Raw genomic sequence first — 41,956 nt, forward strand, 5'->3', positions numbered from 1 at the left:
GGTTACCCTGAATCGCGGCCCGTAAGAGAGAGATTCATCCACCTCTGGACAACCCTTTTTAGATACTTTATTGAAAACCCTCTCCACTTCCGTTATATAGAACAATATCACAACTCTCCTTATGGCGTTTCTTTGAGGAGGGACAGGATCCTGAATAAAACCGGTGACCCGGGCATATTGAAGAACCTCTTAGAGGAAGGGATAGAGAATCGCACTGTAAAGGATCTGCCGATCGTCATGCTTTTTGCGCTGGCCTTTGGACCACTGGTTTTCTTAGGCCGCGATCATACACTCGGTTTGATCAAGATGGAAGATACTCGCATTGTGCGAGCCGCGGAAGCGTGCTGGGAGGCGATCGAAAATAAATGAAAACATACATAAACAGACTGACCGGAGACAGAAGGGGTGTTACATGAGTATTAACAAAAGAACCAGACTCATTATCAGTTTTGTCATTTTGTGTGCAGGTTTTGTGGTGGATGGTTGTACACGTAAGCAGCCGCCTCCACCAAGCACGCCTGAAGTTGCTGTTGTTACAATTCAGTTGGAACGGGTGACCCTGACAACCGAATTGCCCGGTCGTACGTCTGCCCACTATGTAGCGGAAGTGCGTCCGCAGGTAAACGGTATCATACAGAAACGGTTCTTTGAAGAAGGTTCTGACGTGAAGGCCGGAGACCTTCTTTACCAGATCGACCCTGCCCCGTATCAGGCGGCATACGACAATGCGAGGGCCTCCCTTGCCAGGGCAGAAGCAAACCTCCCGCCAGTACGGTTAAGGGCTGAACGCTACAAGGAACTGGTCTCCATCAAGGCGGTCAGCCAGCAGGAATATGACGATGTAACGGCGAATTTAAAACAGGTCGAGGCAGAGATCAATTCCTGGAAGGCTGCCGTCGAATCGGCGCGCATCAATCTGGCATACTGCAGCATCAAGGCGCCTATCACGGGACGCATAGGCAAGTCCAACGTTACCGTCGGCGCCCTTGTGACCGCACTCCAGCCCGCCCCGCTTGCCGTGATCCAGCAGATTGACCCTATATACGTTGACGCAATGCAGTCAAGCGCCAGCCTGCTTCGTCTCAGGCAGAATATGACTGCCGGCAAGATAAAACGGGATGGCCCCGAACAGACAAAGGTGAAATTATTTCTCGAAGACGGCACGCTCTATCCGCAGGAAGGAAGCCTGAAGTTTTCCGATGTCACCGTTGATCCCAGCACCGGGTCGTTTATCCTCCGGATGGTCTTCCCGAACAAGAAGTATATCCTTCTGCCCGGCATGTACGCGCGGGCGCTTGTCCAGGAGGGGGTGGTTGACAGCGCGATCCTTATCCCCCAGCAGGGGGTCTCCCGCGACCCCAAGGGGAATCCTGTTGTCTTCATTGTGGATGCAGAGGGTAAGGTCCAGCAGAGGATGATCACCGTGGATCGTGCCATCGGCGACAAATGGTTCGTCACATCAGGCCTTGCACCGGGCGACCGTGTGATCGTCGAAGGGATTCAAAGGATACGCCCCGGTTCTCCCGTAAAGGCCGTCCCTTTTGATGCCGGCCGGAAGGATAACCCGGAGGCCGGTAAGACGGTCAAGCCTTCTGCAAAGACGGTTCAGCCGCCCGTAAAAGTGAAGTGAACGGAGGAGCTGATGTTATCGAATTTCTTCCTTGAACGCCCTGTCTTCGCATGGGTCATTGCCATCGTCATCATGCTGGTGGGAGCCCTCGCCATCCATAATCTCCCCATATCGCAGTATCCCCCCATCGCACCCCCATCGATCTACGTTCGAAGCGATTATCCGGGGGCTTCGGCAGAGACCGTGGAAAACAGCGTGACCCAGATCATCGAGCAGAAGATGACCGGACTCGACAATATGATCTATCTGTCTGCTACGAGCGATTCATCGGGAAGCTCCCGCATCGAGTTGACCTTCGCCCCCGGGACCGATCCGGACCTTGCCTGGTCAAAGGTGCAGAACAAGCTCCAGCTCGCTATGGCGAGCCTGCCGGAGGTTGTCCAGCGTAAGGGCGTGACCGTCGGTAAGGCCACCAGAAACTGGCTGATGATAGTGAATCTGATTTCAGAAGATGGGAGTATGGATGGCAGCGATCTGAGGGATTACGCCCAATCAAACCTGGAGAAGGTGCTGGCGCGGGTGCAGGGTGTAGGCGAGGTGGAGAACTTCGGGTCCCAGTATGCCATGCGCGCCTGGCTGAACCCTGACAGGCTGGTAGATTATAACTTAACCATTGAGGACGTTATCGCGGCGCTCAAATCCTACAACGTTGAAGTCTCTGCCGGCCAGTTCGGTGGGGCGCCGGCAGTGAAGGGCCAACGTATGAACGCCTCCATCATCGTACAGAGCATGTTGAAGACCCCCGATGAGTTTGCCGCCGTTCCCCTCCGCATCAATCCAGATGGTTCCATCGTTCGCATTAAAGATGTGGGACAGGTGGAGTTGGGAACCGATGCCTACGATATCGAGGCATTTTACAACGGTAAACCCTCCGCAGGTCTCGGGATCCGCATGGCCTCGGGCGCCAATGCCTTAGACACAGCCGATGCGGTGAAGGCAAAGTTGCAAGAGATGAGCCGGTTCTTCCCTCCGGGATTGAAGGTGACCTATCCCTATGACACAACGCCCTTTGTCAGAGTGGCCATCTGGGAGGTGGTCAAGACCCTTCTGGAGGCCATCCTGCTTGTTTTCCTCATAATGTGGCTTTTCATGGGGAATATCCGGGCCACCCTGATCCCCACCATTGCAGTGCCGGTGGTGCTTCTGGGGACCTTCGCGACGCTGGGTTTTTTTGGCTTCTCTATCAATATGCTCACCATGTTCGCCATGGTCCTCTCCATCGGTCTTCTGGTGGACGATGCGATCGTGGTGGTGGAAAACGTTGAGCGTATCATGAGCGAGGAGGGGCTTTCACCGAAGGAGGCCACGCGAAAGTCCATGGGACAGATCACGAGCGCGCTGATCGGTATCGGACTCGTGCTTTCGGCGGTGTTCGGCCCCATGGCCTTTTTCGGCGGATCAACCGGAGTCATCTACCGGCAGTTTTCCGTGACTATCATCTCCTCTATGCTGCTGTCGGTGATTGTGGCCTTGATCCTGACGCCGGTCCTGTGTGCGACCCTCCTCAAACCGGTGAAAGCGGGACATGAACCGGCGGCGAATGCGATCCCTTTCCTGCGCCCTTTCTTTGCAAGGTTTGACCATATCTTTTTCAGGTTAAGAGACCGGTATGTGAAGATAGTCGGCAATTCTTTTTCAAGGAAAACCCGCTATGCTGTAATATATGTCATAATCGTGGCGATCGTGGGGGTCCTTTTCCTCCGCACGCCCACGTCTTACGTCCCCGAGGAAGATCAGGGTATTATGCTTTCCCAGATAATGCTGCCCTCAGGTTCCACGATAGAGCAGACAATGGAAGTCGTTAAACAGGTACAGGAACATTTTCTGAAGAACGAAAAAGAGGCAGTGGAATCCTGCATGACGATCTCCGGCATCGGCTTCTCGGGAAGGGCACAGAATAACGGCCTGGTATTCGTGAAGCTGAAGGAATGGGGACTCCGTAACCGGTCGGACCTGAAGGTTAAGGCCGTTGCACAACGGGCAACCAAGGCCTTTTCTCATATTCGAAGCGCCCTGGTATTCGCTTTCCCGCCACCGGCAGTAGTGGAGTTGGGCATGGGCACTGGATTTGATTTTGAGTTGCTTGACCGCGGCGGACTGGGCCACAAAAAGCTCATGGAGGCCCGCAACCAGCTTCTCTTCATGGCGTCAAAGGACCCCCGCCTGACGAAGGTGCGGCCCAACGGCATGGAGGATGTACCTGAATACAGGGTCGATGTGGATTGGGGGAAGGCAGGCGCCCTTGGGATTCCTATAACTTCCATCCATAACAGCATTTCGGCGGCCTTCGGCAGCGCCTATATCAATGATTTCATCCAGGGCGGTCGGGTCAAACGCGTGTTCGTTCAGGCAGACGCCCCCCATCGCATGCTTCCCAAGGACATAGACAGGCTCTATGTACGGAACACTGCGGGAAAGATGGTTCCCTTTTCCGCTTTTGCCTCCGGTTACTGGACATCCGGCTCCCCAAGGCTCGAGCGTTTTAACGGTTTTCCGTCCATGGACATATGGGGAGAGCCGGCCCCGGGGAGGAGCTCGGGCGAGGCAATGCAGGCGATGGAAGAGCTGGTGACAAAACTACCCCAGGGGATCGGCTTTGAATGGACCGGCCTTTCCTATCAGGAGCGGATGTCGAGTTCACAGGCGCCCCTGCTGTATACCTTTTCGATCATCGTGATCTTCCTGTGCGTGGCGGCCCTCTATGAGAGCTGGCCCATACCTCTTGCCAATCTACTCATGCTGCCCCTCGGCGTATTCGGCGCGACGCTTTTTACCTGGGCACGGGGCCTGCACAATGACGTATATTTTCAGATCGGGTTTCTCACCACCCTGGGCCTGACGACAAAGAATGCGATCCTTATCATCCAGTTTGCAAAGGAGCGAATGGCGCGGGGAGAGGGACTGATCGAGGCCACCCTCGGGGCGGTGCGGGTAAGATTCCGACCGGTCATTATGACGTCGCTCGCTTTCTTCTTCGGGGTTCTGCCGCTCGCCATCTCGACAGGCGCCGGCGCCGGCGCAATGAAGGCCATCGGCACCGCCGTGACCGGTGGTATGATGTCGGCCACATTTATCGACCTCTTCTACATCCCCTTGCTCTTTGTCGTCGTATCCCGCATGTTCAAGGTGGAAAAGAAGCCTCGCTCGCCCGGTAACGGCACGAGTCCCTTTCCCTCTCCTGGAGGTGTGCCCGACGCGTCGTCATCTTCAGGGATGCAAAACGGGCAGGGGTGTGAGGCAGACCCTGCAAATACTTCAGAGGGGCGTGAGCTATGATACGAAACGTATTGTCGATCATCCTTGTGATGCTTTTCCTGGGAGGCTGCACCATGGCGCCGAAATATACGCGGCCTCCCGCGCCGATCCCGAAGGCGTGGCCGGAGGGCGATGCCTATAAAGACGTAAAAACAGGCGACGCGCCTTCGGCAGCGGAGCTTAAATGGCGTGATCTCATAAGTGATAAAAAGCTCCAGAAAGTCATCGAGATGGCCCTTGCAAATAATCGCGACTTCAAGCTTGCCGCATTAAATGTTGAAAGGGCACGGGCGTACTACGGCATCCAGCGTGCAGAATTGTTGCCCGCACTCGATGCTGTGGGCACGGGAAGCAGACAAAGGATGCCTGCCGACCTTTCAAACAAAAAGATAGCAGGCGTGACAGAACAATACAGTGTGAACCTCGGTGTCCTCTCGTGGGAGATCGACTTTTTTGGTCGCATACGAAGCCTGAAAGATAAAGCACTGGAGGAATACCTCGCAACAGAAGAAGCGCACCGGAGCGCCGGAATAATGCTCATCGCTGCCACTGCCGGCGCGTATTTGACGTACGCAGCAGACCGGGAAAACCTGAAGCTTGCCGAGGATACCTTAAAGACACAGATGAACTCATACGATCTGATCAAACGGCGTTATGATGTCGGTCTTGCCTCCGAACTTGACCTCCATCGCTCACAGACCCAGGTGGACAGCGCAAAAGAAAACGTCTACCGCTACACCCAGCTCGTTGCACAGGATGAAAATGGACTGAACCTTCTTGCGGGCAAGGTAGTTCCCGGGGAGCTCTTGCCGGATGGACTTGACAGCGTCATTCCGCCGAAAGATGTTTCCCCCGGTCTGTCATCTGAGGTGCTTCTGAAACGTCCTGACATTATGGCCTCTGAGCATACGCTAAAATCCATCAATGCCATGATCGGCGCTGCACGGGCAGCATTTTTTCCTCGCATCTCTCTCACTACTACCATGGGAACCGCAAGTGCAGAGCTGTCGCGGCTCTTTCGATCAGGGCAGGATACGTGGAATTTTGCGCCGCAGGTAGTGATGCCGATATTCGACGCACGCATATGGGCGGCATATGATGCTGCGAAGGTGGAAAGGGAGATCGCCCTTGCCCGCTACGAGAAGACCATCCAGACAGCATTCAGGGAGGTTGCAGACGCTCTGGCTGTCAGGGGTACTGTTGAGCAGCAACTGGCGGCGCAGCAGTCCTTCGTCAATGCCACAGCCGAGACATATCGCCTCTCCAACGCGCGATACACGAAAGGGATCGACAGCTACCTGAGCGTCCTTGATGCGCAGCGTTCGTTGTTCAGTGCCCAACAGGGATTGATCGCTCTCCGCCTGGCGAAGGCCTCCAATCTCGTTACACTCTACAAGGTATTAGGCTGGGGAAACGAATAGATTTTTCTTGACAATAAGCCTTAATGAACCTATTATATAAAATAAAGTTTATATGATAGGTGTTGCTCCATGTTACAAAAGTTTTCGCAATATACGGTATGTGACCTTCCGAACCTCCCCCGTGAGAGCAGTTGTTCAAAAGCGATAGATTCCCTTTTTAATGCCACCATAGAGATATACCTTCTGACCGCGGTCATCATTTTGCAATCTCTTTTGTCCGGGGCTACTTCCCTGCCGAGCGGATGGGGAAAATACAGTTCTATAAAAAAGAATTTATCGGTAGTATTACTATATTTTTTTAATTTACAAAGAAGGGGATGAACTTTATGGAAAAAAATGAGATTAAAAAGACGGTTCGTGAGGCATATGGCGCGATCGCCGAGGGCCGGAATGAAGGGGGTTCTTGCTGCGGCAGTTGTTCGTGTGATAACGGAGCGTTCGCTCAGTCAATCGGATATTCCGACGATGAATTAAACATGATCCCGGAAGGGGCGAACCTGGGATTGAGCTGCGGGAATCCGACAGCATTTGCGAACCTGAAGGAAGGGGAGACGGTCCTTGACCTTGGCTCCGGGGCAGGGTTTGACTGCTTTATCGCTGCCCGGAAGGTCGGCACGTCAGGCAAGGTCATAGGGGTTGATATGACCCCCGCGATGCTCGAGAAAGCACGCGAGAACGCGCAGAAAGGCTCTTTTTTAAACGTCGAGTTTCGTCTCGGCGAGATAGAGAACCTGCCGGTGGCAGATAGTTCTGTAGATACCGTAATAAGCAACTGCGTGATCAACCTTTCAGTGAACAAGGCGAGGGTCTTCCAGGAGATATACCGGGTATTGAAGCCGGGCGGAAGGATAGCCGTTTCAGATATGGCCCTTTTGAAAGAGCTGCCGCCGCGCATCCGGCAGAGCGTAGACGCATATGTGGGGTGCGTTGCCGGCGCGATCCTTGTCGATGAATATAAGAGGCTTGTAGAAGAGTCAGGGTTTAAGGCTGTCAATGCCACGGTTAAGGGCAGCTCTTCGTGCATCAGGCCCGAAACGCAGGACCCGATGGGAAAGGCTTTGCTTGAAGGAGCGGAAGACAGCACGTTGCTTGAGGACTGCGTGGTGAGCATATATGTGGAAGGGTACAAATAATACAACCGGCGCGAAAGGGGTTTGGTTATGAACGATCTTGCGGCTACATTCAAAGCGCTCTCCGATGAGACGAGGCTCAGGATCATCAAGCTCCTCGAACGCGGCGAGCTCTGCGTCTGTGATCTTGTTGCGGCCCTTGACATGGTGCAGCCAAAGGTCTCGTTCCACCTTGGCGTACTGAAAAAGGCAGGCATACTGAAAGACAGGCGGGCGGGGAAGTGGATGCACTACCGGCTTGACGATGCCGATATGTTCAAGAGGCTGCTTATGCTCTCTGTATTTGAGCGAATGCCTGAAGGAGCTTCCAATAGGGATAAGAAGAGGCTGGAAGCGGCGCTGCAGAACAGGTGTGCCGACAGACAATCCGGCATGTCGGTATGCTGTGCGCCTCCCGACAAACAAAAGGCGGCAAAGTAACGACGCACCCCTTCTTTTGTCCGGCGCCGGCTTCGTTTTTTTTTATTTCTTCGGTTGCGCTTTCTTCAACCGGTTAAGTGCGTCGACGATATCTTTTCCTCCTACATGCTTATCGGTTTTTCCGTCTGTCTCTATAACGCATGAAGGTGTTGCCTGGACCTGGTCTTTCTTGAGATAGTCTGACAGAATATCGAAGGTCGGTTTTGGATCATAGGGTTTCAAGGCTACCTTGTTTGCCTTGAAAAGCGCTTCAAGTTTCTCGGCGCTGTCCAACCCCTGTTTTGCTGCATCTATCAGGAGTCTGCGAACGGCAAGGGCATGTTCCAGATCGTTCTTCTCGTTCAGGGCATACAGGAAATAGCGTACATAGAGAGATGAAAGTTTATAGAAAGGGGTGTCGGCAAAGGTCAGGTTGACGACCTTGCCTTTGATCAGTTCACTGATGACCGGTTCTATCGCAGGTTCCATGTCTCTGCACGGCGGGCAGAAATAATCCGTATAGAGCCTCACCTTTACTTTGCCTTCGCCAAAGGCAGGAACGAGCACTTCAGCGGCACTGCCGGCGGCAGGTACACTATGAAGGAATGCGAGAAAAACAAAGAACATAAAGGGTATTGCAAGAGAATGCTTTCGTATTATTAAAATTGTTTTTGCTGTCATCTGTTGCCTCCTTCTCATTTTTTAATTTGCGCCATATCAGAGAACACGACAATGAGAATAAAGGCTAACATCTCAGAGGAGGGGTTCCCGATACCAGACCGGGACTAATATTAATAACACACTCCGGGATCTCCTCGATGAATAACGGTGATAATGCCCGGTTAGGCAAAACATGACCATTGTACATTGCTGCTATTTTGTACAGGGGTCTGTTTATGGAACTAAAAAAACAGGGGCTGCAACGGGTTATTTCTTTTTCGCTTGAAACAGGGTATCCTTCTGCAAGTTTTTTCCCCAGGATCAGTGGGGGCGAGATCAGGAAGACTAAGACCAGAATCAGGGATACTGCAAACCAAACAAGACGGTAACAACATTTCATTCTTCTTATCCTGCAGGTCCACCGGAGACCCAGAGAGCTGTCATTACATAAGGTACCTTGAAAGCGTAAGAAGGCGCCACAGAACCCTTGAAAAAGATGGAAAAAAGGATGAGGGCGAGCCCCATCGCAACGACAGAGAGCATCTTTCTGTCCCGTTGAGCGTTCAGTAAGAAGAGGATGAAGATGATCGCCGCAAAGGCCAGACAATAAGGGCAGTAGGTGTTGTACCATACCTGGAACCCGATGAGATAGAATTCTATCCCCACGCCTGCGGAAAGAAGAACAAGAAGCAGAGTATCTTTTTTGAGGATGCTCAGGAAGATGATGGCTGCCATATATGCGATGCCGACGTATTCAAGATTGATACCCAGTATGCTTCCGCTCAGATATGAGCAGGCGCCAGCGCAGATGCTGTAATATATCTCCAGTGCGACGGCAGCGCAGGCAAGAACGATGTTGAAGATATGCCTTTTGGACCGCGCCCACCCCGTGAACCTTTTCAGGGCGCTCCTTTCCTGTACGCCGTTTTGCTGTATCGTTACGTCCATGATAACCTCAGAGGTTAAGCGTCATATCTTTTCAAGGACAGATTTCAGGACCTCGCCTGTCTCTTCGGTAAGTTTACTAAAATCGTGCTTTTTTGCAACACCGAGTTCTGTGACAACAAAATATTGCGATGGTTCTAATCCATATTTCTCGAAGGCCTTTTTGCCGCATCCGGTAGGGCAACCGTCAATAACGATCGTCTTCACCGCCCTTGCGCTTTCGATAAATCCCGAAAGAGCTGCTCCCACGCCGGCAAGGCAGTAGGCATTCCCCACCCCCTTTTTGTCCAGCTCGATCATTACATTGTTCGAGACCTGCCCGACATTCGATCCCCCGGAACAGGCCAGTACCAACGTCGGCGCGCTGCCACTGCAGCACACATCTTTTTCTTCAGCCATTGTAACCTCCTCTTAAAGCAGTTTCTTTATCTCCTCCACGGAGAGCACCTTGCCTACGCTTTTTACCACTCCGTCAACGGCAAGCGAAGGGGTTATCATGACGCCGAAATCCATAATCTTGTTGATGTCCGTTACCTTCTCGATCTCAAAGCTCACGCCCTTTTCCTGCGCTGCTTTTTCGGCATTCTCCGTGAGCTTCATGCATTTGGCGCAGCCTGTACCGAGTATCTGTATCTTCATAACCCATACCTCCTCTATTCCATTATCCATCCAAAGGCCATCCCTGCTATCGTTGAAAGAAGTATCACATATGTAATGAACACGAAAGTCTTTTTTGTTCCTAGGATGCTCCGTATCACAAGCATGCTCGGAAGCGAAAGGGCAGGGCCTGCAAGCAGAAGCGAAAGGGCAGGTCCTTTCCCCATACCCGCACCGAGCAGTCCTTGCACTATTGGCACCTCCGTCAACGTCGCAAAGTACATGAAGGCGCCCACGATGGATGCGAAAAAATTGGCAAAGAAGCTGTTCCCGCCAACGAGCGCGGCGATCCACCGCGACGGAATAATCCCGTTGTCAGTCCCCGGCATACCGAGAAGGAATCCGGCCACGAGAACTCCTCCCAGCAGGAGCGGGGCGATCATTAGGGCGTAAGACCATGTGGAGTCGATCCAGTTTTTCGTTTCTTCAGACGAGGTCTTTGTCACCCACACTACCCCGGCAATGCCCGTAGCGAAAGGAAGGAGCGGCCACCTCGGGAAAATAAAGGCCAGAAGCAAAACGACAATCCCCGTAATGACTGTAGGGATCAGTTTTGCCTCGAACCATTTGACGATCGTATACCCGAAGAGGAGGCCGAAAAGGCCCGTGATGTACCATTTTGCTGCATATATGGCATACCAGAATCCCTCCGTCTCCATGGGCTTGCCCCAGTTCGCGAAGACAAGGATGCCCACCATGGATGCCATGTAGACCGTATCCTGCCAGAGCTTCCTTTTTGGTTCTTCTGCCGGAGGCATGCAGATCGCCTGTTTTGCCTTTTCTTCCTTTCTGAACGTGAATGCCATAAGAAGGCCGATGACATACGCAAAGGCGACCGCTCCTATGGCCCTCGCAAGGCCGATCTGCCAGCCAAGCACCTTTGCAGAGAGGACGATGGCGAGCACGTTGATGGCAGGCCCTGAATAGAGAAATGCCGATGCCGGCCCCACGCCGGCCCCCATCCTGTAGATGCCGGCAAAGAGCGGCAGCACGGTGCAGGAGCAGACGGCAAGGACGGTTCCGGAGACGGATGCGACGGAATAGGAAAGGCATTTGTTCGCTGCAGGCCCGAGATATTTCATCACCGCCGCCTGGGAGACAAAGACAGAGATCGCGCCGGCAATAAAGAATGCAGGCACCAGGCAGAGGAGCACATGCTTCTGCGCGTAATCCTGTATCATGTAAAAGGACTCAAGGATAGCCTTCTGAATATTCATGCTTTCAAAAGGGATGAAGTAGGCCCCGAGAAAAGCGCCAAGGAGGATGAGAAATTTATAACGGTCTTTCATGAAAAGTTCCTTTCGGCAGGCAGCTATCGTTTACAGAGGCACACCTGCTGCCTGCGTACGTTATTTTCTATAACCGCGGTGATGCACCCGAAGAAATCTGTGACGCACGGCACCTCGAGGGCATAGATCATATCAGCCCCGGTTTTTTTCGAAGACACGATCCCCGCTTCCTTCAAAACAAGAAGATGCTTTGAGACAGTGGACTTGTCGAGCGTAAAAAGATTGAAGATCTCAGAGAAAGATCTTGAACTATCTTTCAGGTATTCCACGATCATAAGTCTTACCGGGTGCGCCATGGCCTTTATGATATTGCTTCTTATTCCAGCCTCTTCAACAGTTATCATATAAACTCCTTCTGCATTGTTGGCAACTATACCAACAAGCCAATTATGCGTCAAGTATTTTTTGGCAAGATTTTTCTATTGACAAAATATGGGTTCCAGTATTTATTCTTATATCCGTTTATGCGGATATATTCATAAGTCGCAACGTGGAAGACATAGCGCAGATATATAAAGCCCTTTCAGAACCTATGAGACTGCGGATAATGATGCTCCTCATGAAGGGAGAGTTGTGTGTATGCGACTTCATGGAGGTACTGGAAGAGCCGCAGTCCAAAGTATCGCGGCACCTTGCGTATTTAAAGCACTCCGGGCTCATACAGGGAAAAAGGGTTGGAACGTGGATGCATTATTTTCTGAGAGACCATCTTGATGGACTAATCGCAGCACATATAAAACTCCTGAAAAAAGAGCTCCCCGGCCTCAATTGGGTAAAGGCGGATGCCACGAAGCTGATCGAGGTTCAAAAAAAGAAACTTTGCGATAATGCCGCCGGGAATGGACCGGCCGCAAGGAGAAAGGCGGTTGCAGGAAAAGGACGAATAGTCCTGCAAGGAAAGAAAAGAACGAATCCATAGAAAGGAGCACAAATAGATGGCCACAGAACAGCTCAGCAAGAAACTTTCTTTTCTGGACAGATTTTTAACGCTCTGGATCTTCCTCGCCATGTTCATCGGCGTGGGCTGGGGGTATGCCTCTCCGGGGGTGGTTGACTTCTGGAACCGGTTCCAGTCGGGGACTACTAATATCCCCATTGCCATCGGCCTCATCCTCATGATGTATCCGCCGCTTGCAAAGGTGCGGTATGAGGAACTGGGCGAGGTCTTTAAAAACTACAGGGTGTTGACACTATCCTTGGTACAGAACTGGGTGGTGGGGCCTATCCTGATGTTTGTCCTTGCCATCATCTTTTTGAGAGGTTATCCGGAATACATGGTTGGTCTTATTATGATCGGTCTCGCCCGGTGTATCGCCATGGTTATTGTCTGGAATGACCTCGCAAAAGGGGATACGGAATACTGTGCCGGACTCGTTGCCTTCAACTCCATATTCCAGGTCCTTTTCTTCTCTGTCTATGCCTACATCTTCATCACCGTCCTGCCGCCCATGCTCGGACTCAAAGGGGTAGTGGTGGATATTACGATCGGTCAGATTGCCGAGAGCGTCTTCATCTATCTCGGCATCCCTTTTATTGCGGGGGTGATCACCCGCTTTACCCTGATCAAGATAAAGGACAAGACGTGGTACCACGAGAGGTTCATCCCGAAGATAAGCCCCATTACGCTCATCGCCCTTCTCTTCACCATCCTTGTCATGTTCTCCCTGAAGGGTGAATACATAGTGAAGATCCCTCTCGACGTAGTGCGCATCGCCATACCGCTTTTGATCTATTTCATTGTCATGTTTCTCGTTTCTTTTTATATGAGCGCAAAGGCGAAGGCGCATTACGGACAGGCAGCCACGCTTTCCTTTACCGCGGCATCGAACAACTTTGAACTTGCCATCGCCGTTGCGGTCGCGGTGTTCGGCATCAACTCCGGGCAGGCATTTGCCGCCGTTATAGGGCCGCTCGTTGAGGTGCCGGTGTTGATCAACCTTGTCCACCTCTCCTTATGGATAAAGAGAAAATATTTTCCATATGCCGTTGAGACGCCGCTGGGAGTCTGCTATTATAGTTGCAGGAAATAAATACAGGGAGGAGTACAATGGATAAAAAAAGGGTCTTGTTCGTCTGTGTCCATAACAGCGCACGAAGCCAGATGGCTGAAGCATTTCTCAATGCCCTCGCAGGTGACAGATTCGAGGCACACAGCGCCGGCCTCGAACCCGGCGTCCTCAACCCTCTCGCCGTTGAGGTCATGAAAGAGATAGGCATCGAGATCTCGCAAAACAAGACAAAGAGCGCCTTTGACCTTTTCAAGAAAGGCGAGCTGTTTTCCTATGTGGTGACCGTCTGCGATGCCGCGAGCGCCGAGATGTGCCCGATCTTCCCGGGGCTTGTCACAAAGACAATCCACTGGAGCTTTGAAGACCCTTCTGCCTTTACCGGTACCCATGAGGAACGGCTTGAGAAGACGAGAAAGGTGAGGGACGCAATAAAGCGTAAAATCGAGGAATGGCTGGATGGAATTGTACGATAAGCAAATATTTACGAGAGAATATATTAGAGGAGCCTTCATGAAACGATATATTATGATCGCGTTGATTATCCTTTCAGGGGTCATTCAATACTCCTGTGCAACCACCTGTGAGATAAGGTCGCCGGCAAGTGATTCGCAAGGTCAGGTTGGCAAATAAATAAGGCCGATATTATCCCTGGAGGAATATATGAGCAAACGTCTCCATAAAAATATCCTACCCGCTGCACTTATCCTTATCTGTATATTGTTCGTTTCCTTCACAACCGTGTACGGACAGGCTAAAACTGTTAAACCCCCGTCTCCGGCAACATCACTGCCCCTTCTCATTGATATTGGCGCAAAGCAATGCATCCCCTGCAAGATGATGGCGCCTATCCTGGAAGAGCTCAAACGGGAATACGCCGGAGTATTGAATGTACAGTTTATCGATGTGTGGGAAAATCCCAATGCCGGTCAGAAATACCGGATACGGGCCATCCCTACCCAGATATTCTACGATGCCTCCGGCAGGGAGCTTTCCCGTCATATGGGGTTTATGTCGAAGGAACAGATCCTGAACGCCTTTAAAGATCTCGGGATCGATCTGAAACCAATCTCTCCTAAAAAGAAAACAGGATGAACCGCTGATGCTGGAGAAGTTCTTCATAGTTCTCACGCGGGCGGTCGAGGGGAGCCCGGCGATCGCTTTGGGTGCATCGTTCATCTGGGGTATCTTAAGTCTTATCTTAAGTCCCTGCCATCTCTCAAGCATACCTCTCATCGTGGGATTTATCGATGAACAAGGCCGTATATCGACACGAAGGGCCTTTTGTATTACCAGCACTTTCTCCTGCGGGCTTTTCGTGAGTATCGCAGCCATTGGTCTTTTTACGGCCCTTGCAGGCCGCATGATGGGCGATGTGGGCAGGTATGGCAATTATTTCGTTGCAGGCGTCTTTTTTCTTATGGGGCTCCACCTCTTCGACGTTATCCCAATGCCGTGGTCGGGTCCGGGACAGATCGGAATCAAGCGTAAAGGTATTATGGCTGCCCTTATACTCGGGCTCATATTCGGCATTGCGCTCGGCCCCTGCACATTTGCTTACATGGCCCCCATGTTGAGCATCACCTTTCAGCTTGCATCAACGCAGCTATGGTATGGCATCATGCTCCTTCTGGCCTATGCCGTAGGCCACTGCTCGATCATCGTTCTGGCAGGCACCTTTACAGAACTCGTTCAGCAGTATCTAAACTGGAACGAAAAATCCAAGGGGTCCCTGATAATAAAGAAGGCATGTGGCACCCTGGTGATTCTGGGGGGCTTTTATTTGATCTACACAACGATATAAAAAATATCCTCTTGACAACTTTTCAAACCCGACCTATAATATATCAAAATAAGTTGATATGTTAGGATGTGGACGATGCTCAATGACTTTTCAAAATATGTTGTGTATGACCTTTTCAAACTCTCTGAAGGCGCGCAGCTCTCGGGTGCCTTAGAGTTCTTTATATATGATACTATTAAGATATTCATGCTCCTTGCTGTTATCATATTCGCCATATCCTTTGTCCGGAGTTTCTTCCCTCCGGAGAAGACGAGAAAAATACTATCGCATAAAAAAGAATTTATAGGTAATATACTGGCCGCCCTCCTCGGGGTCGCAACCCCCTTTTGTTCATGCTCTGCTGTTCCATTATTTATCGGCTTTATCGAGGGAGGTGTTCCGTTAGGTGTCACTTTTTCCTTTCTCATCTCATCCCCAATGGTAAACGAGGTGGCAGTTGTACTCCTCTGGGGCCTCTTCGGCTGGAAGATAACGGCTATTTATATCGGGACCGGCCTTTCCGTTGCAATGCTGGGAGGATACATCATAGGGAAGCTGAAGCTTGAAAACTGGGTGGAAGAGTATGTCTATAAGATGAAAATGGGAGAGAGCCAGTCTGTTCTGACCCAAACATTCAAGGAAAGGGTTCAGTATGCGCAGTGGAACACAAAGGACATCGTGGGCAAGATCTGGTTCTTTGTACTCATCGCCATCGGCATCGGCGGTTTTATACATGGCTATGTACCTGAGGATTTTCTGACGAAGTTCGCGGGAAACGGGTTTTTTGCAGTACCCATTGCCGTGTTGGTGGGTGTGCCGCTCTATTCCAATGCGGCCGGGGTAATACCCATCGTCTATGCCCTCATGAGCAAGGGGTTGTCCCTGGGCACGGTACTTGCTTTCATGATGGCGGTAACCGCCCTTTCCCTGCCCGAAATGATCATCTTGCGAAAGGTTCTGAAAGTGAAGCTACTCACTATCTTTGTAGGAATAATGACCGTTACGATCATGGGAGTAGGATATCTCTTTAATGCGATTATGTAAGGAGGTTGCCGATGAAGGATTTACTTGACATCCTTAAGGCCTTTTCCGATGAGACGAGACTCAGGATTATCAAGCTTCTCGAAGCAAGCGAACTTTGCGTCTGTGATATAGTTGCCGCCTTTGACACGGTACAGTCCAAAGTCTCCTTTCACCTGGGCGTACTTAAGAGAGCAGGGCTGGTAAAAGATAGGAAGCAGGGAAAGTGGATGCATTACCGTATTGACAACTCCGATCTGTTTAAACGGTTTCTCGTCTTTTCGGTGCTGGAAAGGATACCCGAGGAGACCATTAAACAGGATAAGGAAAGGCTTGAACAATTTCTTAAAACTAAAAAAGAACAGAAACCTATTGGTTCTATAAATAATAGAAATGCCTGTTGTACGGGGCAACAGGATTGAATCGAGTTTCGAAACAGGATTTACTAAATCCCGAAGAGGAGGGAACAATGGACGACAAAGATATTTTGATGGACGCACTGAGGTTTCATGGTCATAAGTGCTGGGCCAGCGTGGCAGGCGTGCGTGTCGGGCTGGCAGCGTTAAGAAAGCTCGGGGTGAGACGCTCCGGCGGTACACAGCTTTACGGCATCGTGGAAATAGGCGAAGACCACGGCGGGATGTGTTTTGGTGACGGCGTGCAATATACCACCGGCTGCACCTTCGGCAAGGGGAATATCCGCAAGGAGCCCTACGGTAAACTCGCATTTACACTGATCGATAAAGCGACCAACCGCTCCGTGCGTGTGAGTTACAAACCCACACTGCAAAAACAGATTGCCGAATCCGCTTTTATGAGGAAACGTGGCCAGGGTATTATGCCTGACGAAATTCCCATGGAAGAACAAACGGAACTGGTGAATCTCATCTGGGATGCGCCGGAAGCCGACGTTCTTACCATCGGTGAGGTGGCTCCGTATAAGGGCCAATGGTTTCCTGAAGTGATGGGTTTTACACCCTGCGCCGGTTGCGGCGAATTGACGGCCCATGCATATCTGCGCGTGGTTGGCGCCAAGCATGTCTGTATTCCCTGCTCGGGTTACGACCGGTAAAGGTTAAAACGTTTTTTAAGAGGTGCGCAATGAAAAACCTTAACGAATATTATGATGTGGCACTCAAGTTTCACGGGCATAAATGCCCGGCCATGCCCATGGGTCTTAGGGCCGGACTTGCAGCGCTCAAAGTCCTGGGCGTGGAACGTGCAAAAGACAAGGAACTCGTTGTAGAGTCCGAGACTGGCGAAGGTCATGCTGCAGGGTGTTTTCTCGATGGCGTAATGGTCGCTACGGGAGCTACCTATGGCAAGGGAAATATAAAGAAACTCTTCTACAACAAAATGGCATTTATCTTGATAGACGTTGCAACCGGGAGGGCAGTGCGGGTTTCTCTCAAGCCAGAGTTCTTTGAGAAGGCCCTCCAGTCACCCTTTGTACGGAAACGGAAAGAAGGTGTCGCTCCGCAAGACATCCCCTCAGAAATAACAGATCCGCAGGTTGAACGAATATTGGGTTTGCCTGAAGCAGAGTTTCTTACCATTAGCGATATTTTTCAGAGGGACTTGAAGAAGGGCGTCACAAGTTTCGAGGTGAAGCGTTGTGCGCGCTGTGGTGAAGCAACCTTCACAAACAAACTGGAGGAAACCAAGGATGGCAGACTCTTTTGCGTTCCCTGTATAGAAGGTGAAGAGAAAGAAACCGGCATGTGCTGAAAAAGGCCGGAGGGCGTCCCGCCCCTGAGGGAGGTATTACTATGGAAATGACAACCGTTTTGCTTGCGCCTCTCCTGGTCTTTCTTTTTACCACGGTGCTTACTGTCGCCGGGGTAGGGGCAGCCTTTATCATTATCCCTACGTTCTACTGGCTCGGCATCCCTTTGACTGAGGCCATGGCCGTGGCATTACTCCTGAATGCCATCAGCATGAGCTTCGCTTCTGTCAACTACATCCGGTACAAATTGGTTAACTTCAAGGCCGCCATACCGATCATCATTCTCGCCGTGTTGTTCTCTCCCCTCGGGGCATACTCGACAAGGTATTTTTCCAAGAATGCCCTTATCATCATCTTCGTTCTTTTTCTCGTGTTTGCAGGGTCGATGATGCTCTTTTACTCGCCAAAAAAGAAAAGTGAAGCAGGTGGCTCGCCAGGCAGGGAATTGAAAACAGGCATTGGTCTCGGCATCGGTGCGGGTTATCTTGGGGGCCTCCTTGGAGTAGGAGGAGGAAACTTCATTGTTCCAGCCCTGGTATGGCTCGGGTTCGACCCGAAAAACGCCTCGGCCACAACTGCCTTCATCGTTGTGTTCGCGTCGCTGAGTGGATTCTTCGGCCATGCAGTCCTTGGCAACATTAGCTGGAATCTTCTGGCCTTCTCTGCCATCGGTTCAATAGCAGGCGCCATCGTTGGTTCATGGCTCATGCACAGGAAACTTGAGGCAAAACAGGTGAAATGGATTATCGGGATAGTGCTCTATGCGATTGCGGTAAAAATGTTATGGGGGTTATTATGAACATGAGTGGAGAAAAACGCCTTGCCGTTACCTTCTTCGTAACGGTCCTTATCCTGGCTGGCGAGGTTGTGGGCGGCTACTTGAGTAACAGCCTTGCCCTTTTAAGCGACGCGGGGCATATGGTCACTGATGCCCTTGCGATTGCCCTGGGGTTTGTAGCTGCCCGCATCAGCAAAAGGCCATCGGACAGGAACGCCACCCTCGGCTATCAGCGCGTAGGACTCCTCGCCGCGCTAATCAACGGCGTAAGCCTCCTTGTGATCGCTGTCCTCATCTTCTATGAATCCTACGAACGGCTCGTTGCCCCGCCCGCGATCGATATCCCCGTAATGCTGGCGATCGCTGTCCTCGGCCTTGCGGGAAATCTCGTCATGGCCTTTATCCTCGGCCATAGCCATGAGGACTTAAACGTCAAAAGCGTCTGGCTCCACGTCCTCGGCGATACCCTATCTTCTGTAGGGGTCATCATATCGGGCATTATTATCTATTTCACGGGGTGGACCTATGCGGACCCCATCGCAAGCGTTCTGATCGGCGGCATCATCATCTGGGGTGGTGTGAGGCTTGTGCGCGACACCTTGTCCATCTTTCTGAATCTGACCCCCAGAGGGTTCAGTGTCGAGGCGCTTATAAAGAAGATCAAAGACATGCCCGAGGTCATCGATATCCACCATGTCCATCTCTGGCCTGTGGCGCATAACAACGTCGCCTTCACCGCCCATATCCTGGTCAACGATCAGACCCTTGGCGAGGTCGAGGCAACGAAGAAGAGGATCGAGGAGATGCTGAAAGAGAGCGGGGTGGACCACAGCACCCTGCAGATCGAGTGCAGCAGCGCAACCTGCGACAATAACCTTTACTGCCAGGTTAACCATGAGGAAAGCGGCGACGAGCATGACCACTGAACCTGAATAAACAAGAGCTTTGTTGTATATGAGAGAGGTATAAGGATATGGCGGTCAAAAGGGAAACATGCATACAGTTCATTGATCAAGCAGGAAGGAGAGAACAAGGGGTGAAATCATGAAAAATAAAATCAAAGGTTTTGCGAAAGAGATCGGGACGGACGATGTGGGCATTGCGGCGATTGCGGATTACCAAAGCCCCAGGTCGCCTTCGATTGAAAAACTCTTTCCTGAAGCAAAGTCCATCGTTGTCCTTGCTTTCAGGGAGCTTTCGAACTGTGAGAGCCCGAGCCCGCAGATCGCTATGAGCGGAAGGCTCGACCTCATGGATTTTCTCAGGAGATCTTCTTACAGAATGGCGCGGTTTCTGGAAACAGACTGTGGCGCAAAGGCAATGACCGTACCGGCGACATTTCCCATGGAGATGAGCAGGGAAACGAAGGGGCTCGTAGCGGATCTATCCCTGCGCCACGCAGCAGTTGCAGCGGGTCTCGGTACATTCGGGAGAAACAACCTTGTCTATCATCCCAGGTTTAAGAACAAGGTGATCTTTTCCGCAGTGCTCACCGACCTCGGGCTTGAATCGGACCCGCCCGCACAGGGTGAATCGTGCAGCAGGTGCAACCGCTGTGTGGAGCATTGTCCTGCCGGCGCATTACACGAAGAAGGAAAGACCGATGTGATGAAGTGCATGAGGACACTTGAACCCTACGGACTCGGTGCGAGCATTCAATTCTGGACAAAACTGATGGATGCCTCTCCCGAAGAGAAGAAGGTTTTGCTCCGGGATGTGGAATACTGGCGTCTCTACCATGTTCTCCAGATGGGTTTTCAATACCTGTGTTTCAACTGCATGAAGAGCTGCCCCGACATGCAGAAGATGTGATGTGCTATAAAGGTTGTTTTTATTACCAGAATGCACCGCTTTTTGCGTGAAAACCGGAGACGTATTGTATGCTCCTGACCGGATATGTAAAACGGATTTTCAGACCTGTATGCAACCCGAGCTTCGAATCGGTCCACTGCATCGCCAAACTGAATGAAGACATTTCAGAGGTACTGCCCTATCTCAATGCCGTGCTCGGCGGCACGGAATACTTTAGTGACCCGCCGGAGGTGATGTTCAGCCACTATGGCAAGATTATAAAGGTCGGGTCGAGGGAGATCGCCATCAACGCGCTGGAGGATGAGGACGAGGCAGAACGCATCCTTTCATGGTTGAAAGACCAGATCAACGAGGCATGGGAGAACAGGGGTACGATCACACCGAAATACACGGGGGGAAGGAAGCCCCAGATCATGGCAATACTTAAGCTCCTTCCAAGGTCAAACTGCAAACGATGCGGCAGGCCCACCTGCACGGTCTTCGCCGCCCAGATGGCAGAAGGCGGACTTGGGCCCGAACACTGCCCTGAACTTACAGAGGAAAATAGGCGGACGCTTACCAAATATCTGGCGGGATTCGATAGCTCATAGCTTAAAAGCGTAAGGAAATATTTGTTCAACATTCCAGAATTTCTGGCCCTTCACCGAGGGACCTTCTTCACCGCTCAGGTTCCCCCGAAAAGAGGGATGCCTCCTCGCAGGGATACATCACCTGCGAAGCCAATCGCTATCTTGTCTCCATCGACTATGACCGGGATCTCCATCTTTCCGCCGGAGCAGGCGAGCATTTCCTTGAATTTTTCCGGGTCTTCATCTACGTTGATGTAGGTGGCCCTATCCCCATAGGCTGCCCGAGCCTGGCTGCAGAAAGGTCAGCTGTCGGTTCCGTAAATAATAATTTTACCGGTCATTGACTTGTTCCTCCTTCAGGGGCATTTGGCGGCATCTTGTTGTCTTTTTCTCTGTCGTGAACCTCAATAAACTCCTCATATTCCTTCAGCAGGACATTCCTGTAATCCCGCCGGATAACCTCTGAGGTGGGGACATAATTGCCCATAGCCTCCAATCCGGCAATGATCTCGTCTGCGGTTTCTCTATTTGCCTTTTTTCCAACAAAATAAAGCTCTGCCATTATCTCATGGAGATTGCTCACTGCGACCTGTGTTCCATCAATGAACCTGAGTGTCTTCCGACTAACTGTCGGGGCGTTGGGATCAACTCAGGTAACTCAGCCTATCACTTGAAATATAGACATGTTTTGCCACCCCCTCTTAATGTATCTATCATTAGTATACCAGCCAATCGACAAAATATCCAGCAACGACAGCAACTACAAAGACGTTGACAGCGAAGGCCAGGACCAGCTTCTTTTTAAACATGGAACCAAGTATTATCAATTCAGGGATGGATGCCCCTGCTCCGCCTATGATGAGGGCAAGAACGGTTCCCAACCCCATGCCTTTTCCCACAAGGGCAGCGCTGATGGGGATAATGGTTTCTGCGCGGATATACATGGGCACTCCGATAACTGCCGCGATTGGGATGGACCAGGGATTGCCCGGCCCCGCTACTTTTACCACAAGTTCCTGAGGAAAGAAGCCGTAAATAAACGCCCCTATCCCTGCACCGAGAAGCAGATACCAGAAAACACCCTTGAATGTATCCATGGCTGACGCCGATGCCCTTTTTAGCTTCTCTTTGAAGGGTATCGGTGCGGAGTCAGTGGTTTCATCAAAATCGACAGGGCAGCAAGAGGCCTGCGCAGCTTGAGGTGGGGGAGCTTTGGCTTCCGGCGTGCAACAGCTACCCGCCGTCTGAATAGTGTTTAAGGAAATAAGGGGTTGAACTGTTTCAGATGCACAACAACCTGCAGCAACAGACTGGACCTTCGCAGGAGCCGGTTGCGTTTGCGGTCCCTCTTTGCAGCAGGAGGCTGTCTGAAAACTCACCATCGGCTTGACCTGCTTTTCCATACCCATTTTCGAGAGGAGGGCTGCCATTGCCATGGATCCGAGAAATGTGACAACCATGTAGATCACAGTTACTTTGAGACCAAATAGCGAGACAAGCAGGGCTATAATGATCGGGTTGAGAACCGGTGAAGCAAAAAGGAATGACATTATAGGCCCGAAGGGAACACCCCCCTTGAGCAATCCGGCAGTTATGGGAACGGTTGAGCAGGAACAAAAAGGGGTTACAGCGCCGAGGCCGGAGCCCAGCAGATATTGCACCCACGTAAACCGGTTGGATAAAAAGCCCCTGATGCGGGACGGAGGGAGGTATTCCATCAATATCCCCACAAGAAAGGAAACTGCAACAAAAATAAGAACAAGTTCACCGGCGATAACCAGAAAGAACTTACCGGCAGTAACAAAATTATTCAGCTCAAACATAAGCGATTCCTCCTGATACTCTTTTCAGTAGGTCAAGCCCCTTATTAGTACCCAAAGTATGCGAGAAGAGTAGGCTCATACGGCTTTGCCGTGGGAGGGGGCGACGCGAGCCCCGGCAGCGGAGAGACGCATCTTTATATCTTTTAAAAAGATAAGGTCATCACCTTCGATGGCCTTATAGATATAAGGGATAGTGGATCGCCAGGCCTCAAGTGCCACCTCGTAAGCCGCTATGCCTGAGGGCGTAAGTGTGTAGACCTGTCTTTTCTGAGCGCCCTTGAGCTGCTTGTCTTCCCTGACCTCCGCATAACCGTTTTTCGTAAGTTCCTTGAGAATGGGGTAGATGGTCCCGAAGGTGGGAACGCAGCAGCCGCTCGTTATGGATTGCAGTTCCTTCAATATCCCGTATCCATGTTTGGGGCCTTTGGACAAGACCTTCAAAACAAGGACCTTTGTAAGACCTATGTTGATCAATGATTTCCAGTAATCCAAATTTGTGAGTTCCATGATGTTACCCCGTGGATTTATTATTCATACTGTCATTATATTAATATACATTATAATGAGATATATCATAATAACCTCACTATGTCAAGCTTCCAGCGAGACAGCTTTATATGCGACAGAATTGTCGACCTGCCGCTCTCTCCCCGGAAAGAATTGTCGAGGCCTGTCCGGATCTTCTCTTGTCTGTGTTGATGGGCGCGATGGTATCTCCTGGTGAAAAAGCACGCCGGACAAGGCGTTGCGCGACATTGAGCGAATATATAATGGCATGTGCCATGCTTGGCATGGATGTTGCTATATGATCAAACAAGAGAGTTATACGATGCCAGGGAAACGAAATATACTCTTTATTATCTCAGCGGTCATCCTCATACTCATTTTCCTCGGCATGACGCCCGTTAAGATCGGTCTGAAAGCGGCCAATGCCTGTCCTCCCGATGATGGTAAAAGGGTAATATGCTCTACCCCCTGCATATTTAACACGGTAACCTCGCAGAACCATACAGATGATATGGGCGACGCGGGGTTACCACCCTTTTCTGCTGTTTTCAAATCAACAGTTCTCCTCCTTGAAGGAGCCGTTGATGATCACCCGGTAACTGTTTTGAATTTTCCTTCAGAAACACCCCCGCTTCGCTGTTAATCCCTTTTTAATGTAATCCAGACAACTTTGTATCAAGGCTTTACCCAGGGTCCGCACAAAGACCCTTTAAAGAAAACGCAAATAGAAAGGAGGTGCACATGGAAACGAAAAATACAGATATAAGAGAAGGGTTTGCTACGACACTGTGTTGTATTCTCAGCACGCCTGTTAAGCGTCGGCTTTACGTTACCGCTCTTGTTCTGTTTTTCATGGCCCTCTGTGTTGCCGTCTTTGCCGGGGAACCGGGACAGCTGCCCGACTTGTGCGACTTGCAGGGCGGTTTGGCCGGCACCCTTAACCTTTCCCATGAGCAGTGCAAAAAGATACAGGAGCTTGCAGATAGATTCCGGAACGATTCGGTTGCGATACGGGGAAGGATCATGGAAAAACGTTTTGAACACATGAAAGTTTCCGAAGATCCGCAAACCGATCAGCACACTATCAACAAACTTGAACGGGAGCTGAACGATCTTGAGCGGGAGTTTGCACGAATGGCCCAAAGGGCAGAATCCGAGCAGAGGCGCGTCTTGAACACTGAACAGATAAAAAAGATGAGCGACAGCCCTTATGATGGATACGGCACTCAGGGGTACGACCCGCCAAGGTATGGAAGAAAGCGATATTGATAAAAGTGAAAAGATGCTTAATACTTACATTATAGATATATTTTGAGAAAAGCATATAATGATAAGGATACAGACTCACGGCAAATCCAAAGAAAGGCGACAATGTACTGGTTTTGAGGGACAGTGCAGGCGTGCCTGTCTGGTCAGGGTGGCGCAGGTAATGGATCGAAGATGGGCCCCGCTTTAAGAGCCTGGGTGGGGTTTTTAGTCTATGGAGGAAGTTATGGAGCTTATAAAGGCAGAGAACATCAGTAAAGAGTACCGGGTTGGCGAGGTTGCGATCAGGGCATTAAACGGGGTGAGCTTTGAGATAGAACCTGCCTCGTTCGTTTCTTTTGTGGGTCCTTCGGGAAGCGGCAAGACGACGCTTTTGAATCTCATCGGCTGCCTCGACAAGCCCACAGAGGGAAGGCTCACCGTTGCCGATGCCGACGTCGCCGGCCTTGATCGCAAACAGGGCGCATCGTTCAGGGGAGAACATATCGGCTTTATCTTTCAGGATTTCAATCTCATGCCCGTCCTTACCGTCTACGAAAATATTGAATATCCACTTCTTATGGTCCAGAACGTGCCGGCGGCAGAACGGGAAGAAAGGGTTAAGAAGCTCCTTGATGCAGTGGGGATGCTGGACCAGAAAGACAAATACCCCGACCAGATCTCGGGAGGACAAAAACAGAGGGTTGCCGTTGCGCGGGCGCTCGTAACGAATCCGAGGCTTGTCCTTGCCGATGAGCCTACAGCGAACCTTGATTCAAAGACCGCCTATATGATAATCGACCTGATGAAAAAGATGCGGGACGAGTTCAAGACGACCTTTATCTTCTCTACCCATGACCAGAAGATCGTGGGAGAGGCAGAGATCATATACACGCTCCAGGACGGCACAATTGTTGACAGAAAGACAAAAGGAGGCAACGGCAATGGGTAATCTCTTTAAAATAGCCCTGCGGAACTTAAGGCGCTACAGGAGAAGGACGATCCTTACCGCATCGCTCATTGCCATAGGCGTTCTTTTTGTCCTTGTCTTTGTCGCCGTATCGGGTTCGTTCAAAAATATGATCATAGGCCAGATCACCGATTCCATGCTCGGCCATCTCCAGATTCACCGCAAAGGATATGTGGCTTCAATCGATAATCTGCCCCTCACGTTGAATATGAAGCCCGAGGCTATGGCAAAGCTGGAGAAGACATTCGAGGGAATACCGGAAATAGCCGCCTACTCGCCGAGGATAAAGTTCGGCGGCATGTTCAGCAGTTTCACGGAGACGACCAATATAAGGCTCAACGGGGTATATCCTGATAAGGAGCTGAAAACGGTTCCCCTCCTTGCTTCAAGGATAATAGAGGGCGAAAAGGCTATCAGGAAAGGCGAGGTTATCATACCGGAGCTGATTGCAAGAGGGATGAAATTAAATGTGGGCGATACGATAGTGATCATCGCTACCAACAAAGACGGCTCGGTGAATGGAAAGCAGCTTCGGATCGGGGGCGTCCTTGAGAGCGCTACAGGACCGGGAGGAAGGGACGGCTATCTCCACATCGAAGACGCCATGGAGATACTCAGGATGGATGGGATGGAAGTAAGCGAGATCGCATTGCGCCTCAAGGATTTTGGAAAACTTAACGCCGTCTACAATACCCTGAACGCCATGCTTTCAGGCGAAATCAATAAACAGGGAAAGCCTGCCTTCGAGGTACATACATGGGAAGGCCTTTCACCGTTTTTCAATATTGCACGCATGATCGACATCATGACCTTCTTTATCAAGCTCATGCTTATCGCTATTGTGCTTGTGAGCATTATGAACGTTATGATCATGGCTGTGTACGAGAGGATACGGGAGATCGGCACGATCTCCGCGATCGGCACTATGCCGGGAAAGATTCTCTCCATGTTTCTTATCGAGGGATTTTGTCTTGGCGTCTTCGGCGCCATAATCGGCAACGCAGCAGGATTGATAATCATCTTTATCCTCAGGGCGGTTAAGATCACCTTTGAATTTGGCAGGCAGACGGGGCTTGTGCTCTCGCCGACGATAGACGTATCGGATCTCCTTGTTGTTTCCCTGATCGTTACAGGGGTGGCGATCATCGGAAGCCTCCAGCCGGCCTTCAAGGCCTCGCGGATGGAGCCGATCAAGGCGCTGAGGCATGTATGATTAAACCAGATCTTTCAAAATATATGTGTCGGATTATCCTTCGAAAACACGCTCATTACGCTCCAGCGGCTCCATTCGCTCGCGTTCGGCTTCGGAACTTTTGCTTGAAAGCAAAAGACCAAGCTTCCTTGCCTCACGACGGTTTTCTCTATGATAACCCGACACTTTTTTATGCCGAATCCGGGACGAACGATGTCAAAAGTGAAATGACAAAGGAGAGATAAAGTATGAAAAAAGCGCTGATCTTTTTGTTTGCCCTGTTTATTGCCATACCGGCATATGCCGTTGACGGGAACAAGCTTCTTCAGCAGATCGACAGGAACCTGAGCCCGGAATCCTATGAGTCCTACCGGAAGATCATCAATGTTGAACCTGACGGCCGGAAAAAGGAGTTCACCTACTATACGGTGAAAAAAGGGAGAGAAAAGGTGGCGGGTCTGTTTATCGCGCCGGCGAGCGAAAAGGGAAGGACTACGCTTCGGCTCGGCGACAACATGTGGCTTTATATTCCAAACGTAGGGAAACCGGTCCGCATTACAAGCCTCCAGTCGGTCGTCGGAGGCGTGTTCAATAATTCGGACATACTGAGCCTCGATTATGCCGTTGAATATAATGCGGAAAAGGTTGAGGAGCAGGGGAAGGAGTATCTCCTCCACCTGAAGGCGAAAACGAAGACCGTTGCCTATGACCGGCTGAAGATGTGGGTACAGAAAGAGAAATCCCTGCCTGTAAAGATCGAATGCCTCACCGAGGCAGGCCTGCTGATCAAGACCCTCTATTTCAAGGACGTGAAGGATTTAGGCGGCGGGATCGTGCGGCCCGCGGTGCTCGAAACGGACAGCCCCCTCTATAAAGGCTATAAATCCGTTATGATATTCGCAAAGATCAAAAAGAGGGAGTTTAAGGATGAGGTCTTCACGCTGACCTTTATGCCGAAGATGGAATCGTTAAGGTAAGACTACTGTGAGAGAGGTCAGAGGTCAGAGGTCAGGGGTCAGGGGTTTTTTTAAGGCGTTTGTTTTTTGTATTTTCTTTTTCACCTTTTACCTTTCACCTTTTACCTTTCACGTATTATTTGCCGAGGAATATACATTCGATGTCTCGGAGATAGAAAAGAAGCCCTATCACGTCGGCGGTTATCTGGAGTTTTATCCTATCGTCTTCGGTCTTGATAAGAATGCCGCCCTCTATAAGCTCAACTTTTATGATAGAGATGCGAAAGGCACGACAGAACAGTACAACGGTACCCTGCAACTGGAAGGGAGCCTGGAGAAGGGCATCTCAAGGTTATACGTAAAGACCTATACGAATTATCTCAATTCCTATCAATACGAGACCACGAAGACCAGCATCTTCGAGGGATACCTGTCACTCAAGCCATCCTCCTCCTTGATAATTGACACAGGGAAGAAGACAATGAACTGGGGTAAGGGCTATGCCTGGAACCCCGCGGCGTTCCTCGACAGGCAAAAGGACCCCAATGACCCCGAGCTTTCCCGCGAGGGGTTCGTCGTCGCGTCCGTCGATTATACGAAAAGCTTCACAGAGGGACATTTAAAGACATTTTCATTTACGCCCGTGCTCATTCCTGCTTATTCAGGCGTCAATGATGATTTCGGAGAGGTGGACCATCTGAATTTTGCATCAAAGTTCTATTTTCTCTTCCTTGATACGGACATTGATTTCATGTTCCTCACCGGCGGGAGCAGGACCACCCGTTACGGGATGGACTTTTCAAAAAATATCACGACGAACCTGGAGATACATGGAGAGGGCTCTTTGATAAACGGATACACGCAAACCTCAGTTGACGGCAACGGGAACACGTCGCGATCAACCTATGATGCCGTCAATTACCTCATCGGCTTGCGGTATCTGACACAACAGGACACCACCTTTATCCTTGAATATTATCATAACGGAACAGGCTATAACCCGAAAGAGATGCGAGACTATTTCTCGTTCATTGATAAAGGCTACGGGATGTATACTGCAACCGGGAATCCCGGCATGCTCAACAAGGCGATCAATCTCACGCAGAATATGTATGGACGGATGAACCCGGGGAAGAATTATTTCTATCTCCGCATCAGCCAGAAAGACCCTTTTGATATATTGTACTGGACGCCTGCAGTCACGATGATCGCCAACGCAGACGACAAGAGCTTTTCGCTTATGTCCGAATTGACCTATACGGGGATTACCGATTGTGAGTTTCGTTTGAGGGGAGGGCCGATCGTCGGCACCCGCGGCACCGAATACGGCGAGAAGCAGAACGACTACCGGGTAGATTTCAGGGCCAGGTATTATTTTTAGCGATCCTCTGCGCACAACCGAAGGAGCGTGTACAATTCTTCTTCCTTTGCTGTTCCGTGTTCCACTGCCTCAAAGGGGTTTCTTCCCATCTTCTTTACTGCTTCGAGCGCCTTCTCAACAGAAAATCCGCGCCCGTAAGCAAGCCATGCAGCATGGACAAAGCCTGTCCTTCCTCTTCCGCCCGCACAGTGAACAACGACAGGCTCACCCTCCGCATCGGATTCTTTTAGAAAAAGAAGGATCTTCCCCAGCATCTCTACCCTGCAAAGATGGTAATCCTCGACAGGCGCATTCAGTACGCGGGCGGCTCCAAACTCTCCCCCGTATACCCTCAACAGGTCCACCATGTAGTATGCGAGCTGGCTTTGAGCAAGAAGAGAGCATACCCGCACAATACCTCTCTCTTTCATAAAGGATATCCATCGCCTTACAACGCTTTCCGGTATTGATCGTGCGCCGTAGCCCGGCATCTGAGCGCCGAATACGATGTGTTCCGCTTCACATGCCGGACCAAATGTCGATTCTACAGTTCGTCCAAAGGATCGGATGAGATCAGGTATCTTTTTATCCGGTAAGTTTACCATTTCATCGAGGTCCTGCCAGGCCAGGGCGGTGATCAGAACAGGATTTTATTATCCCTTGTTCCCTCGGTTCTCACCGTACTCTTCGTATTCCTTCAGCTGGAGATCGTCCTCATCTTTCTTATGCGACACAGTACACCTCCTGAATTGTTTTTTATCGGTTTAGTATACCAACCATTATACCAGGAAACCTGCTGCAATGGCAACGAAGAAGACATTCACCGCAAAGGCAAACACAAGTTTCTTCCTGAACATCGAACCGAGAATTATCAGCTCCGGAATGCTCGCTCCGGCCCTGCAACTCTCACCACAAGATCCTGAGGAAAGAAGCCGTAAATGAAAGCGCCGAGGCCGGAGTCCGGCATGTATTATACCCAGGTGAGTCTGCTGGAGAGAAAGTCTCTTGTGCGGGCTGTGTGTGGGCAAGCCCTGTCAATGGAAAAAAGACATTGTCATGTAATCTAAGTCCGGTAGAAATGCTCCCGCGTCATCGGCAGCGAATTATTCAGCCCGTTCGTAAAAAGTATCTGATAGAGCCTTATGCTGCCCCATCGGAAGGCCGCTGCGCTGCCGTTCAGAAACATGCGCCACATGCGGACAAATCTATCGTCGAACATCTCTTCTATTCTTTGTGCGTTCGCCTCGAACCGTTTGCTCCATTCGTCGAGAGTCGCTGCATAGTGGAGGCGAAGGTTCTCAATATCTGCAGGGACTAACCCCTGTTTGCCCATGGTGCGGATTATATGATCAAGTATCGGGAGGTAACCTCCCGGGAATATATATTTCATTGTCCACGGATCCTCGGCGGTATCGCACTCTTTGCCGATAGTATGAAGGAGACCGATGCCCCCCGGTTTCAAGAGGTGCCTTGTCTTTTCCATAAACGTGGGGATAAAACCTTTTCCTACGTGCTCGAACATACCGATGGAAACGAATTTGTCAAATTGGCCTTTCACGTTACGGTAGTCTTCAAGACGAATGGTAATGTCATTTTCTAATCCCTCCTCGGCCACTCTTGACCTCGCATATTCAGTCTGGTGGCGGGAAAGGGTGCAACCGAAACCTTTTATCCCGTAATGACGAGCGGCATAGAGAAGCATACCGCCCCACCCGCATCCGATATCTACCAGGGTTTCTCCTTCCTTAAGCTGAAGCTTCCTGCAGATATGTTCGTACTTTTGCTGCTGCGCCTGTTCAAGGGAATCCTCTTTACTTCTGAAATAGGCACAGGAATATGCCATGCTTTCATCAAGGTAGTGCTTATAGAATTCGTTTCCCAGATCGTAGTGATGTGCAATGTTCCCTGGCGATCTTTTGAGTGTGTTGACGGATTTGAGGTGTTGCAGAAAAATGGCTATCCTGGTGCTCAAGGAAAGTTTTATGTCCTGAAAACGGGGGTCAATACCGAGACGGACAAGCTGTTGGAAATCGCCATCCACATCGATGTTACCGGCAACATATTCTTCCCCGAATCCGAGGGTGCCTTTACTGAAGATGTGTTTTACCGCAGTCTTGGTGTTGAATGTGAGTGTAAAAGCGGGGATGCTGTTGCAGTACATTTCTGTTTCACCATCCCAAAACCTTACCTCGAAAGGGACTTCAGGCAGATTACCGCTCAACTCCCCCAGCAATTTTTTAACTGTTTTCTTTATGAGCACCTCCTGAGGTTGGTTGGGATATGTGGCATCATCTCCGCCATCATTAATTTTTATTCAACCCTATCTCTTTATTATAATTCACTATTATGCTGCGGTCAAGGTGCGGGTATATGACGCCTTCCGGGGTATATCGGTAGTTCGCAAAATTGCCCGTCTGTTATTCCGGGTAACATTTTTTATGAGTTAATGCGCTATATTAAAATTTCACTTGACAAATTGAACCGCTAAAATATAATTATAATACAGCTATATTATAACTATATATATATATTCATCCGAGGAAGGGTAATCGATGGGTGCAAAGATATTAAAGTCCGTAAAATCCGCTGATGACCTAAGGAACATCCTGGACAAGGTCAAGTTTGAGGTCTATGGTGAGGAGATGCTTGAAAAGGCAGTAAAGCAGAGCGGGAACTCCGGACGTGTCTACCTGCCCCCTGAGTGGATAGGGAAGCACGTTAAGATCATACGTATCGATTGAGGAGACAATTATGATGAACGGGGTCAGGGTCAGGAAGATTACCGTTAAAGACGTTCCACAGATAATTGAGATCCAGGAGTCCATCACAAAGAAAAAGGTCTCGAAGGCATGGACACAGAGCATAGAAGCTCACCTCAAAAAACAGGATGTTGCCGGATTTGTCGCCTTACGGGATGAAGGGGTCGTAGGGTTCATTATAGGCGAGATCAAGGGACCGGGGTTCGGGATTGAAAAGAGCGGGTGGATTGTCGTAGTCGGTGTATGTGCCCGGTGTATGGGTATAGGCATAGGACAGGCATTGGCAAAGAAGCTCTTTGAATACTTTAGAAAAAAGGGGATTCAGGATATTTACACGGCAGTGCGGTGGGATGCCATAGATATGCTTTCATTTTTCAAATCAACCGGCTTCGACCGTTCAGAGTTCATTAATCTCGGAAAACATTTGGAGTGATGGAAGACCGTTCTCATAAGGCCTTCGGCAGAGGCTATGAAAAAAGAAAAGAAACAGGAAAAGGAGAGCTGAGAAATGTGGGAGAATATCAGTTCCGAAAAATGTAGGTCTTACATTCAAAGTCACTTTTTCCAGAAGGGCAAAAGTATTTCCGAAGCTTCCGTAAAACCGGCAATAACGATCTCACGGGCAGAAGGTGCGGGCGGTCTTACGGTCGCTTCCGAGCTGGCGGACTACCTGCAGGCACACGTTCCGTCTCATGAGGTATGGACCGTTTTCTCTCGTCATCTCGTGGCAAAAGTGCTGGAGGAACACAACCACCGCAAGAACATCGGCGATTTCATGAAGGAAGACCACAAGGCGATGCTGACCGATGCGCTTGAGGAGCTGCTGGGTTTGCACCCTTCAACCTGGACGCTTGTTGAACAGACTAACGCAACGATCCGGCGCCTTGCGAAAACAGGGAATGTTATTCTGGTGGGCCGGGGGAGCAGCGTCGTCACCAGCAAACTGAAGAACGTCTTTCATGTGCGCCTGACAGGGTCGCTTGAAAAGAGGATCGAGCAGGCGCAGAAGGTCTTTGGTTACGATGAGAGATCAGCCGCCCATTATATCAAGAAAAAGGACCAGGCACGCAGGCGCTACATAAAGGATAACTTCGACAGAGAGGTCGATGACCCATTGCTTTACCACGTCACCATTAATACGGATCTTGTCGGGCACGCCGAGGCTGCCCGTTTGGTAGGCGATGAGGTAATCAAGCGTTTCAGGCTGGACAGCCTTGCGAAAACAATGGCAAGTGTGAGCCGTGTAGCGTAACGGCAGGAGATCATTTTCTATGGAGGCTCTACCATGCAGGATATAATCCAAAAGATAGTCGCGACGGAAGATGAAGCGAAGACTACTGTCGAAGCAGCCCGGACTGAAGCGGATCGCATTGTATCAGACGCTCAAAAAAAAGGACAGGAAATTGTTGATCGGGCCCGTCAGGAGGCGTTCATCGAGGCTGAAAGGATCATAAAGGATGCAGTAGAAAAGGCCGAGCAAGAGAAAGAAACCCTTTTGGCTGACGCCGTTGCTAAGGTTGAAAGCCAGATCCAGCTCGAGCCGGCAAGCAGGAAATCGGCTATAGAAGGGGTGGTCCGTTGCGTATGCGAATAAACATAGTCGACCCAGGCGATACTTCGGTCGCTGCACCGACGTGGCGAACAACAAAAGATATGGATTATCTCGCTGCCCGTCTTCATGGCCGTAAAAGCCGCATGGCTGAGGCTGAGCGCCTCGACAGTCTGTGTCGCATCGGAAGTCTTGGGGAATTTTTTCATGTGGTCTTTCCAGAGTCCCAGATTAGCGGAGTCCTTGATTTCCAGCGCTCGTTGGTCTATGAACTTGCCGGCGAATTATCAGGATTCCGCGCTAATATATCAGGCCCGGGAGTTAATCTCATTAATTGGACGCTCGTCCGGTTTCAGATGGAAAATTTAAAGGTGCTGATCCGCGCATTTTTAACAAAGGTCCCCATCGAGGACCCCGACGAATACCTCATACCTCTCCCCAAGGAGCTGACACTTGATATCCGGGGACTGGCGGAAGTGGAATCTCCGGAAGGTTTTGTCCGGCTGTTCCCAAAGGAGGGGATCCTCAGGAGGAACATGGAGAAGGCCCTCGAGATCTATCGCGACAATCCCCGACCGTTCTTCTTTGAAGCAGCACTGGACTGCAGTTATTTTCAGGGGTTGGTATTCAGAATGGAGAAACTCTCGCAGGAAGACCGGGAGATCATAACGCCAATGGTGCATCAGGAAATTGATATCTTCCACCTGATGTTAATAGCACGGGGAAGATTCCACTATGGCCTGGCGCCATCGATGCTGCAGCCGTTCCATGTCGAAGGGACCCGGATCAAGCGTTCACTTTTTACCGCCATGCTCAACGACCCTGATCTCTATACATCGGTGGGCCGCGTCGGAGAGCGCATCTTCGATTCAGTACCTTTTGAATGGGGAACGGGCGACGGATCGAATGCCGTTGATGCATCTGTCCTGGAGGGACTTGCGTGGAATCGATTCTTTCGTCTGGCAAATATGGCTTTTCGCCGAAGCCACATGGGGTTGGGGGCGATTATGGGTTACGCGGGACTTCGTCGTGTAGAAGTGGCGAACCTCATCACGATCTCCGAGGGGATCCGGGGAGGCATGGCCGGTGAGACAATACGTGGACGTTTGATACCACGAACTGATTTGTTGAAGGTTGCATGAGAACCAATGTGAAAGGTGAAAGGTGAAACGGAACGGGATAGCCATCATGAACTCGATAAGCGCAGCAAACGCTGAAACTGTTGTGGAGGTAGCCGGTGTTTAGGACGGTACCAATGATGCGAGTACACGCGATCGTGCTTGCCCGGGACGAGCGGAAGATGCTCAAGGGACTGGGCGCGTTGGGGGCCGTGCACCTGACGCGCACGCGTTCCGATCCTGATACGGCGCTTTTCGCTCCCACCGATTTCACCGGGGAACTGACGAGATATGATCGTATCCGCACTCGTATTCAGGCGCTTCGCCAATCACTGGAGATCGTTCCCTTGTCCAACAGGCAACGTGAGCGCAGGGAGGAGGGTTTAACCCAGGCGCCTTTACCGGCGATGACCGCCGATGAGGCCGAAGCGACCCTCTTTTCCATAGAACAGCGCAGCTCCGGTTTGTTGGAAGACCGCCAGAGTCTCATACAGCGTCAGAAGGAGTTAACCGTCATGTACGAGCGAGTATCACCCTATCGTGGGTTCGAGATCCCGCTCACCGGACTTGACGAATATTCCTTTCTCCATTTTGTCACAGGGAGCTTGCCGGAGCAGAACCTTGAGGGTCTTGAAAAAGAGGTTGGTGATAATGTGGCGCTGCTTCCCCTGACCCGACAAAAAGGACAACAGCGGTTTTTTGCCATCACCACCCGGCTGGGACAACCAGCGCTGGAAAAGGCGCTGCAACAGGCGGGTTTTCAGCGCGAGATGCTTCCTGTTGTCAAAGGTTCGACGGTGGATAGAACGTCCGAAGAGGCGCAGCGAGAACAAGAACAGTTGAAGGCGGAATTGGAGCAATTGAACGGCAAGCTCAAGACGATCGCGGCGGAGCTCGCCCCCACCCTGGCTGAGATCGAGGAATTTGCGGATATGGAGTGCCAACTTCTGGAGGCAAGCCAGAAATTTCCCCGGACAGAAACGACGGTACTGATAGCGGGATGGGTACCGGCCAGCGAAGTGGCGGTTGTAAAACGGCATATGGAAGAGATTACCGGCGGCCGGTATGTGCTTGAGGCCACTCCCCCTGACGATTCAACCGGTGAAGAGGTGCCCGTGTTGCTCCGGCACTCGTGGCTTTTACGCCCCTTCGAGATGCTGGTATCAGCCTATGGTCTTCCGAACTACCGGGAGCTGGAGCCCACGCTGTTTGTCGCCCTCAGCTACATAGTAATGTTCGGCATGATGTTCGGTGATGTGGGGCACGGAGCGGTCCTTGCCGCCTGCGGCCTGATCGCCCTTATCAGGGCCGGACGATCCGAAAAGGTGCAGGACATCGGCGTGCTCCTTATCTCTGCGGGACTGTCCAGCATCATCTTCGGCGCGGTGTACGGGAGTTACTTCGGCATCGAAACGCTCAAGAAATACGCGCTCTGGCATGACCCCCTGGAAGGCGATCCCATACAACTGATGTACGGCGCTATCGGCATCGGTATAGCGCTGATCAGCATCGGGCTCATACTGAATGTCGTCAATCTATTTCGAAAAGGCGATATCATCGGGGGGATCCTCGACAAGTTCGGCCTCATAGGCCTCTTGTTCTATTGGGGTACGCTGGTTCTCCTGATCTATGGGGCGACCATCCGGTCGTGGGGACTCATGGGCATATGCACCATCCTTTTTCTCGCGGTACCCATCATAGGCTGGTCTGTCAAGGAACCGATAGAGCATCTCATGAGGAGCAAGGCCGGTGGGCACGGTGGTGCACACGGCGGAATGGGAGGGGCTATTATCGAATCGTGCGTCGGTGCCTTTGAGGCCATTCTCAGTTATCTTGCGAACACCATAAGCTTTGTGCGTCTTGCGGCCTATGCCATGAGCCACGCGGCGCTGCTCTTCGCCGCTTTTATGGTGGCCGGGGAGGTCAGAGGTTCTGCCGGGGGCAGCGTATGGAGTCCGTTGGTCATTATCTTCGGGAACCTTATAGCCATTGTCCTGGAGGGGGTCATTGCTTCGGTACAGGCGCTGCGTCTCGAATATTATGAGTTCTTTGGAAAGTTTTTTTCCGGCGGCGGTGAACCATTTGAGCCGTTCCGTCTGACCCCGGGCGGTGTAGAAGACAAACCTCGTTAGGCGTAAGGGAGGATACGTTCAATGTTCAATGTTCAATGTTCAATGTTAAGACCAAATAGACCAGAGAAACTATATAAACTCAAGGAACGCAACAAACACTATAAACGGGATACCGGAGAGCGTAACACAATCTTAGAAAATATTGGAGGTGTAATATGACCAAGTTGTTATTTCGGCGAATTGGGCTAATCAATGCGGTTCTGATGGGGATGATACTGCCTGGTGCTGTAGTTTTAGCGGCAGAAACTGCGCATGGCGGCGGTGCCCCTACTGACACGATATCAGTGTACAGAGCCATCGGCTTGGGCGCGGCTGCAGCTTTTGCCATCGCCATAAGCGTTCTCGGCGCAGGCGCCGCCGTAGGAAGGATAGGGTCAGCGGCGCTCGGTGCGGCGGCGGAGAAACCGGAGCTTTTGACCCGCAGTATCCTCTTCGTGGCATTGGCAGAGGGACTTGCAGTGCTGGGCTTTGCTATCGCTATGATGCTGATACAAAAGATATAAGGGGCCTATCGTGAAGTTTTATTGTATTGCCGACGAGGACACAGCGCGAGGTTTCCGTTTGGCAGGCATAAACGCGCGGGTTGTAGTAACGGCAGAGGAGGCTCGGTCCGCTATCGATGAAACGACAGAGCGACCTGACTGCGGGGTGATCATCATCACCGAAAAGGTGGCAGCATGGATCAGGCCACAGGTGGAGATGATCCGACTGGAGAGGGAACGGCCGCTGATCGTTGAGATACCCGGGCCGGAAGGACCACTGCCAGGGCGTAAGAGCCTGCGTGAATTCGTAGAGGAAGCTGTGGGAGTGAGTGTTGGTTAAGGGGGTATATGGATGACGACGGATCAAAGCTCTACCGAAAAATTGCGTGAAGAGATCCTGGCAGATGCCGGGAGAGAGGCTGAAAAAATTGTCATTCGCGCGAAACAGGACGCGGAAGCTCTTCTGACCAGCGCTGCCGCAGAAGCGGACCGGTTGAGGCAGGAGCGGCTTGATCATGCCCGTACAGAGGCTGCTCACCAGAGTGAGATGATCCTGGCCACGGTTCCCGTCGAGATCGACCGGTTGCGCGCGGCCCGAGTTGAAGCGTTGCTCGCGACAATATACGAAGAAGCGAGTGAACAATTGATGGCCCGAGAAGGTTTTGAATATCGCGAGACCGTGATCGCCCTTGCAGCTCATCCGATACGCCAGATGGAAGGCGATGCCTTTGTCGTGAAGTTGTCAGGCGCAGACCAGGCCATCCTGGGCGGTGCCCTGGCGGAGGAGATCGCTGGCAGAGTCGGGCGGCCGGTAAGCATCACGATCGCGAACGCACCGGACACTTCAGAAGGCGGCGTTATCGTTGAGGATGGAGAAGCTCGCCAGGTGTGGGATAACCGCTTTTTGAAGAGGTTGGAACGGTTATGGCCGGAACTGAGGCGACAGATAGCAATGCAGGCGAACTTTGTCCCGAAAACAGGATCAGGAGGAAATAACCCATGACCATTGCTTCCATGACTACTGAACCTATGGCAATCCGCATCAGCGGGCCCATTGTGACCGCCGCGGGCATGTACGCGGCACAGATGTATGAAGTTGTGCAGGTAGGCAGCCTGGGCTTGGTGGGAGAGGTGGTGAAGCTGGTTGGCGATCATGCCACCATTCAAGTGTATGAGGATACCACTATGATAAAGCCCGGAGCGCCAATTCGGTGCACGGGTGCGCCTCTATCCGTGTGGCTTGGCCCCGGGCTCGTTGGCAACATTTATGACGGTATACAGCGCCCGTTGCCCGGTATCCAGGCTCGTAGCGGCGCCTGGATACGGCGTGGCGAAAAGGTGGATCCTCTGGATACAGAGAAACTCTGGACCTTCGAGCCCCTTGTAAAACCCGGTGAGGTGGTAGCGGAAGGCCAGGCCATAGGCAAGGTCGTTGAGACGCCGCTGGTCGATCATCTGATCATGGTACCGCCGGAACTTTCCGGCACGGTCCGTTCCATTGTCGATAAGGGGAATTATAAAATTGTCGACACTGTGGCCGTTGTGGAAACAACAACAGGACAGCATGATATCACGATGCTTCAGCGATGGCCGGTGCGGGTGCCGCGTCCCATTCGCCAACGGTTGCGTATCACCGAACCGCTGATCACGGGGCAGCGCATCATTGACACCTTCTTCCCCATCGGCAAGGGCGGTGCCGCTGCAATCCCGGGAGGATTCGGCACGGGAAAGACGATCACCCAGCACCAGCTCGCGAAATGGTCTGATGCCGATATCATTGTGTTCATCGGTTGCGGGGAACGGGGTAATGAAATGACTGAGGTCCTCCGTGAGTTTCCGGAACTGAAAGATCCCCGTTCCGGCAGACCCCTGATGGAACGGACCATCCTCATTGCAAACACCTCGAACATGCCCGTGGCGGCCCGGGAAGTATCAATTTATACAGGCATTACCCTGGCGGAGTATTACAGGGACATGGGCCGATCCGTGGCGGTCTTTGCCGACTCGACGAGCCGTTGGGCGGAGGCCCTGCGCGAACTGGCGGCAAGGTTGGAAGAGATGCCCGCGGAAGAAGGCTTCCCGGCATCGTTGCCCACCCGGCTCGCGCAGTTTTATGAGCGCGGCGGTGCTGTTACCACCCTGGCTGGCGATCGGGCTTCGGTAAGCATCGTCGGAGCGGTTAGCCCGCCCGGCGGCGACTTTTCCGAACCTGTCACCCAGCACACGCGGCGTTTTATCCGCTGTTTTTGGGCACTTGATACAGAGCTGGCCAATGCGCGGCATTACCCTTCGATCCATTGGCTGCACTCGTACTCGGAGTACGTGGAAGATGTGGATCTCTGGTGGAAGAAAGAAGCTCCCGACTGGGTCGAGTTGCGCACGGAAGCACTGACGCTGCTCCAGCGGGAAGAACGTCTCCAGCAGATCGTTCAACTCGTGGGGCCGGATGTCCTGCCCGACGGGCAACGCTTGATCCTTTTTATTGCCGAGATCATGAAAGACGGTTTTCTCGCCCAAAGCGCCTTTGACGAAAACGATATGTACTGTGCGCCGGAACGGCAGGTCGCCCTTCTGCGTATCATACTTACCTTCTATCACAGGGGCCGTGACTTGATCCAGGGAGGGGTTCCGCTAATGCGAATCCGTTCTTTAAACTGTGTACCACAGATAATGCGGGCGAAGTCGGCTTTCGGCAACGATGAACTCGAAAAACTTGAGGAACTGAAACAGATGATCGCGGAAGAGACGGAAGCGCTTGCAAAAGAGTATACCAAGGAGGGCACCTTACCATGCACACCACCTTCGACGTAGAAGACCGGGGATTGCAGTACATAGGTTCGTCACGCATCGAGGGACCGTTGGTTGTAGTGGAACGGGTCCGTGATGTGGGTTACGATGAGATTGTTGAGATTCTCGATTCCACCTGCCGTTCCCGTCTGGGCCGCGTCCTTGACATTTCCGAAAGCCAGGCTGTGATACAGGTCCTCGAGGGTACGACGGGACTCTCGAACGAGGCCTTGCGTACCCGCTTCCTGGGAGAAAGCTTTCTCCTGCCCGTATCCAGGCATATGTTGGGCCGCGTGTTTGACGGTCTCGGCCGCCCGGCAGATGGCGGTTCACCCGCGCTCTCCGCCGAGCGGCGTGATGTCAACGGAATGCCCATAAATCCTTATGCGCGGCGCTATCCGCGGGAATTCATACAGACCGGTTTATCTGCCATTGATGGGATGAATGCGCTGGTCCGAGGCCAGAAGCTGCCCATCTTTTCCGGAAACGGTCTGCCCCACGACCGTGTGTCTGCCCAGATCATGAGGCAGGCACGCCTGCTGGAAGAAGAGGTTGAGTTCTCGATTGTCTTCGCCGCCATGGGCGTGAAGCATGATGTGGCTGAATTTTTCATCCGTAATTTCCGGGAATCCGGCGCCCTTGCCCGTGCCGCCATGTTCTTTTCCTTAGCTGACGCACCGAGCGTGGAACGTCTCCTTACGCCGCGCGTCGCCCTGACCCTGGCGGAACATTTGGCTTTTGACTGCGGCCAGCACGTGCTGGTATTGCTGACGGATATGACAAACTATTGTGAGAGCCTTCGCGAAGTGGGCACGGCACGGGGCGAGATTCCGGGCCGCAAAGGATATCCGGGCTATCTCTACTCCGATCTTGCCAGCATCTACGAACGGGCCGGCCGTATTGAAGGCTCGCCGGGATCGATCACCCAGATGGCCATTCTGACCATGCCCGCCGACGATATCAGCCATCCTGTCCCCGATCTCACTGGCTACATCACGGAAGGACAGATCGTGCTGGATCGGGAACTATTTCAGCGCGGTGTTTACCCGCCCATCGCCGGCCTTCCAAGCCTGTCACGCATCATGAAGGATGGCGTGGGGAAAGGCTACACCCGTGAGGATCATCCGATACTCGCAAGCCAGTTGTTCGCCTGCTACGCTTACGTAAAGAGGGTGCGCGGGCTGGCCGATGTCATCGGGGAAGAGGAATTGAGCGCCCTCGATAAGCAATACCTGAAGTTCGGCGAAGCCTTTGAAATGCGTTTTCTGAATCAGGGCGAGTACGAGAACCGGTCCATCGAAACCACGCTCGAACTCGGCTGGGATGTACTGTCCACATTGCCCAAGGATGAGCTGCACCGCGTAAGCGACGCCCTGCTGAAGAAATACTACCACGAGAAAGAGGAGGCACCTGTCTGCGCGACACCGCTTGAAGGAGGCGCAGCCGGGTAAAATAGTTCCATGGGAAAACTGAACATCGCACCGACCAAGTCGAATCTGCTCATACTGAAACGGAAGCTTGCCTTCGCCGAAGAGGGCTATGACCTCCTCGAACAAAAACGACAAATCCTTATTTTTGAACTGATGAACCGCCTGAGCCGTGCCCGTAATGCGGAACAGGGCACTCGCGAAGCCCTTCGTCAGGCCTATGAAGCCCTTCGAGAGGCCCGGTTGGACGGAGGATCGGAAGCCATCGACAGGGCCACCCTCGCCGTGAAGATGGACCATCAGGTGGATATCTCGGACCAGCACCTTATGGGTATGAAGATTCCACACGTGACGGTTCAGACGGAACCGGTCAATGCCCAGTTTGGCGTGGGAGGAACTTCGGCGAATACTGACGTTGCCATGAGCCGCTTCGTTGAAGTGCTTCCCCTGATCGCGGAATTGGCAGAGCTGGAAAATGCCGTGATGCGGCTGGCCCTGGAGCTTCGCAAGACCCAACGGCGATGCAACGCACTCTCCAAGATATTTATGCCGGACTACCGGGAAACGAT

48 protein-coding genes are annotated in these 41,956 nt (G+C 51.6%); 37 read left to right on the forward strand and 11 right to left on the reverse strand.

Going from position 1 to position 41,956, the window contains the following annotated elements:
- From PHU49_00965 to PHU49_00990, 6 genes are all read left to right on the forward strand, one after another.
- The coding region (locus PHU49_00965; protein MDD5242560.1) for a hypothetical protein at positions 1-369 on the forward strand (369 nt) is incomplete at its 5' end.
- Positions 370-412: 43 nt separating this feature from the next.
- Positions 413-1,630, forward strand: a complete 1,218-nt coding sequence (locus PHU49_00970) for an efflux RND transporter periplasmic adaptor subunit (GenBank protein MDD5242561.1) — start codon at positions 413-415, stop codon at positions 1,628-1,630.
- 12 nt (positions 1,631-1,642) lie between these two features.
- Positions 1,643-4,906: an efflux RND transporter permease subunit gene (locus PHU49_00975; GenBank protein MDD5242562.1), complete on the forward strand. Its 3,264-nt coding sequence runs from the start codon at positions 1,643-1,645 to the stop codon at positions 4,904-4,906.
- Complete coding sequence (locus PHU49_00980) at positions 4,903-6,306, forward strand: efflux transporter outer membrane subunit (protein ID MDD5242563.1); 1,404 nt, start codon at positions 4,903-4,905, stop codon at positions 6,304-6,306. The genes PHU49_00975 and PHU49_00980 overlap by 4 nt, the downstream gene beginning before the upstream one ends.
- 326 nt (positions 6,307-6,632) lie before the next feature.
- Positions 6,633-7,439 carry an arsenite methyltransferase gene (gene arsM, locus PHU49_00985; GenBank protein MDD5242564.1) on the forward strand — a complete coding sequence of 269 codons (807 nt, stop codon included), beginning with the start codon at positions 6,633-6,635 and terminating at the stop codon, positions 7,437-7,439.
- Positions 7,440-7,466: 27 nt separating this feature from the next.
- Positions 7,467-7,856, forward strand: a complete 390-nt coding sequence (locus PHU49_00990; protein ID MDD5242565.1) for a metalloregulator ArsR/SmtB family transcription factor — start codon at positions 7,467-7,469, stop codon at positions 7,854-7,856.
- Between the two features lie 42 nt (positions 7,857-7,898).
- Here PHU49_00990 and PHU49_00995 read toward each other — a convergent pair whose 3' ends face one another.
- The 6 genes from PHU49_00995 to PHU49_01020 all read right to left on the reverse strand — a co-directional run bounded on the left by PHU49_00995 (position 7,899) and on the right by PHU49_01020 (position 11,730).
- On the reverse strand, positions 7,899-8,516 hold the full coding sequence (locus tag PHU49_00995) for a thioredoxin domain-containing protein (GenBank protein ID MDD5242566.1): 618 nt from the start codon (positions 8,514-8,516) through the stop codon (positions 7,899-7,901).
- A gap of 384 nt (positions 8,517-8,900) precedes the next feature.
- Positions 8,901-9,443: a hypothetical protein gene (locus PHU49_01000; protein MDD5242567.1), complete on the reverse strand. Its 543-nt coding sequence runs from the start codon at positions 9,441-9,443 to the stop codon at positions 8,901-8,903.
- A gap of 21 nt (positions 9,444-9,464) precedes the next feature.
- The gene (locus tag PHU49_01005; GenBank protein MDD5242568.1) at positions 9,465-9,839 is read right to left on the reverse strand and encodes a putative zinc-binding protein; all 375 of its coding nucleotides are present in this window, start codon (positions 9,837-9,839) and stop codon (positions 9,465-9,467) included.
- A gap of 12 nt (positions 9,840-9,851) precedes the next feature.
- Positions 9,852-10,079, reverse strand: a complete 228-nt coding sequence (locus tag PHU49_01010) for a thioredoxin family protein (GenBank protein ID MDD5242569.1) — start codon at positions 10,077-10,079, stop codon at positions 9,852-9,854.
- A gap of 14 nt (positions 10,080-10,093) precedes the next feature.
- Positions 10,094-11,386 carry a permease gene (locus PHU49_01015; GenBank protein MDD5242570.1) on the reverse strand — a complete coding sequence of 431 codons (1,293 nt, stop codon included), beginning with the start codon at positions 11,384-11,386 and terminating at the stop codon, positions 10,094-10,096.
- A 23-nt stretch (positions 11,387-11,409) separates the two neighbouring features.
- On the reverse strand, positions 11,410-11,730 hold the full coding sequence (locus PHU49_01020) for a metalloregulator ArsR/SmtB family transcription factor (GenBank protein MDD5242571.1): 321 nt from the start codon (positions 11,728-11,730) through the stop codon (positions 11,410-11,412).
- Between the two features lie 146 nt (positions 11,731-11,876).
- Here PHU49_01020 and PHU49_01025 point away from each other — a divergent pair, with 146 nt between their 5' ends.
- The 13 genes from PHU49_01025 to PHU49_01085 all read left to right on the forward strand — a co-directional run bounded on the left by PHU49_01025 (position 11,877) and on the right by PHU49_01085 (position 21,101).
- Positions 11,877-12,305: a metalloregulator ArsR/SmtB family transcription factor gene (locus PHU49_01025; GenBank protein MDD5242572.1), complete on the forward strand. Its 429-nt coding sequence runs from the start codon at positions 11,877-11,879 to the stop codon at positions 12,303-12,305.
- Positions 12,306-12,321: 16 nt separating this feature from the next.
- On the forward strand, positions 12,322-13,416 hold the full coding sequence (gene arsB / locus PHU49_01030) for an ACR3 family arsenite efflux transporter (protein MDD5242573.1): 1,095 nt from the start codon (positions 12,322-12,324) through the stop codon (positions 13,414-13,416).
- Between the two features lie 17 nt (positions 13,417-13,433).
- Positions 13,434-13,868 carry an arsenate reductase ArsC gene (locus PHU49_01035; GenBank protein MDD5242574.1) on the forward strand — a complete coding sequence of 145 codons (435 nt, stop codon included), beginning with the start codon at positions 13,434-13,436 and terminating at the stop codon, positions 13,866-13,868.
- A gap of 187 nt (positions 13,869-14,055) precedes the next feature.
- A complete protein-coding gene (locus PHU49_01040; protein MDD5242575.1) occupies positions 14,056-14,487 on the forward strand; it encodes a thioredoxin family protein in 432 nt (143 codons plus the stop codon).
- Positions 14,488-14,494: 7 nt separating this feature from the next.
- Positions 14,495-15,196 carry a cytochrome c biogenesis protein CcdA gene (locus PHU49_01045; protein MDD5242576.1) on the forward strand — a complete coding sequence of 234 codons (702 nt, stop codon included), beginning with the start codon at positions 14,495-14,497 and terminating at the stop codon, positions 15,194-15,196.
- Between the two features lie 75 nt (positions 15,197-15,271).
- Entirely contained in the window at positions 15,272-16,219 is a 948-nt protein-coding gene (locus tag PHU49_01050) for a permease (GenBank protein ID MDD5242577.1), read from the forward strand.
- 11 nt (positions 16,220-16,230) lie between these two features.
- On the forward strand, positions 16,231-16,617 hold the full coding sequence (locus tag PHU49_01055; GenBank protein ID MDD5242578.1) for a metalloregulator ArsR/SmtB family transcription factor: 387 nt from the start codon (positions 16,231-16,233) through the stop codon (positions 16,615-16,617).
- Between the two features lie 47 nt (positions 16,618-16,664).
- Complete coding sequence (locus PHU49_01060) at positions 16,665-17,267, forward strand: FmdE family protein (protein ID MDD5242579.1); 603 nt, start codon at positions 16,665-16,667, stop codon at positions 17,265-17,267.
- Between the two features lie 29 nt (positions 17,268-17,296).
- The gene (locus PHU49_01065; protein ID MDD5242580.1) at positions 17,297-17,923 is read left to right on the forward strand and encodes an FmdE family protein; all 627 of its coding nucleotides are present in this window, start codon (positions 17,297-17,299) and stop codon (positions 17,921-17,923) included.
- 41 nt (positions 17,924-17,964) lie between these two features.
- On the forward strand, positions 17,965-18,720 hold the full coding sequence (locus PHU49_01070) for a sulfite exporter TauE/SafE family protein (GenBank protein MDD5242581.1): 756 nt from the start codon (positions 17,965-17,967) through the stop codon (positions 18,718-18,720).
- Positions 18,717-19,625: a cation diffusion facilitator family transporter gene (locus PHU49_01075; protein ID MDD5242582.1), complete on the forward strand. Its 909-nt coding sequence runs from the start codon at positions 18,717-18,719 to the stop codon at positions 19,623-19,625. Before PHU49_01070 ends, PHU49_01075 begins: the two co-directional genes overlap by 4 nt.
- Before the next feature lie 118 nt (positions 19,626-19,743).
- Positions 19,744-20,511: a 4Fe-4S binding protein gene (locus tag PHU49_01080; protein MDD5242583.1), complete on the forward strand. Its 768-nt coding sequence runs from the start codon at positions 19,744-19,746 to the stop codon at positions 20,509-20,511.
- A gap of 68 nt (positions 20,512-20,579) precedes the next feature.
- Entirely contained in the window at positions 20,580-21,101 is a 522-nt protein-coding gene (locus PHU49_01085) for a (Fe-S)-binding protein (GenBank protein MDD5242584.1), read from the forward strand.
- Positions 21,102-21,417: 316 nt separating this feature from the next.
- On the opposite strand, the gene PHU49_01090 is transcribed toward PHU49_01085, so the two are convergent.
- From PHU49_01090 to PHU49_01100, 3 genes are all read right to left on the reverse strand, one after another.
- A complete protein-coding gene (locus PHU49_01090; protein MDD5242585.1) occupies positions 21,418-21,663 on the reverse strand; it encodes a hypothetical protein in 246 nt (81 codons plus the stop codon).
- A 133-nt stretch (positions 21,664-21,796) separates the two neighbouring features.
- Positions 21,797-22,903, reverse strand: coding sequence for a permease (locus PHU49_01095; protein MDD5242586.1), 1,107 nt, complete (start codon positions 22,901-22,903; stop codon positions 21,797-21,799).
- A 75-nt stretch (positions 22,904-22,978) separates the two neighbouring features.
- The gene (locus tag PHU49_01100; GenBank protein ID MDD5242587.1) at positions 22,979-23,410 is read right to left on the reverse strand and encodes a PadR family transcriptional regulator; all 432 of its coding nucleotides are present in this window, start codon (positions 23,408-23,410) and stop codon (positions 22,979-22,981) included.
- Between the two features lie 322 nt (positions 23,411-23,732).
- Here PHU49_01100 and PHU49_01105 point away from each other — a divergent pair, with 322 nt between their 5' ends.
- The 6 genes from PHU49_01105 (at position 23,733) to PHU49_01130 (ending at position 29,154) form a co-directional block, all read left to right on the forward strand.
- Positions 23,733-24,053, forward strand: coding sequence for a hypothetical protein (locus tag PHU49_01105; GenBank protein ID MDD5242588.1), 321 nt, complete (start codon positions 23,733-23,735; stop codon positions 24,051-24,053).
- 98 nt (positions 24,054-24,151) lie between these two features.
- The gene (locus tag PHU49_01110; GenBank protein MDD5242589.1) at positions 24,152-24,679 is read left to right on the forward strand and encodes a Spy/CpxP family protein refolding chaperone; all 528 of its coding nucleotides are present in this window, start codon (positions 24,152-24,154) and stop codon (positions 24,677-24,679) included.
- Between the two features lie 223 nt (positions 24,680-24,902).
- A complete protein-coding gene (locus PHU49_01115) occupies positions 24,903-25,607 on the forward strand; it encodes an ABC transporter ATP-binding protein (GenBank protein ID MDD5242590.1) in 705 nt (234 codons plus the stop codon).
- Positions 25,600-26,838: an ABC transporter permease gene (locus tag PHU49_01120; protein ID MDD5242591.1), complete on the forward strand. Its 1,239-nt coding sequence runs from the start codon at positions 25,600-25,602 to the stop codon at positions 26,836-26,838. The genes PHU49_01115 and PHU49_01120 overlap by 8 nt, the downstream gene beginning before the upstream one ends.
- 227 nt (positions 26,839-27,065) lie before the next feature.
- Entirely contained in the window at positions 27,066-27,794 is a 729-nt protein-coding gene (locus tag PHU49_01125) for an outer membrane lipoprotein-sorting protein (protein ID MDD5242592.1), read from the forward strand.
- 7 nt (positions 27,795-27,801) lie between these two features.
- Positions 27,802-29,154 (forward strand): hypothetical protein, encoded by a 1,353-nt coding sequence (locus PHU49_01130; GenBank protein ID MDD5242593.1) that lies wholly within the window; start codon positions 27,802-27,804, stop codon positions 29,152-29,154.
- On the opposite strand, the gene PHU49_01135 is transcribed toward PHU49_01130, so the two are convergent.
- On the reverse strand, positions 29,151-29,738 hold the full coding sequence (locus tag PHU49_01135; protein MDD5242594.1) for a dual specificity protein phosphatase family protein: 588 nt from the start codon (positions 29,736-29,738) through the stop codon (positions 29,151-29,153). The genes PHU49_01130 and PHU49_01135 overlap by 4 nt on opposite strands.
- A 458-nt stretch (positions 29,739-30,196) precedes the next feature.
- The gene (locus PHU49_01140) at positions 30,197-31,393 is read right to left on the reverse strand and encodes a cyclopropane-fatty-acyl-phospholipid synthase (protein MDD5242595.1); all 1,197 of its coding nucleotides are present in this window, start codon (positions 31,391-31,393) and stop codon (positions 30,197-30,199) included.
- A 292-nt stretch (positions 31,394-31,685) separates the two neighbouring features.
- Between PHU49_01140 and PHU49_01145 the strand changes: the two genes are divergently transcribed.
- The 12 genes from PHU49_01145 to PHU49_01200 form a co-directional block, all read left to right on the forward strand.
- On the forward strand, positions 31,686-31,874 hold the full coding sequence (locus tag PHU49_01145; GenBank protein ID MDD5242596.1) for a DUF2080 family transposase-associated protein: 189 nt from the start codon (positions 31,686-31,688) through the stop codon (positions 31,872-31,874).
- Positions 31,875-31,884: 10 nt separating this feature from the next.
- Entirely contained in the window at positions 31,885-32,325 is a 441-nt protein-coding gene (locus PHU49_01150) for a GNAT family N-acetyltransferase (protein MDD5242597.1), read from the forward strand.
- 75 nt (positions 32,326-32,400) lie between these two features.
- Positions 32,401-33,144 (forward strand): cytidylate kinase-like family protein, encoded by a 744-nt coding sequence (locus tag PHU49_01155; GenBank protein MDD5242598.1) that lies wholly within the window; start codon positions 32,401-32,403, stop codon positions 33,142-33,144.
- 33 nt (positions 33,145-33,177) lie between these two features.
- Positions 33,178-33,486, forward strand: coding sequence for a V-type ATPase subunit subunit G family protein (locus PHU49_01160; protein ID MDD5242599.1), 309 nt, complete (start codon positions 33,178-33,180; stop codon positions 33,484-33,486).
- Positions 33,477-34,583 (forward strand): V-type ATPase subunit, encoded by a 1,107-nt coding sequence (locus tag PHU49_01165; protein MDD5242600.1) that lies wholly within the window; start codon positions 33,477-33,479, stop codon positions 34,581-34,583. The genes PHU49_01160 and PHU49_01165 overlap by 10 nt, the downstream gene beginning before the upstream one ends.
- A 113-nt stretch (positions 34,584-34,696) precedes the next feature.
- On the forward strand, positions 34,697-36,691 hold the full coding sequence (locus tag PHU49_01170) for a V-type ATPase 116kDa subunit family protein (GenBank protein ID MDD5242601.1): 1,995 nt from the start codon (positions 34,697-34,699) through the stop codon (positions 36,689-36,691).
- 209 nt (positions 36,692-36,900) lie between these two features.
- Positions 36,901-37,194: an ATP synthase subunit C gene (locus PHU49_01175; GenBank protein MDD5242602.1), complete on the forward strand. Its 294-nt coding sequence runs from the start codon at positions 36,901-36,903 to the stop codon at positions 37,192-37,194.
- A gap of 10 nt (positions 37,195-37,204) precedes the next feature.
- Positions 37,205-37,513 carry a V-type ATP synthase subunit F gene (locus tag PHU49_01180; GenBank protein ID MDD5242603.1) on the forward strand — a complete coding sequence of 103 codons (309 nt, stop codon included), beginning with the start codon at positions 37,205-37,207 and terminating at the stop codon, positions 37,511-37,513.
- Positions 37,514-37,525: 12 nt separating this feature from the next.
- Complete coding sequence (locus tag PHU49_01185) at positions 37,526-38,176, forward strand: V-type ATP synthase subunit E family protein (protein MDD5242604.1); 651 nt, start codon at positions 37,526-37,528, stop codon at positions 38,174-38,176.
- The gene (locus PHU49_01190) at positions 38,173-39,984 is read left to right on the forward strand and encodes a V-type ATP synthase subunit A (GenBank protein ID MDD5242605.1); all 1,812 of its coding nucleotides are present in this window, start codon (positions 38,173-38,175) and stop codon (positions 39,982-39,984) included. Before PHU49_01185 ends, PHU49_01190 begins: the two co-directional genes overlap by 4 nt.
- Positions 39,963-41,411 carry a V-type ATP synthase subunit B gene (locus PHU49_01195; GenBank protein ID MDD5242606.1) on the forward strand — a complete coding sequence of 483 codons (1,449 nt, stop codon included), beginning with the start codon at positions 39,963-39,965 and terminating at the stop codon, positions 41,409-41,411. Before PHU49_01190 ends, PHU49_01195 begins: the two co-directional genes overlap by 22 nt.
- A 9-nt stretch (positions 41,412-41,420) precedes the next feature.
- The coding region (locus PHU49_01200; GenBank protein ID MDD5242607.1) for a V-type ATP synthase subunit D at positions 41,421-41,956 on the forward strand (536 nt) is incomplete at its 3' end.

The organism is Syntrophorhabdaceae bacterium, assembly GCA_028713955.1.
GTDB lineage: Bacteria > Desulfobacterota > Syntrophorhabdia > Syntrophorhabdales > Syntrophorhabdaceae > UBA5609.

Bases quoted from the DNA above. Each gene is read 5' to 3' on its own strand.
- PHU49_00970 (MDD5242561.1), top strand. From the start codon at position 413: ATGAGTATTAACAAAAGAACCAGACTCATTATCAGTTTTGTCATTTTG.
- PHU49_00975 (MDD5242562.1), top strand. From the start codon at position 1,643: ATGTTATCGAATTTCTTCCTTGAACGCCCTGTCTTCGCATGGGTCATT.
- PHU49_00980 (MDD5242563.1), top strand. From the start codon at position 4,903: ATGATACGAAACGTATTGTCGATCATCCTTGTGATGCTTTTCCTGGGA.
- arsM (MDD5242564.1), top strand. From the start codon at position 6,633: ATGGAAAAAAATGAGATTAAAAAGACGGTTCGTGAGGCATATGGCGCG.
- PHU49_00990 (MDD5242565.1), top strand. From the start codon at position 7,467: ATGAACGATCTTGCGGCTACATTCAAAGCGCTCTCCGATGAGACGAGG.
- PHU49_00995 (MDD5242566.1), bottom strand. From the start codon at position 8,516: ATGACAGCAAAAACAATTTTAATAATACGAAAGCATTCTCTTGCAATA.
- PHU49_01000 (MDD5242567.1), bottom strand. From the start codon at position 9,443: ATGGACGTAACGATACAGCAAAACGGCGTACAGGAAAGGAGCGCCCTG.
- PHU49_01005 (MDD5242568.1), bottom strand. From the start codon at position 9,839: ATGGCTGAAGAAAAAGATGTGTGCTGCAGTGGCAGCGCGCCGACGTTG.
- PHU49_01010 (MDD5242569.1), bottom strand. From the start codon at position 10,079: ATGAAGATACAGATACTCGGTACAGGCTGCGCCAAATGCATGAAGCTC.
- PHU49_01015 (MDD5242570.1), bottom strand. From the start codon at position 11,386: ATGAAAGACCGTTATAAATTTCTCATCCTCCTTGGCGCTTTTCTCGGG.
- PHU49_01020 (MDD5242571.1), bottom strand. From the start codon at position 11,730: ATGATAACTGTTGAAGAGGCTGGAATAAGAAGCAATATCATAAAGGCC.
- arsB (MDD5242573.1), top strand. From the start codon at position 12,322: ATGGCCACAGAACAGCTCAGCAAGAAACTTTCTTTTCTGGACAGATTT.
- PHU49_01035 (MDD5242574.1), top strand. From the start codon at position 13,434: ATGGATAAAAAAAGGGTCTTGTTCGTCTGTGTCCATAACAGCGCACGA.
- PHU49_01040 (MDD5242575.1), top strand. From the start codon at position 14,056: ATGAGCAAACGTCTCCATAAAAATATCCTACCCGCTGCACTTATCCTT.
- PHU49_01045 (MDD5242576.1), top strand. From the start codon at position 14,495: ATGCTGGAGAAGTTCTTCATAGTTCTCACGCGGGCGGTCGAGGGGAGC.
- PHU49_01050 (MDD5242577.1), top strand. From the start codon at position 15,272: ATGCTCAATGACTTTTCAAAATATGTTGTGTATGACCTTTTCAAACTC.
- PHU49_01055 (MDD5242578.1), top strand. From the start codon at position 16,231: ATGAAGGATTTACTTGACATCCTTAAGGCCTTTTCCGATGAGACGAGA.
- PHU49_01060 (MDD5242579.1), top strand. From the start codon at position 16,665: ATGGACGACAAAGATATTTTGATGGACGCACTGAGGTTTCATGGTCAT.
- PHU49_01065 (MDD5242580.1), top strand. From the start codon at position 17,297: ATGAAAAACCTTAACGAATATTATGATGTGGCACTCAAGTTTCACGGG.
- PHU49_01070 (MDD5242581.1), top strand. From the start codon at position 17,965: ATGGAAATGACAACCGTTTTGCTTGCGCCTCTCCTGGTCTTTCTTTTT.
- PHU49_01075 (MDD5242582.1), top strand. From the start codon at position 18,717: ATGAACATGAGTGGAGAAAAACGCCTTGCCGTTACCTTCTTCGTAACG.
- PHU49_01080 (MDD5242583.1), top strand. From the start codon at position 19,744: ATGAAAAATAAAATCAAAGGTTTTGCGAAAGAGATCGGGACGGACGAT.
- PHU49_01085 (MDD5242584.1), top strand. From the start codon at position 20,580: ATGCTCCTGACCGGATATGTAAAACGGATTTTCAGACCTGTATGCAAC.
- PHU49_01095 (MDD5242586.1), bottom strand. From the start codon at position 22,903: ATGTTTGAGCTGAATAATTTTGTTACTGCCGGTAAGTTCTTTCTGGTT.
- PHU49_01100 (MDD5242587.1), bottom strand. From the start codon at position 23,410: ATGGAACTCACAAATTTGGATTACTGGAAATCATTGATCAACATAGGT.
- PHU49_01105 (MDD5242588.1), top strand. From the start codon at position 23,733: ATGCCAGGGAAACGAAATATACTCTTTATTATCTCAGCGGTCATCCTC.
- PHU49_01110 (MDD5242589.1), top strand. From the start codon at position 24,152: ATGGAAACGAAAAATACAGATATAAGAGAAGGGTTTGCTACGACACTG.
- PHU49_01115 (MDD5242590.1), top strand. From the start codon at position 24,903: ATGGAGCTTATAAAGGCAGAGAACATCAGTAAAGAGTACCGGGTTGGC.
- PHU49_01120 (MDD5242591.1), top strand. From the start codon at position 25,600: ATGGGTAATCTCTTTAAAATAGCCCTGCGGAACTTAAGGCGCTACAGG.
- PHU49_01125 (MDD5242592.1), top strand. From the start codon at position 27,066: ATGAAAAAAGCGCTGATCTTTTTGTTTGCCCTGTTTATTGCCATACCG.
- PHU49_01135 (MDD5242594.1), bottom strand. From the start codon at position 29,738: ATGGTAAACTTACCGGATAAAAAGATACCTGATCTCATCCGATCCTTT.
- PHU49_01145 (MDD5242596.1), top strand. From the start codon at position 31,686: ATGGGTGCAAAGATATTAAAGTCCGTAAAATCCGCTGATGACCTAAGG.
- PHU49_01150 (MDD5242597.1), top strand. From the start codon at position 31,885: ATGATGAACGGGGTCAGGGTCAGGAAGATTACCGTTAAAGACGTTCCA.
- PHU49_01155 (MDD5242598.1), top strand. From the start codon at position 32,401: ATGTGGGAGAATATCAGTTCCGAAAAATGTAGGTCTTACATTCAAAGT.
- PHU49_01160 (MDD5242599.1), top strand. From the start codon at position 33,178: ATGCAGGATATAATCCAAAAGATAGTCGCGACGGAAGATGAAGCGAAG.
- PHU49_01165 (MDD5242600.1), top strand. From the start codon at position 33,477: ATGCGAATAAACATAGTCGACCCAGGCGATACTTCGGTCGCTGCACCG.
- PHU49_01170 (MDD5242601.1), top strand. From the start codon at position 34,697: ATGATGCGAGTACACGCGATCGTGCTTGCCCGGGACGAGCGGAAGATG.
- PHU49_01175 (MDD5242602.1), top strand. From the start codon at position 36,901: ATGATACTGCCTGGTGCTGTAGTTTTAGCGGCAGAAACTGCGCATGGC.
- PHU49_01185 (MDD5242604.1), top strand. From the start codon at position 37,526: ATGACGACGGATCAAAGCTCTACCGAAAAATTGCGTGAAGAGATCCTG.
- PHU49_01190 (MDD5242605.1), top strand. From the start codon at position 38,173: ATGACCATTGCTTCCATGACTACTGAACCTATGGCAATCCGCATCAGC.
- PHU49_01195 (MDD5242606.1), top strand. From the start codon at position 39,963: ATGCACACCACCTTCGACGTAGAAGACCGGGGATTGCAGTACATAGGT.